Raw genomic sequence first — 55,960 nt, 5'->3', positions numbered from 1 at the left:
CTGGCGTTCGGCTTCAGCCCCATGTGGTATTTCCAGGGGCGGGAGCGGATGTCGGGGCCCGCGATGCTGGACGTGGTTCTGCGTCTGTGCGGTCTGGGTGTGTTGGCGGTCCTGGTGCGTACGCCGGATGATTTTCTGCTGGCCCTGCCGGTCCTGGCGATTCCTCCATTGCTGAATACCTGCCTGACGTTGGGCTGGTGCCGGTTCGAAGTCGGCTCGGTGGCCTGGGATTTCAAGGGTGCCCGCCGCCAGATTCGCGAGGGCTTCCATTTTTTCGTCTACCGCAGCGCCAGCAATCTGGCGATGTCGGCCATTCCCGTCTTTCTGGGCCTGAGCTCGGGCAAGCGGGCAGTGGGTGAATTTGCCCCACCCGAAAAATTGATCAAGGGGATGACCAGCCTGGCCATGCCGTTCCTGTCCGCGGCGTTCCCGGTCTTTTCCCAGCGCCTGGAGGCGGGTGGCGAAGCGGTGTCGTTCCGGGCGCCCCTTGCGGTGCTGGCGGTGATCGCGGTGCTGGTATCGGTGGGCACGGGACTGGCGATCGTGATCGGTCCGTGGGTGCTGGATGCGATGCTGGGTTCCAGCTTCGGTGGGGCTTTGTCGATCTATTACGTGTTGACCGGCCTGGCACCCCTGCGCATCCTCAACCAGAGCATCGCGATGATGCTGCTGATACCGGCTGGCAGGGCCAAGCCGACCAGCTATGTCATTTCTGCATTTTCCATCCTGGGTGTTCTCTGCGGCACGGGGCTGTCCGTTCTCTATGGGGGATTGGGCATGGCGGCGGGCTTGGTGGGCGTCGAGACGGCGTTGCTGGCGGTCATGGTTGGGATGTCGGCGGTCCTGGTGCGCCGGAGCGCGGCGTGTGGTGGAGGGGATCGATGAGAGCCTTGCTGGTTGTGACCGGGTTGCAACTGGGTGGCGCGGAACGCCAAGTGGTCGATCTCGCCGATCGCCTGGCGGCTCGGGGGCATGCGGTGGCCATCGCCTATCTGACGGGCGATGTCGCGGTGCGTCCCGGAGCGGCGGTAGAACTGTATCCGCTGGGTTTCAGCAAGACGCCGCGTGGCGTGTTGCGGGGCTGCGGGCGCCTGGGCCGCCTGGTCCGCGAGTGGCGGCCGGATGTGGTGCACAGCCATATGGTGCATGCGAACCTGGTCGCCCGTATCGTGCGGCTGATCGTACCCATGCGCCGTCTGATCTGCACGGCGCACAGCCCGGCCGAGGGAGGCCGGACCGTGATGCTGGCCTATCGCCTGACGGATCGACTGGCGGACCTTTCGACTCATGTCAGCCGCGCGGCGGTCGAGACCTTCGAGCGGGCGGGAGCGGTGCCCAGGGGGCGGATGCTGCCGGTGCTCAATGGCGTCGATTTGCGGTCGTTCTCCAATACGCCCGAACTCCGGGCGCAATCCCGGTGCCGGGTAGGCCCGAGGCCTGGCATGCGCCTGCTTCTGTCGGTGGGACGGCTGGCTGAAGAAAAGAATCATGCAGGCCTGCTGCGCGCCTTTGTGCGTCTGGGGGAGCAATGTCCGGACGTCGATTTGTGGATCGCGGGGGATGGTCCCCTGCGCCAGGCGCTGGAACGGCTGCGGTCTACCCTGGGGCTGGATGATCGGGTCGTCTTCCTGGGGGCAAGAGAGGACGTGCCCGATCTGATGCGTGCCGCCGACGTGTTCGTGCTGTCCTCGCGCTTCGAGGGATTCGGGCTGGTGGTGGCCGAGGCGATGGCATCCGGAACGCCGGTCGTGGCCACTGACGCGGGCGGGGTGGCCGAGGTTCTGAATGGCGCGGGAATCCTGGTTTCTGCTGGAGACGAGGCTGCGCTGGCGCGTGGCCTGGCCCAGGCCCTCATGATGGATTCCGCGAGCGCGGCGGAGATGGCGGCGGCGGCACGGCGGCGGGCCGAGGATCGATTCGACATCGAGCGTGTCGTCGATACGTGGCTGGAACTTTATCGGGGGAAAATCGCATGCTGACCATTCTGACGCCGACTTACAACCGCCGGCATACGTTGCCGCGGCTGTATGAAAGCCTGCGCGGACAGAGCCGGCTGGATTTCGAATGGCTGATCGTCGATGACGGGAGCTCGGACGATACGCAGTCGTGGGCCCATGCCCTGCGGGCCGGGGCGGGGTTCCCCGTCACGGTGCTGAGGCAGGAAAACGGTGGCAAGCACGTGGCCCTCAATACCGGCGTCCGCGCGGCGCGGGGGGATTGGATTTTCATCGTTGACAGCGACGATCTGCTGACGGAGGATGCCGTCGAGCGCGTGATGGGCGCGTTGTCCGCTGCCATGGGCGCGCCGCGATTCGTCGCCGGCGTATGTTTTCGCCGGGCGGATATGGAGAGGCGCTTGCTGGGCCTGGATTGCGAAGGCTTGCCGTCGCCTTTCGTGGGGACGCCCAGTCAGGTGGGACGTATGGTGCGGGGTGACCTGGCCTATGTGTTTCGTCGGGAGATCATGGCCGGACTGCCTTTCCCCGTCATCCCCGGTGAGAAATTCGTGCCGGAACTCTACATCTGGAACCAGATCGGCGACCGGGGAGCGATCTGGTTCTACCTGGACCGGGCGATCTATTTGTGTGAATACCTGGACGATGGCTATACCCGGAATTTCCGGGCGCATCTGCGGCGCAACCCCGAAGGGTTCCTGCTGTTCTATGCGGCGCAGGTCGGTAGGGAACAGCGCTGGACGGACAAGTTGAAGGCGGGCATTCGCAGCGTGCAGTGTCTGGCCTATTGCGCGGCAAAGGCTGCGGCCGGGCGCGGGCGTTCTCCGACATGACGTGCCTCGCCATCATTTCCCACCATGCGGTGGATCTGTTGAAGTTCCGGGGGCATCTGATCCGTGACCTGGCTGCGTCCGGAGTGCGGGTGCGCTGCCTGGCGCCGGACTACGATGCGGCGACGCGCGCGGAACTGACCGCGCTGGGCGCGGTCCCCATCGACTACCGGTTGCAGCGCACAGGCATGAATCCTTTGCGCGACCTGATGGACGTCGCCCGATTGATCCAGATCCTGCGGCGCCTGGCGCCGGATGTCGTGTTCGCATTCTCCACCAAGCCGATGGTCTACGGAACCCTGGCGGCCTGGCTGGCCGGGGTTCCCAGGCGCGTGGCCATGGTCGAGGGCGCTGGCTATGTGTTCACGGCCTCGGACGGGCGTGATGCGTGGACCCGCCGCGCTTTGCGCCTCGTGGTCGAAGTTCTGTACCGTATGGCGCTGGGGCGGGCCCATAGGGTGATTTTCCTGAACCCCGATGACCAGCGGGAGTTCGTCGAGTGGGGCCTGGTGGCGCGGGCGCGGTCGGCCCTGCTGGGCGGGATTGGCGTTGACCTGCAGGCCTGGCGGGAAGCGCCGCCGGTCGTTGAGCCGATGTGTTTCCTGCTGGTGGGGCGGTTGCTGCGCGAGAAGGGAATCGTGGAATACGCCGCTGCGGCTCGATGGGTCAAGGAGCGGTATCCTCGGACGAGATTCGTGCTCCTGGGCGGCCTGGATTCCAATCCTGGCGGCTTGAGCCGGGCTCAGGTCCAGGCCTGGGTGGATGAGGATCTGCTGGAGTGGCCGGGGTATGTGCCTGTGCGGCCCTGGCTGGAACGCGCCAGTGTGTTCGTCCTGCCCTCGTATCGCGAGGGTGTTCCGCTGAGCACCCAGGAGGCAATGGCGATGGGGCGGCCAGTGATCACCACCGACGTGCCCGGTTGCCGTGAGACGGTCCGCGACGGGGTCAATGGGTATCTCGTACCGGCGCGCGATGCGGCCGCCCTGGCGAAAGCCATGCTGCGATTCCTGGATGATCCCGGACGGGTCGCGTCCATGGGGCGGGCCAGCCGCCGGATGGCCGAGTCGTGTTTCGATGTGCGAAAGATCAACCAGAAGTTATCGGCCTGGCTGCTGGAATGAGTGAAGAAGCGTGAGTCCTCGGAATGCTCCGGGGGGCTTCATTGACGGCACAGTGTGGTTTGGCCGGTTTCGATTGATGCAGTGCGCTAAATGCACTGGACATATTCCGAGGGAATCTGATTAGAAATAAAGGAACCTCTTACATTATCCAGCCGGGGATTCACTAGGATGTGGGTGGATCGCTTGGAGGCTTCATCTTGTAAATGGTTCATCGCGGATTTTTCTTATCGTTTCTGCTTGCGTTCGGCCTGCTTTTGGCCGCGCTGGGAAGTTTGCGGGATATTGCGACGCCTTTGGGATACTGGGGGCTGTGGGGTATCTGGGCGCTTGCTGTGATGGGTGCCACGTGGCCGGTCCCCGCGCCGGGAGCGGGTCGGCCAATGCCGCCCGCGTGGGTGTGGGGTTCGTGCGCAGTGCTGGTTCTGGGTATGGTGCTGTCGGCCGCGGTCAATCACAGCGCCATTTCCCTGCACCATGCAATCAAGATCGCAGTCATCGGCATGTGCTTCTGCGTTGCCTGGCGACTGGTCGGCGGCCTTGGATGGCGTGAAAGGGTCTTGATGCTGCGCTGGGTCGTGGCGGCGGTGGTTCTGGTGTTCTTCGCCTCCAAGGCGGCGCCGTACGGGTATTACATCGATCTGGGTTCGGCGGGTCGCGAAGGCAGCTTTCTGGCCTGGCCTGGGGTGATCTGGAAGGTCGGGGCATTTTTCATGCCGCTGTTCCTGGCGGACATGCTGATCCGGCCACGGGATTGGCTGGCCAATGGCCTGGCGATTGCGGCGTGTGTCTTCCTGGTCGTGATCGACGGCACGCGCACGGGTGCTCTGGTGATTGGACTGATGGTTCTTGTTTTTGGGGGGCTTCTGGCCTGGCGTCGGGACTGGTTCTTCTTGTCCAGGGCACGGCCGGCGATGGCGGTGTGCGTGCCAGCCTTGTTTGGATTGCTGCTGTTCAGCACGGGCATAGGCTACCTGAGCCATGGGTCGGACGCCGCGTCTTCCTCTCCCGAAATGGTTAAGGCCGGCGGGGCTTTCATGGGAAAGGCAGAGGCGCTGGTGGAGACCGCGGTCGATCCGATCACTACGACTCGCCTGGGCAACGGCGACCCTGAGCGGATCCGGCTGCTGCAAAACGGGTTCGAGCGTGCGGTGGAGTGCCTGCCTTTGGGCTGCGGATTTGGCTCCACCTCCATGGATCCGGGCTATGGCGTCGTCATGCAGGTTCACAATGCATACCTGAGCGCCTTGGCCGATTTCGGCGTGCTGGGCCTCGCGGGCATGCTGGGATTCATCGGTGCGGCGGTCTTGCCGATCAGAAAGGTCCTGCGTCGAGGCGCGCGACATGCCGAGGAAACATATTTCGTCGCGGCTTCGGCGGGTGCGGCCCTGGCCTATCTGGGCACCCTGATGCTGCATACCTTTTCGACCGAGATGTCGGAATGGGGCTATCTGATCATGATGCTGGCGTTTGCCTGGCTGCCGGCGATGCAGGGCAGCCGGGTCGCCGGGCCGGATGCCGATGGGCAGCAGGCCTTGGGCTGCTATGAGCGGCGCCATTCCCGCTGGTACGAGTACGTCCTGCTGGGAGGGCCGTTTCAGATCGTCGCGGGGTTGATGGTGGTGGCCGTCCTGCCATCCATTCTGATATGGGGCATGCCTTTCTGGCGGCATATGGACCCGGCCAGGATCAACACCCTGATTGCCGTCGGTCTGTCGTTCCTTGTGGTCACCCTGACCTTGCGCCGTCTGGGGCAGTTTTCGGGCGGCGCGATCATCGCCCACATTGCACCGGTCGTGACAGCGGTATTCCTGGTGGCGTTCGCGGTCCTGTTCTTCAGCCGGAGTGCTTACTCCAGGCCGATCCTGTTGTTGGCATATGCCGCAGCCCTGGCCTGGTGCTATGCCGCTTATTTCATCGGTGGAAAGTACCGGAGGCTGAAGTTGGCGGTGGTGCCCTTGGGCGAGACGTGGGCCATTCGTCCTCAGCATAATCTGGAGGTTCGGCGGCTCGCGGAGCCCGACTTGAATGGGGTGCGATACGACGCGGTGGTCGCCGACCTGGAGGCCAAGGGCATGGATCCTGACTGGGAGCGGTTTCTGGCCCAGTGCATTCTTTCGCATATCCCCGTGTTTCACGTCCGCCAGATGCGGGAAAACCTGACCGGGCGGGTCGAGATCGAGCATTTATCCGAGAACGACGTGGGCGCGCTCCTGCCGTCTCCGCTGTATTCCATATGCAAGCGGCTGATCGACATCGCAGGTGTTCTGATCCTGGTTCCGGTGGCTGTGCCCCTGATGCTCTTGACGGCCCTTGCCGTTCGCCTGGATAGCCCCGGCCCCGTCTTGTTCGTCCAGAGCCGCGTCGGCCTGGGAGGGCGTGATTTCCGTATCTACAAATTTCGCAGCATGCGCATCGATGCGGAATCGGACGGCGCGCGCCTGGCCAGCGAGGATGATGACCGTATCACGCGCGTGGGACGTGTCATCCGCAACACCCGTCTGGACGAACTGCCCCAGCTATGGAACGTGCTGAAGGGCGACATGAGCCTGATCGGCCCCCGGCCGGAACAGCGCGAGTTCGTGGACCGGTTCGACGCCGAGATCCCCTTTTATATCTACCGTCACGTCGTGCGTCCCGGCATCACCGGCTGGGCCCAGGTGATGCAGGGCTACGCCGGGGACGCCGACGAGACGCGGGTCAAGATCCAGCACGATTTCTACTACATCAAGCATTTCTCGCTGTGGCTGGACATCCTGATCGTGTTCAAGACGGTGCGGATCGTGCTGACAGGGTGGGGGGCGCGGTAGGGGGGGGGCCGGGCGCCGTGACATATTCGTCGAATTGGGTAGACTGTTGCTGAAAGAGGCGCTCCCCATGTACGAATCCCGCAACGCCCCCTTGCTGCCCACCGCGCATTTCCGCCGTCGCCTGGCCTGGCACGTCGGCTATGCCCTGCTGCTGGTCGCCGTCACGCTGTGCATAGGGGTGCTCGGCCATAGGTTCCTCGGTGGCCACGACTGGCACGATGCCCTGATGAACGCGGCTTTCATCATCGGTGGCATTGGTACCTACGCGATGCCGGAGTCGTCGGGCGGCAAGATCTTTTCCGCCGTCTACGGCTTCTTCGTCGGCTTGGTGGTGATGGCGGCCCTGGGCGTCGTGCTGGCGCCGATCGCCCATCGCATCATGCACAAGTTCCATCTGGACGAGGCGGACGATTGAGGCCCGCGAGGGCGATCGGGCGCTGCTTGTTCGTGCCGCTCGGGCACACTGATTGCACGGGGCCCAGGGGCGGGCGCTGCTGCTGTCCGGACAGCGGCGGGAAGCGCTATCCGGGGAGATGAAGGTGCCGGGCTCAGGCGTTTGACCGCCGTCAATACCGCCCCACTTTCCCCGCCCGGGCCGCTTGAATTCCGGTCGGAGAAAACCCATATTGAAAGCATGGGCGGGATGGTGTATGTCCGTGCGCCGTCCGCGCCTTTTCCTATGGTTGACCGCATTGTGAGGTTCGATATGGCAAATCATCTGACACGTTTCAATCCGTTCGGGGATCTGGCGGGTTTCGAGAGCCTGCGGGGGATCGACGACTTCTTCAATCGTTTCCCGCTGACTTCGGCCCTGTCCGGCCGCGGCGACGAGCCGCGCCTGAACATCGATGTGACCGAGACGGAACAGGCCTATGCCGTCAAGGCCGAGGTTCCTGGCGCCCGCAAGGAAGACGTCAAGGTCTCGATCGAGGGCAATGTGGTGTCGATCCGGGTGGAAAAGACCCGGGAAGACGTGGAGAAGGAAGGCGAGACGGTGCTGCGCCGCGAACGCTATCACGGCGTGCAGATGCGCCGCTTCAGCCTGGGCCACGACATCGACGTGGCCGGGGCGTCCGCCCGCTGCGCGGACGGCGTGCTGGAACTGACGCTGCCCAAGAAGGAGAGCAGCCAGGGCGCCCGGCAGCTGGACATCCAGTAGGCGGCGATCTTCCGGGAAGGGGCGGGGCGGCTTGCGGGCCGCGCCGCCCCTTTTTCGTCTCCCGGTAGAATATCCGCTTCATTCCTCAACCACTGGACGTGCGACATGCGCCTCATCATTGCCCTGCTGCTGCCCTGGCTGGCGTTCTTCACCATCGGCCGCCCCTTCTCGGGGGTGATCTGCCTGATCCTGCAGCTGACGCTGATCGGCTGGATTCCGGCGGCGATCTGGGCGGTCTACGCGCTCAGCCAGTACAACACCGACAAGAAGATCGAAAAGGCGATGGGCGGCCGTGCTTGAATCCCCGCGGGTCGGGGGCGCCGCGCCCCCGGGCGATCCCGAGGCCTGGCGGACGCTGGTGGCGGCGCTGGGCCTCCAGCCCCATCCCGAAGGCGGCTATTACCGCGAGGTCTTCCGTTCCGGTCTGCGAGTGCCGTTCCAGGGGACGCCGCGCAGCGCCGGGACGTCCATCTACTACCTGCTGGCGCAGGGCGCCTGCTCGGCCTGGCACCGGATCGACGCGGACGAGACCTGGTATTTCCATGCGGGCGGGCCGCTGGCGCTGCATGTGCTGTCGCCCGATGGCGGGCTCGTCACGCATCGGCTGGGGGACCCCTTGCGCCATGCCGGCGCGGTCTTCCAGGCGGTGGTGGACGCGGGCCGCTGGTTCGCGGCCGAACTGGTCCATCCCGGTGATTTCGCCCTGGTGGGGTGCGCGGTGGCGCCGGGCTTCGAGTTCTCCGGCTTCCAGCTGGCCGATGAGTCGGACCTGGCGCCGGCGATCCGCCGCCATGGCGACTGGATCGGACGGCTGTTGAAATAGGCGGCTGCCGGCACGGTTCCGGGTCCATCCGCTTGAAGTGTCAAATTTTGATAAAAGCGCAGCCGCGGACGCGGGGCCTGGATCGCTTGCGATATAGTGTCCGGGCAAGGACGGGCGTGGACCGCGCCTGCCCGGAAAACCAGAAACCGGAGACGAATCCATGAGCGGCGATTACATCCTCAAGCGCAGCGGCGAACATTTCATGTTCAACCTCAGGTCCGGCAATCACCAGGTGATCCTGACCAGCCAGCGGTACGCGTCCAAGGCGTCCGCCCAGCAGGGCATCGAATCGGTGCGCAAGAACGCCGCCGACGATGCCCGCTACCGCCGCCTGACGGCCAAGGACGGGTCCCATTATTTCAGCTTGGCCGCCGCCAATGGCGAAGTCATCGGCAGCAGCGAGATGTACACCACCGCCGCCGCCCGCGACAAGGGCATCGATTCGGTCAAGGCCAACGGCCCGGCCGGCGTGGTGAAGGACGAAACCTGACTCACGCTTGCCTGTCGTCCGGCCCGTGCGCCGGCGGCACGGCCTGCCCGCTCAGCCGTTCGTAGTTGTCCCGCAAGAGCAGGCCCGCGTAGTACACGTGCTCGCGCATCAGTTGTTCGGCGCGCGCGCCGTCGCGCTCGATGACGGCGGCGACGATGCGGTGGTGGTCATTGTGGGACCGCAGGATCACGCCGTGGTCGTCCCACAGCATGATCCGGTCCGAGGCGAACGGCGCCGTCTGCGCCTGGGTGGCGAATCGCGTGACCCAGGAATTTTCCGCCGCTTTCAGCAGTGTCTCGTGCAGCGTGATGTTCATCTGCTGATAGGGCTGGTGGTCCTCGGGCAGCAGCACGCCCTTGGCCAGGATCGTGTCGCCCTCGGCCAGGCAGGCCTTGAGCCGGCTGATGTCCAGGCCGGACAGGCCCTGGTGGGCCGCGCGCCGGCAGGCCAGGCCTTCGAGCACGGCGCGCACTTCGTAGGCGCCGATGATGTCCTCGTACTGGTAGACGCGCACCGAGTAGCCGCGCTTGGGCAGGTGCTCCAGCAGCCCCTCGTTGCCCAGGTTGGCGAGCGCCGCGCGGATGGGGGTGCGCGAGACCCCGAGCTTTTCGGCCAGGGGGATTTCCTCCAGGCGTTCCCCCGGGGCCAGGATGCCTTGCAGGATCCAGTTGCGCAGGGTCTCGGTGACGTGCTCGGCCAGGGTATTCATAAGGACATTGTATACATAGACCAGAAAAAGTGATGAAAGCAGAAGGGGAATACAGCCGAATTTAGGTGGAAACCCGGATGACTATCTGCTTTCCATGTATGCATAATAAACCTAGATCAAGAATTTTCCCTGATTTGCCCTGTGATCATCAGGGGAAATCAGGAAAATTCGGTTGTTATGTATACATGAAAGGTGAGGCATGGCGGGACATTCGGATGCGGGACAGCGCAGGATCGCTCTGGTAACGGGAGCGGGCGGGGGAATCGGGACGCGGATCTGCCATCGCCTGGCCGGCGACGGCTACCGGGTGGTGGCATGCGACCTGGACGCGGACCGGGCGGCGGCGGCGATCCGGGGGCTGGAGGGCGGGCACGAATGGCGCGCGTTCGACGTCAGCGACGAAGCCAGGGTCGAGCGGGCCTTCGACGAGATCGAGGCCGGGCTGGGGCCAGTCGCCACCGTGGTGTCCGCCGCCGGCCTGCTGCTGTTCCAGCCCGACGGCCAGCGCCCGCTGATCAAGTCCACGCCGCTGGACACCTGGGAGCGCAGCTTCGCCGTGAACGCGCGCGGGGTCTTCCTGTGCGCGCGCGCCTACATCCGTCACCGTGAAAGCCGGCCGGTCCGGGACGGCCGCTTCATCACGTTCAGTTCGGTGGCCGCGCAACTGGGGGGCTACCGCTCCAGCGCGTCCTACATCGCGGCCAAGTCCGCCGTGCTGGGGCTGACCAAGGCCATGGCCCGCGAAGTGTCGCGCATGGGCATCACGGTCAACAGTGTGTCCCCGGGGCTGATCGACACCGACATGCTGCGCAGCACGGTGGGCAGCAGCGGCGCCCTGCGGGACGCGGCCGAGGCCATCCCGCTGGGGCGGATCGGCACCCCCGACGACGTGGCGGACGCGGTCGGTTTCCTGGCCTCGCCGCGGTCGGGCTACATCACGGGCAGCGTCATCGACGTCAATGGCGGCTATCGCATGCAGTAGGCCGGGCCTGCACGGCCAGGGCGGAGGTCAACGGGAAATCCACGAGGAGACATCATGAAATTCGATATTTTCAAAAAAGCGGCCCTGTGCGTGGCCGTCGCGGGCCTGGGCCTGGCGGGGACGGCCCGGGCCGCCGAGCCCGGCATCACCGATTCCACCATCCGGATCGGCCTGTTCTCGCCACTGTCGGGCAGCGGCATGGCCTACGGGTTCGACGTGGTCAACGCGGCCAAGATGTACTACGACAAGGTCAACAAGGATGGCGGCATCCACGGCCGCAAGATCGAGCTGGTGATCGAGGACACCCGCTGCAACGCCAACGACCTGGTGGCGGCGGTCAAGAAGCTGGTCGAGCAGGACCACGTGTTCCTGCTCAACGGCGGTTCGTGCTCGGCCGCGGTGGTGGCGGCCAAGGAATACGTCGAGCGCGCCAAGGTGCCCTTCCTGATGCTGAACGCCTCGGGCGACGGCGCGCTGTATCCGCCGTCCCGGTACATCTACGGCGCCTTCTCGATCTCGCAGTACGCGGTGGGCGGCTCGATGGTCGAGTTCGCGGTCCAGCACCTGAAGGCGAAGAAGATCGGCTACATCAACCACGACGACGCCTACGGCGGCTGGAACCTGACCACCGCGGAATTCCAGGCCAGGCAGCATGACGGGGTCTCGTTGAGCGTGCAGTCGGTCAATCCGTCCATCAACGACGTCACGGCGCCGATGCTGAAGGTGCGCGCGGCCAATCCGGACGTGCTCCTGCTGACGACCTACGCCCGTCCCGCGGCGCTGATCATCAAGAAGGCGCACGAGCTCGGCTGGAACAAGCCCATCGTGCTGGCGGTCACCGGCACGGCCGACCTGGCCCAGCTGGTCGAGAACGTCGGCGGCCCGGCGGCCCTGAAGAACTTCTACATCCAGGACGTGGTGGCGGGCCTGCCGTCGGATCCGAAGATGAAGTGGGTCTACGACATGTACAAGGAATACTACCCGGACCTCGCCGCCAAGCCGGGCCATCCGCAGAGCTACATGCCCTATGGCCTGCCGCCGGCGATGACGGTGGTGCAGGCCCTGAAGGACGCGGGTCCGGAGCCCACGCGCGAGAAGGTGCTGGCCGCCTTGCAGCATTTCAAGCTGGACACGGGCGTGATGGCCAGCCCGGTCGAGTTCACGCCGGACGACCACGCGGCGCAGAAATCGGCGATCTACCTGAAATTCGATGGCGAACACAAGGACCTGATCCCGGGCTCCTTCAAGAGCGCCTGGACCTACAAGCCGAAGCAGTGAGCCCTTCGCGCGGTCGGGGGCGCCTCGGCGTCCCCGGCCCGGCGGAGCGCTCGCCGATGCGCGCGCCGGCGGCGCGGCGTCTGTGGAGCAATCGATGAGTTTTGCGGATATCTGGCTTTTCCTGCAGCAGGGCGTGTGGTCCGGCCTGGTGACGGGCAGCGTCTATGCCTTGCTCGCGGTGGCGGTCGTGATCGTGTTCAAGACGACGGACGTGCCGAACTTCGCGCAGGGCGAGATCTTCATGGTGGGCGGCTATGTGGCGCTGTTCATGATCCTGGTGCTGGGGTGGCATTACGCGGTGGTCATCCCGGCGACGCTGGCGGCGGTCGCGGCGATCTGCGCGCTGTTCCAGCGTGTGGTGATGGAGCGGGTGATCCGGGCCAAGGGCGTGGGCGTGCAGCTGGTGATCGCCACGCTGGGCCTGGCCTACGTGCTCAAGGGCGCGGTGCGCCAGACCGGCCTGGGGGATGCGCCGCGCTCGCTGCCGGCGCTGATCTCGAGCGATACCGTGGTGATCGGCGACGCGGTGCTGACGCGCCTGGACCTGATGATCCTGTTCACGGCGGTCGCGGTGATGCTGGCGCTGTACGTCCTGTTCAACCACACGCGCATCGGCAAGGCGATGCGGGCGGTGGGCATGAATCCCAGGGCTTCCCAGATCGTGGGCGTCAGCCTGGTGCGCATCCGCATGGCGGTCTGGGCGCTGGCCGGCCTGATCTCGGCCGTGTCGGCCATCCTGATCACGCCCAAGATCCTGATCACGCCGGACATCGGCCACGTGGCGATCCTGGCGTTCGCCGCGGCGATCGTGGGCGGCATCACCAGCATTCCGGGCGCGGTCGTGGGCGGCTTCATCATCGGCGTCGCCGAGAACCTGGTGGGGCTGTTCGTGTCGACCAACGCCATCGTCGTGGCGCCGTTCCTCGCCATCCTGATCGTTCTGATCGTCCGTCCGCAGGGCATCCTCGGCGGCAAAGCGCAGGTCAAGAAAGTATGAAAATGGATTTCGACAAATGGGGCCTGGCGGCGCTGGCGGTGGTGCTGGCGGTGCTGCCGTTCACGGCCAGCGGCTACGTGCTGTACATCGTCAACCTGCTGATGATCTACATCGTGCTGGCGCTGGGCCTGCACATCGTGATCGGCGAGACCGGGCAGTTCGCCCTGTCGCACGCCGCCTTCTACGGGATCGGCATCTACGCGGCCGGCATCATCAACAACGCCTGGCACCTGAATTTCGTGGTGTCGGTGCTGGCCTCCGGCGTGATCACGGCGGCGCTGGGCTACCTGCTGGGCGCCCTGGCGATCCGGATGCGGGACATCTACCTGGCCCTGTCCACCTTCGCCTTCGGCGAGGCCATGCAGTGGGTGTTCCTGAACTGGACCGAGGTGACCAACGGCTCGAACGGCTACCAGATGTCGCCGGCCCGGTTTTTCGGCTTCGATCTGACCTCCGACCTGCGCGCCTATCCCTTCGTGGTGCTGGGCGCCGCCCTGATGCTGTGGCTGACCGTGCGGCTGTCGCGTTCGCAGCTGGGCGCGGCGTTCCGCGCGGTGCGCGAGAGCGACGTGGCCGCGCAGGCCATGGGCATCGACGCCAACGTCGTCAAGCGGGTCGCCTTCATGTGCTCGGCCGCCTACGCGGGGGTGGCGGGCGGCCTGTATACGACCTTCGCCTCCTTCATCCATCCCGAGAGCCTGGGCTTCTGGACCACGATCCTGATCCTCATCATGATCGTGGTGGGCGGCATCGGCTCGGTGCGCGGGGCCGTGATCGGCGCCCTGATCTTCGGCCTGATCTCGGAACTGCTGCGCCAGGTGCTGTCCTTCCAGGAGATCATCTACGGCCTGATCCTGATCGGCTTCATGATGTTCGCACCGCGCGGATTGTTCAGCGGACGGAGCCGCGCGCGGAAGGCGCCGCCGGCCGAGTCCCATGGGGGAGTCGGCACATGAACCCTCAGACAATGCTGTCGATCAAGGGCCTGACGGTGCGCTTCGGCGGCCTGACCGCCGTGGACGGCCTGTCCTTCGAGGTCGGCCAGGGGCGGATCCACGCCCTGATCGGGCCCAACGGGGCCGGCAAGTCCACCACCTTCAACTGCATTTCCCGCTACTACGATCCCACGGGCGGCTCGATCGCGCTGGCGGGCTCGGACGTCACGCGGCGGGGCGCCTCGGAGATGGCGGCGCTCGGGGTGGCGCGCACGTTCCAGAATCTGGAGCTCTTCAGCGAGCTCACGGTCGAGGAGAACGTGCTGCTGGGCACGTATTCCTACGGCGCCCGGGGCCTGGCGCGGCTGCTGCGCCGTCCGTCGGCCGAGAACCGCGAGTTCGCGCATCACCTGCTCGAACGGGTCGGCCTGGCCGATTTCCTGGACGCCAAGGCCAACGGCCTGGACTTCGGGCGCCAGAAGATGCTGGAACTGGCGCGCGCGCTGGCGATCAGGCCGAAGCTGCTGTTGCTGGACGAGCCGGCGGCGGGACTGCGCAACCGCGAGATCGACAAGCTGGACCGCATCCTCACCGAACTGGCCGGCGGCGAGGGCGTGACGGTGCTGCTGGTCGAGCACGTGATGCAGCTGGTGATGTCGATTTCGCACCGGATCACCGTGATGTCCTTCGGACACAAGATCGCCGAGGGCACGCCGGCCGAGATCCGCTCGGACGCGCGCGTGATCGAGGCCTACCTGGGCAAGGGGACCGATGATGAGTGAGCCGTTTCTCTCGATCGAGTCCGTCTCGGCCGCCTACGGCAACATTTCCGCCCTGCACGACGTGTCCCTGGAAGTGCCCGCGGGCGGGATCGTCGCCCTGCTGGGCGCCAACGGGGCGGGCAAGTCCACGACCCTGAACGTGGTGTCGGGCCTGGTGCGGCCGACGCGCGGGACCGTGCGCTTCGACGGCGAGCCCATTCACCGCATGGCGGCCGACCACATCGTCCGGCGGGGCATCATCCAGGTGCCCGAGGGGCGCGAGATATTCCGCGACATGAGCGTGCGCGAGAACCTGGAGATGGGCGCCTACACGCGCAAGGACCGCGCGGCGGTGGCCCGCGACCTGGATGCGATGTGCGACATCTTCCCGCGCCTGCGCGAGCGCATCGGCCAGAAGGCCGCCACACTGTCGGGCGGCGAGCAGCAGATGCTGGCCACGGCACGCGCCATGATGGCCCGTCCGCGCATGATCCTGCTGGACGAGCCTTCCATGGGCCTGGCGCCGCTGGTGGTGGAGCAGATCTTCGAGACGGTGCGCACGCTGAACCGCGAGCAGGGCATCACCATCCTGCTGGTCGAACAGAACGCGAAGCTGGCCCTGTCGGTGTCCAGCCACGCCTACATCCTGGAAAACGGCGAGATCGTGTTGCAGGGCGCCTCGGCGGACCTGAGGAACGACGAGGCCGTGCAACGGGCCTACCTGGGGGGATGATGGCGCTGCTGGACGACAAGCTGGCCCTGGTGACGGGCGCGGCGGGCGGCCTGGGAACGGCCATCGCGCAAGGGTTCGCCGCGCAGGGCGCGCGGGTGATCGTGGCCGACCTGGACGGCGCGCGCGCCCGGGACCTGGCCGGCCGCATCCGCGCCGGGGGCGGCCAGGCCTGGGGCGAGGCGATCGACGTGACCGACCGCGAGGCGGTCGACCGCTGGGCCGGGGACCTGGCGGCGCGCCTGGGGCCGGTCGACATCCTGGTGAACAACGCGGGGGTTGCGGGCCGCGCGCGCATCGACGATCCGCAGTCCCGCGAGGTCTGGGACCGGGTGGTCGCCGTGAACCTGGACGGTCTGTTCAACGTCACGCACGCGTTCGTCGGGCAGATCAAGGCCACGCGCGGCTGCATCGTCAATCTGTCGTCGGTCGTGGCCTTCGTCAGCGGGATTTCGTCGGCGGCCTACGTCGCGTCCAAGGGCGCGGTGCGTTCCTTCACCCAGGCGCTGGCGCGCGACCTGGCGCCGTTCGGGGTGCGCGTGAACGCGGTGGCGCCCGGCCTGATGCTGACCGAGATGGTGGCGCCGCAGCTCGCGGCGCCCGGCGGCGCGGACTGGTTCATGACGCGCGCGCCGATGGGTCGGGGCGGAGAACCCGGGGAAATCGTCGGCCCCGTCGTGTTCCTGGCCTCGGAGATGGCCAGTTATGTGACGGGCGTCGTGCTGCCGGTGGACGGCGGCTTTTTATCGGCTTGAAACGAGGAAATTGGCATGAAATCAGTGGCGATGGTCACCGGCGCGGCCGGCGGCATGGGGCAGGCGATCGTCCGGCGCCTGGCGCGGGACGGTTTCAGGGTCGTGGCGGTCGATCGCGGCGAAGCACCCTTGCGCGCGCTGGCTGACCGCCTGCGGGGCGAGGGGCTCGAAATCGAGCCGCGCGTGGCGGATCTGGCCGACGAGGCGCAGCTCGACGCGCTGATCGGCGGACTGCCGCCGCTGGCGGCGCTGGTCAACAGCGCCGGCCTGTTCGACGAACGCAAGTTCTTCGACGTGTCGCAGGACGATTTCCGCCGCATGTTCGAAGTGAACCTGATCGCGGCGGCCAGCCTGACGCAGAAGGCCGCCGCGCGGATGGCTCCCGGCGCCAAGGTGGTGAACATCGCCTCGCGCGCCTACCTGGGGGCGCGCCATCACGCGCATTACGTGGCGTCCAAGGCGGCGCTGGTGGGCTATACCCGGGCGAGCGCGATGGAGCTGGCCGAACGGGGGATCCTGGTCAACGCGATCGCGCCGGGCCTGATCGATACGCCGATGCTGCGCGCGCTGACGCCGGAGCGGCTGGCGGCCCAGCTTGCGCTGCAGCCGACCGGCAAGGCGGGCACGCCCGAGGACATCGCCCACGCGGTGTCGTTCCTGGCGGGTCCGGAAATGTCCTTCATCACCGGGCAGGTGCTGTTCGTCGACGGCGGCAAGTCCCTGGGCGGATCGGGAGCATGAGGATGGACGACGCGCAATGGGATGAAACCGTCGATGTGGTGGTGCTGGGGTCGGGGGCGGCCGGCATGTCGGCGGCGCTGACGTGTCATTTCGAAGGCCTGCGGGCGCTGCTGCTGGAAAAGACCGATCGCATCGGCGGCTCGACCGCGGTGTCGGGCGGGGCGGTCTGGATTCCCCTGAACCCGGGGGCGGCCGCGGCCGGCCACGGCGATGATACGTTCGAGCAGGTCTGGGAATACCTGCGGCGGACCGTGGGCGACGCCTCGCCGCCGGAGATGTTGCGGGCCTACCTGGAAAACGGCCCGGCAATGGTGGAATACCTGCAGGCGCGCGGCGCGCTGGCGCTGGCGGCGCGGCCGTATTCGCCGGACTATTATCCCGACCGGCCGGGCGCGTCCCTGGGCGGCCGGGCCATGGATCCGCAGCCCTTCGACGGCAAGCGGCTGGGCGCGCATTTCAAGGAACTGCGCGACCCCCTGAAGGAATTCGTCGTCCTGGGCGGCATGATGGTCAACGTCACGGACGTCTACCACCTGCTGGGCGCCTGGCGTTCGCCCAAGTCGTTCTGGCATGGCGGCAAGCTGGTGCTGGCCTACTGGATGGACCGCCTGCGCGGCCATCATCGCGGCACGCGCCTGCTGCTGGGCAACGCCCTGGCCGCGTGGCTGTTCCACGCCGTCCTGCGGGAGCGGATCCCCTACCGCCTGAATACGCCGGCCCGGCGGCTGTGCCGCGACGCGCAGGGCCGCGTCGCGGGGGTCGAGGCCGGACAGGGCGGGGCCGTGCGGCGCATCCGGGCGCTCAAGGGCGTCGTCGTCGCCACCGGCGGTTTCCCCTGGGACGCCGAATTGCGGGCCGCTTGCTATCCGCAGCCCACCGGGCCCTGGTCCATGGCGCCCGAAGGCAATCGGGGAGAGGGCATCGGCCTGGCGCGCGAGGCCGGGGCGGTCATGGGGACGGGTCATGTGTCACCGGCGTTCTGGGCGCCGGTGTCCCTGTGGCGCAAGGCGGACGGCACGGTGGTCCGCTATCCGCACCTGGTCTGGGACCGCGCCAAGCCGGGCCTGATCGCCGTCAACCGGCGCGGTGAGCGCTTCGTCAACGAATCGGCCTCGTACCACGAGTTCGTCAGCGTGATGTACCGGAGCGATCCATCGCCGGAAATCCCCGCTTATCTGGTTTGCGACCACGCCTTCATCGAGACCTGGGGCCTGGGCCTGGCCTTGCCGGGTGGCCGTCCGCGCCAGCATCTGATCGACGACGGGTATCTGATCCGCGCCGCCACGCTGCCCGATCTGGCGGCGCGCCTGGGGATCGACGCGGCGCGCCTGGCCGCGACGGTCGACCGCTACAACGGCCTGGCCGCGCGCGGCGAGGACACCGATTTCGGCAAGGGATCGACCGCCTACAACCGCTACCTGGGCGACCCGGCGCACCAGCCCAACGCCTGCCTGCGCCCCCTGGGGCGGGGGCCCTACTATGCCGTCGAGGTGGTAGCGGGCGACATCGGCACGGCCTGCGGCATCCGCACGGACGAACGGGCGCGGGCGCTGGACGCGCGTGGGCATCCCATTCCCGGCCTGTTCGTCGCGGGCAACGACATGCAGTCGGTGATGGGCGGCGCCTATCCGGGGCCGGGCATCACCCTGGGCCCCGCGCTGACGTTCGGCTGGATCGCGGGCCGCGCGCTGGCGGCGGACGATTGAACGCGAGTCATGGACCGCGCGTGAAAGCGCAGGCGTCGGGCCCGCCGCGACCCGGCCTGGAATTCTGACCTTCGGAGAGACGCATGAAACTGTACTACTCGTCGACCTCGCCCTACGTGCGCAAATGCCTGGTCGCCGCCCATGAGCTGGGCCTGGCCGACCGGATCGAACTGGCCCCGGTCGTCACCCTGCCCACGGCGCACAACCCCGAACTGATGCGGGACAACCCCCTGTGCAAGCTGCCGACGCTGATCACGGACGACGGCCGGGCGCTGTACGACAGCCGGGTCGTGTGCGAATACCTGAACGATCTGGGCGGGGGCGGGCTGATCCCGGCGGGCGAGGCCAAGTGGGCCGCCCTGGTCGACCAGGCCCTGGCCGACGGCATCCTGGACGCCGCCCTGCTGATGCGCTACGAAGCCGTGCTGCGGCCCGCCGAGCGCCAATGGCCGGCCTGGCGCGAGACCCAGGAGGAAAAGGCGCGCGGCGCCCTGGCCCGGTTCGAGCAGGCGGTGGGCGGCTGGCCGGCCGGCCGGCTGGACATTGGGGTGATCGCGCTGGCCAGCGCGCTTGGCTACCTGGACCTGCGGTTCCCGGACCTGGACTGGCGCGGCGCCTGCCCCGGCCTGTCGGCCTGGTTCGCCGGCTTCGACCAGCGGCTTTCGATGCGGGCCACGGTGCTGAAGGCCTGAGGTCCGCGCCGCGCGGCGCTACGGCACCAGCGCCACCGCGTTCCGGTACCCCGCGCACAGCGCCAGCACCCGGGCTTCCCGAGACCCGGCGTCCTCGTGCCGGTCCGTTTCCAGCGGCCGGCGGTCCGCGTCGCGCCGCGCCAGGGACAGCACGGCCTCGTTGATGTGCGTGTCGTGCACCAGCACGTCGGCCTCGTTCAGGGCGCGCAGCTGGCTCAGGGTGATGTCGCCCGGGTCGGCGGGGCAGGGGGCGATCCAGCGCAGGGTGCGCGGCGGCGCCGGCTCGTCGCCGGCTTCGTCCAGGCGGGCGAGCAGCATGCGTTCCGCTTCGCGGGCGTCGTCCGCGCGCAATTGTTCCAGGACCGGGCCGTCGTACAGCCAGTCGTAGAAGCGGCGGCGCGCGCCGTGGTCGGGATAGGCCTGGCGGATGGCGGGCCGATGGTCGCGGGCCAGCCGCGCCAGGGGGCCCAGCGCGGGGTCGAACAGGGATTCCATGCGTTCGCGCAGGCGCCGGGCCAGGACCGGGGCGGCGCCCCCCGAGGAAATGGCGATGGTCAGGGGGGTGCGGTCGACGACGGCCGGCACCTGGAAGGACGACAGCGCCGGGTCGTCGACGACGTTGGCCAGGATGCGGCGGGCGTCGGCGGCGGCCTTGATGCGGGCGTTGAGCGCGCGGTCGTCGGTGGCCGCGACGACCAGCCAGGCGCAGGCCAGCCAGTCGTCCTGGAACGGGCCGTCCAGGTGCGCGAGGCGGCCTGCCTCGGCCCAGGCCCGCAGCGCGCGGGTCAGGCGCGGCGCGCCGACCCGGACCGCCGCGCCGCAGTTCAGCAGGACGCGCGCCTTGCGCTCGGCCACGGCGCCGCCGCCCACGACCAGGACCGTGCGGCCGTCCAGGTCGGCGAAGAGCGGATACAGGGCTTTCATGCGGGGCAGGCCAGGGGGCGGCCGGCCGGGCGGTCGTTCCGGCCGGGGGCGATCGTGCCGGCCGGGCCGGATGCGCGGTCCGCCGGCGCCTCTCCGGGATGGCCGGCCCCGCATTGCGGCGGGTCTTCCGCCCAGGGCGCGAGCGCCGGATCGGCCAGGGCGACGACGTCGCCGATCACGATCAGGCAGGGCGATTTCAGGCCTCCATGGCGGGCGGTCCGGGCCAGGTCGGCCAGCGTGCAGCGCACGGCCTTCTGGCGCGGCGTGGCGCCCTGGGAAATGAGCGCGGCCGGCGTGGCGCCGGGCAGGCCGTGCAGCAGCAGTTCCGTGCCGACGTGGCCGGCCTGGGACAGGCCCATGTAGAACACCAGGGTTCGCTGGCGGTCCGCCGCCAGGGATGTCCAGTCCAGGCCGCGCACGCCGTCCTGGCGGTGCGCGGTCATCAGGCAGACGCCGGCCGCCAGGTCGCGGTGCGTGAGCGGGATGCCGGTGGCCGCCGCACAGCCCGAGGCGGCGGTGACGCCGGGCACCACCGTCACCGGGATGCCCTGGGCGCGCAGGAATTCCATTTCCTCGCCGCCGCGCCCGAAGATGAAGGGGTCGCCGCCCTTCAGGCGCACGACCGCGAGGCCGGCCCGGGCGTGCGCGGCCAGCAGGACGTGGATGTCTTCCTGCGGGACGCTGTGTCGGCCCGCCCGCTTGCCCACGGGGATCCGGAGGGCGTCGGGACGGCAGTGGTCCAGCAGTTCCGGGGCGGCCAGGCTGTCGTGGAACACCACGTCGGCGGCCTGCAGGGCGCGCAGGCCGCGCAGGGTGATCAGGTCCGGGTCGCCGGGGCCGGCGCCCACCAGCCAGACGTGGCCGGGCGCCAGTGCGGCGGCCGGGACGGAACCGTTCGCCCGGGCCGGACGCGGGGCGGCCGCGTCCGGCGGGGATTCATGCGGTGGTTTCGGATGCATGGCCGGCCTCCAGGAAATGGATGGTTTCGGGGCGGCCAACGCTCAGGACGCCGTCGGCGTCCACGCGCAACGGCCAGCGGCGCACACGCACGGTGGCGTCCTCCAGGCACTGGCCGGTGTCCAGGCGGAAATGCTGCTTGTACATGGGCGAGGCGACGACCGGATGGCCCTGGAGTTCGCCGACGATGCCGCGCGCCAGCACGGCCGCGCCGCAGAAGGGGTCGACGTGATCCAGGGCGAAGGGGCCCGCCTCGGTCAGGAACACGGCGACCTGTGCGCCATGGGCGCGGGCCGCGACGCCGGCGTCCGGGATCAGGTCCTCCAGGCGGCAGACGGGCTGCCAGCCGGTGTCTTCCGTGCCGTCGTGGGCACCCGTGTCGCCGCCCGCGGCGCCGCGGGCGCGTGGCGCACGGTGTTCCGCGCTGTCCGGGACGAAGGGCTCGGCGGCGCCCTTGGCGCGGCGGTGGGTCGATGGCTTCATGGCGTTCTCCTTCATTCGGCCGGCGCGGCCAGCGCTTCACGTTCGCGCACGGTGGCCGGGCGCGGCTGGCCGCGTTCGCGCACGTGGACGATGTGCTCGTCGGGCGCGTCGCTGTTGATCAGCGGGCGGAAGCGGCGCAGGGCCCGTTCGTCCTTCAGGGTGGCGGCCCATTCGCATTCGTAGGCGTCCACCAGGGCCTGCATCTGCGCCTCCAGTTCCGCGCCCAGGCCCAGGCTGTCGTTCACGACCACGTCCTTCAGGTAGTCCAGGCCGCCTTCCAGGCTTTCGCGCCAGGTGGCGGTGCGCTGCAGCTTGTCGGCCGTGCGGATGTAGAGCATCAGGAACCGGTCGATCATGCGGATCAGGGTGTCGTCGTCCAGGTCCGAGGCCAGCAGTTCCGCGTGGCGCGGGCGCATGCCGCCGTTGCCGCAGACGTACAGGTTCCAGCCCTTTTCGGTGGCGATGATGCCCACGTCCTTGCTCTGGGCCTCGGCGCATTCGCGCGTGCAGCCCGAGGCGGCCATCTTGATCTTGTGCGGCGAGCGCAGGCCCCGGTAGCGCTGTTCCAGGCGGATGGCCATGCCCACCGAGTCCCGCACGCCGAAGCGGCACCAGGTGCTGCCCACGCAGGACTTGGCCGTGCGCAGGGCCTTGCCGTAGGCGTGGCCGGATTCGAAGCCGGCGTCGACCAGTTCGCGCCAGATCGCCGGCAGCTGTTCCAGCCGCGCGCCGAACAGGTCGATGCGCTGGCCGCCGGTGATCTTGGTGTACAGGTCGTATTTGCGGGCGACTTCGCCGATGACGATCAGCTTGTCGGGGGTGATTTCCCCGCCCGGAATGCGCGGCACCACGGAATAGGTGCCGTCCTTCTGCAGATTGCCCAGGTAGGCGTCGTTGCTGTCCTGCAGGGGCGCGTGCTGGGGCGCCAGCACGTATTCGTTCCAGCACGAGGCGAAGATCGACGCCGCCGTGGGTTTGCAGAGGTCGCAGCCCTTGCCCTTGCCGTGGCGGGTGATCAGGGTCTTGAAGTCGCGGATGCCGTTGACGCGGATCAGGTGGTAGAGTTCCTGCCGGCTGTAGGGGAAGTGTTCGCACAGGCTGTGGTCCACGGCGATGCCCCGGCGCTGCAGTTCGCTTTCCAGCACCTGCTTGACCAGGGGGACACAGCCGCCGCAGGTGGTGCCCGCCCGGGTGCGGGCCTTCAGGTCGCCCAGGGTCGTGCAGCCGTCGGCGATGGCGCCGCACAGGGCGCCCTTGCTGACCTGGTTGCAGGAACAGATCTGCGCCGTGTCGGGCAGCGCGTCCACGCCCAGCGCCGGCGCGGCGCCGGCCTGCGGCGCGATCAGCGTGGCGGGTTGCGCGGGCAGGTCCAGGCCGTTGCTGAAATACTGGTCCAGCAGGCCGAAGGCCCCGGTGTCGCCCACCAGCACGGCGCCCCGCAGGCGCTTGCCCTTCGGGTCCATGACCAGCTTGCGGTACGTGCCGGCCAGCGTGTCCTCGAACACGCAGCTGACGCTGTCGGAGGCGCGGCCGTGGGTGTCGCCGATGGAGCCGACGTCCACGCCCAGCAGCTTGAGCTTGGTGCCGGGCAGGGAGCCCCGGAAGACGGGCGTGTCCCGGCCCAGCAGGTGCGCGGCGCAGACCCGCGCCATCTCGTAGCCGGGCGCCACCAGGCCGAACGTGCCGTCCCGCCAGCTGGCGACTTCGCCGATGGCGTAGACGGCGGGGTCGGAACTGCGGCAGTGTTCGTCGATCACGACGCCGCCGCGCGCGCCGATCACCAGGCCGCAGTTGTGCGCCAGGCGGTCGCAGGGGCGGATGCCGGCGGAAAAGACCACCATGTCAGTTTCCAGGAAATCGCCGTCCGAGAAGCGCAGGCGGTGGCGCGCGCGCAGGCCGTCGCCGATGGCCGAGGTCATCTTTCCTGTGTGGACGTGGATGCCCAGGGCCTCGATCTTCGCGCGCAGCAGGCGTCCGCCGGGCTCGTCCAGCTGCGCCGCCATCAGGTGGGCGGAGAACTCGACGACGTGGGTGTCCAGGTTCAGGCCGCGCAGGGCGCGGGCCGCCTCCAGTCCCAGCAGGCCGCCGCCGATGACCACGCCGCGCCGGCTGCCGGCGGCGCAGGCGCGGATGGCCTCCACGTCCTCCAGCGTGCGGTAGGGCAGGCAGCCGGGCCGGTCCGCGCCCTCGATGGGCGGGATGAAGGGGTTGGAACCCGTGGCGATGACCAGCTTGTCGTAGGGATGGAACTGCTCGTCCGAGACGTGGACCTGGCGCCGCTTGCGGTCGATCCAGGCGGCCCGCGTGCCGCGCAGCACGGTGATGCCGTGCTCGCGGAAGAAATCCTCGTCGGCCAGCGCCAGGTCCTGCGCGTCCGCGCCGTCGAAGCATTGGCTGAGCCGCACCCGGTCGTAGGCCAGGCGGGGTTCGCCGCAGAGCACGGTGATGGCGTAGCCGTGCGCTTCGCGCGCCAGTTCTTCCAGCAGGCGGTGGCCGACCATGCCGTGGCCGATGACGACCAGGCGCGGCGCCGCGTCCGGGCCCGCGGCGGAGGCGGGAAGGTCGTGGGGGTTCATGGTTCGCTCCAGGGAAATCCTGTGGTTGGATGGGATTCAGGGTCGGGGCTCAGGGCCGTGCGGCGGGCGCGTCCAGGATCGGCCGCGCGCCGGGCTCGCGGCCGGCCGTTGCGCCGGGCGACGGAGCGGGCGCAAGGGCATGGCCGGGCAATGACGCTGGCAATGGCGTGGGCAGTGGTACGGACACCGGCGCCGGCGAGGCCGCCCGATAGGCGCCCGCGACGAAGACGGCCCCGCCCACGATGTTCCCCAGTGTCACCCAGGCCAGGTTCCAGGCCATGCCGCCCAGGCTCACGGTCTCGGGGTGGTTGCCGGCCAGGGCCAGCAGCAACAGGGTCATATTGGCCACGCTGTGTTCATAGCCGCTGGCGATGAAGGCCATCAGGCACCAGAAGATGACGATGCAGCGCGCGCTGTCGGAGGACACGCGGGCCGACATCCAGACCGCCAGGCACACCAGCCAGTTGCACAGCACGGCACGGGCGAACAGGCTGGCGGCGCCGCCGTTCATCTTGTGCGCGGCGGTCGTCATCAGCAGGCCCTGCGGGTCGTTCAGCAGCCCGCCGCCTCCGCCCATGACGAACAGGCCCGCCAGCACGGCCGCGCCGCACAGGTTGCCGACCCAGCTCACCCCCAGGACCGAACACGCCTCGGCCCAGCTGCCCTGGCCCCGGTAGCGGCGCAGCGCCATGACCATGGTGTGGCCGGTGAACAGTTCCGCGCCGGCGATGACGACGAGGATCAGCGCGATGCCGAACGTGGCGCCCATGACGAGCGGGCGCTGGTCCGGCGGCACGTGGCTGCCCAGGCTGAGGATCAGCAGGATGCCCAGGCCGATGTAGGCGCCGGCCAGCATGCAGCCCACGAAGAATCCGTGCGGCGCGCGGCGCAGCAGGTCGAGTTTGGCGTTGGCGGCTCTCACGAAGCCGTCGATGGTGTCGTCGTACATGGTGCTCTCCCTGATGATGAAAGGACTTCATTCAGGGTTAAGCAATTCACGTGCCAACTTTTGAAGGCATGATCGCGCAGGCCTGTCCGCCACGCACCGCGCAGGGGGTGGCGGTGCGCATCGCGGCGCCGCGCCGGATGGCGCGGACCTTGGCCCCGGGCGGGCCGGAGGGATCGCCGATGGGGCGGACTGCATCAATGCGGTGCCGCGGTGCACCATGGATTGCCGGTGCGCGCCCGCGGTCGCGCGCTGGCGGCCGCCTGGAATATCAGTAGAATATTCATCCACATTCCGCATTCTTCATCGTCCGGCGCAGAGGATCACGCACCGGCCTGGATGGACAGGGACACGCATGCCGGACCTGATCGAAATCCCCGCAACCGACGGCCTGCGCATCGCGCTCGTCTATGCCACGTCCGGCAACCTGACCGGCCGGCCGGTCTATGCGCCGGGCGCCCGCTGCGCCCTGCGGCCGGCCGCGGCGGACTGCCTGTTCCGGGCGGCGCGCGCGGCCCGGCGGGCGGGCCTGTGCCTGGTCGTCTACGACGCCTACCGCCCGGCGGCGGCCCAGGCGGTGTTCTGGCGGATGCTGCCCGACCCGCGCTATGTGGCCGACGCGGCCCAGGGATCGAACCACACGCGCGGCGTGGCGGTGGATGTCACCCTGACGGACGCGGACGGCGCGCCCCTGGACATGGGCACGGATTTCGACGACATGCGCGACCAGTCGCACCACGACCGCGACGACCTGCCGCCCGCCGCGCAGCGCAACCGCCACCTGCTGCTGGGCATCATGCTGCAGGCCGGGTTCCGTTCGATCCCGACGGAGTGGTGGCACTACGAATTGCCCGACGCGCGGGAATATGCGTTACTGCCGGAAAGCGACATGGTCCGGGTCGCGGCGGGCTGAGCGATCGGCCGGTCCCGCGCGGACCGGGCGCACGGGCGGGCGTGGCCCCGTGGGGGGGCCAGGCGTCCCGCCGATGAAAATCCCATTGGACGGAGGCGATATGCAATCCACGATTCGAGCGGGAATCCGCCGCGCCCTGGTGGCGGCGGCGATGGGCGCGGGGGCCTGTCTCCTGGCGGGCGGCGCGCTCGCGGCGACGCCGGCCGATACGCTGGTGATCGGCAAGCCGGCCGACCCCCAGACGCTGGACCCGGCCGTCACGATTGACAACAACGACTGGACCGTCACCTATCCGGCCTACCAGCGCCTGATGCGTTACAAGCAGGTCGATGGCCATGGCTCGACCGAGGTCGAAGGCGACCTGGCGGCCAGCTGGTCGGCCTCGCCGGACAGCCTGGTCTGGACGTTCACCTTGCGCGACGGCCAGAAATTCGCCGACGGCGCGCCCGTGGACGCCCAGGCGGTGAAGCTGTCCTTCGAGCGGCTGCTGGCCAAGAAGCAGGGTCCGTCGGAAGCCTTCCCCGCCGACATGAAGATCGACGCCGTGGATGCGCGCACCGTGCGCTTCACGCTGCAAAAGCCCTTCGCGCCGTTCCTCTACACGCTCGCCAACAATGGCGCGTCCATCGTCAATCCCAAGGCCATGCAACGCGACGACGCCGACGCCTGGCTGTCGGGCCACACGGCGGGCTCCGGCCCCTATCAGTTGGTGTCCTGGCAGAAGGGCCAGTCGCTGGTGCTGGAACGCAATCCGCATTACGCCGGCTCGAAGAAGCCGACGCTGGACAAGTTCGTGGTGAAGATCGTGCCGGAATCTTCCGCGCGCCGCCTGCAACTGCAGAAGGGTGACCTGGACGTGGCCGAGGAACTGCCGGTGGACCAGCTCCAGGCCCTGAAGAAGGACAAGGACGTGCGCGTGGCGGAATTCCCGTCGCTGCGGGTGACCTATCTGTATCTGAACAACGCCAAGGGGCCGTTGCGGGACGTGGATCTGCGCCGCGCCGTGGTGGCCGCGCTGGATTACCAGGGCATCGTGGACGGCATCATGATGGGGCAGGCCAAGCAGATGCGCGGCCCGATCCCCGAAGGCATGTGGGGCCATGACGCCGATCTGCCCCTGCCGAAGCAGGACGTGGCGGCGGCCAAGGCGCTGGTGGAAAAGGCCGGCGGGGTGAAGTCGCCGCTGCTGCTGCGCTATTCCACCCAGGATCCCGCCTGGGAACCCATCGCCCTGACGGTTCAGGCCAATCTCACCGCCGTCGGCGTGCCGGTCAAGCTCGAAAAGCTGGCCAACGCCACGCTGCGCGAGAACCTGGGCCAGGGCAATTTCGACATTTCCATCGGCAACTGGAGCCCGGACTTCGCCGATCCCTACATGTTCACCAGCTACTGGTTCGATTCGGACAAGAAGGGCCTGGCGGGCAACCGGTCCTTCTATTCCAACCCGCAGGTGGACCAGTGGCTGCGCGAGGCCGCCACGCTCAGCGACCAGGACAAGCGCGTGGCGCTCTACAAGCAGGTCCAGGAACAGGTCGTCAAGGACGCGGCCTACGCCTACCTGTACCAGAAGAACTACCAGGCCGGGCTGGGGGCGAACGTCAAGGGCTTCGTCTTCAACCCCATGCTGGAGCGCGTGTTCAACATCGCCGACATGACGAAGTAGGCATGGGCGCGCAGTCTGGACCGGCCCGGCGGGCCGGCTGTCGGCGGATGGTACGAGGGGCAATATGAACGCGTCCTGGCTGTCCGTGGTGCGCCGCCGGCTGGCCAGCCTGGTCTGGGTGGTGATCGGGGTGTCCCTGATCACCTTCGCCATTTCCCACCTGGTGCCCGGCGATCCGGCCCGCCTGGTGGCGGGCGACCGCGCCACGCCGGAAATCGTCGCCCACATCCGCGCGCAACTGGGCCTGGACCTGCCCCTGCCGCAGCAGTACCTGCGCTACATGGGGCAGCTGCTGCAGGGCGACCTGGGGACCTCGATCCGTACGCACCGGCCGGTGCTGCAGGACATCGCCGCCTTCTTTCCCGCCACGCTGGAACTGGCCCTGGTGGCCCTGCTGCTGGCGACGCTGCTGGGCATTCCGCTGGGCGTGCTGTCGGCGGTGTACCGCAACCGCTTCATCGACCACGTCGCCCGCACGCTGGCCGTCACGGGCATCTCCACCCCGGCCTTCTGGCTGGGGCTGGGGCTGATCGTGGTGTTCTACGGCGAACTCGGCTGGCTGCCGGGGGGCGGGCGCATCGACCAGGGCCTGTCGCCTCCGCCCGGCATCACCGGCCTGTACCTGATCGACGCGGCGCTGGCGGGCGACTGGGTCGTCTGGCGCAGCGCGCTGGAACACATGATCCTGCCGGCCCTGACGCTGGGCTTCGTGCACCTGGGCGTGGTGGCGCGGCAGGTGCGTTCGTCCATGCTGGAACAGCTGGGCGAGGACTACGTCCGCACCGCCCGGGCCTACGGCCTGGGCTCCTGGACCGTGGTGGTGCGCCACGCCCTGCCCAATGCGCTGATCCCCTCCGTGACCGTGCTGGGCCTGGCCCTGGGCGACCTGCTGTACGGGGCGGTGCTGACGGAGACCGTGTTCGGCTGGCCGGGCATGGGCGCTTATGTGGTGGACTCGATCCAGGCGCTGGATTTCCCGGCGGTGATGGGCTTCGCCGTGGTGGTGTCCTTCGCCTACGTGATCCTGAACCTGCTGGTGGACCTGCTGTACCGGCGGCTCGATCCGCGCATCCGGGAGGTCGGATGAGCTACCTGCTGTACCAGTTGCGCCGCAACCCGCTGATGCTGCTGGGGCTGGCGATCCTCGCGGCGGTGGGGCTGGCCGTGCTCCTGGCGGACTGGGTGGCGCCCTACGATCCCGAGCGCATCGACCTGGTGCACCGGCTGGCGGCGCCGTCGGCGGCGCACTGGTTCGGCACCGACGAGGTCGGCCGCGACATCTTCAGCCGCGTGCTCTACGGCGGGCGCCAGTCCATCGGGGTGGGGCTGTTCGTCGCCGGCTGCGCCAGCATGGCCGGCGCCGTGATCGGCTGTTTCTCGGGAATCGTGGGCGGCCGCTTCGACGGCCTGGTCATGCGCGCCATGGACGTGGTGCTGTCGGTGCCCTCGCTGGTGCTGATCATGGCGCTGGCGGCGGCGCTGGGGCCCAGCCTGTTCAACGCCATGCTGGCGATCACCCTGGTGCGCATCCCGTTCTACGTGCGGCTGGCGCGCGGCCAGACGCTGGGCATCCGCGAGATGGCCTACGTACAAGCGGCCTGGACCTTCGGCGCGACGCGGCGCCACGTGGTGCGCTGGCACGTGGTGCGCAACGCCGCCTCGCCCATCGTGGTGCAGGCCACGCTGGACATCGGCGGGGCGATCCTGATGGCGGCGGCGCTGGGCTTCATCGGCCTGGGCGCGCAGCAACCCACCGCCGAATGGGGCGCCATGGTGGCGACGGGCCGCAATTTCCTGCTGGACCAGTGGTGGTACACCGTGACGCCGGGCTGCGCGATCCTGGTGACGGCGCTGGCCTGCAACCTGGTGGGCGACGGCGTGCGCGACCTGCTGGACCCGAAGTCGAGGGCGAAATGAGCGCGGCCCCCCCCGTTCTGGAAATCCGCGACCTGTCGCTGGAATTCCCCGTTTTCGGCGGGGCGGTCCGGGCGCTGGGCGGTGTCAGCCTGCGCGTCATGCCGGGTGAAATCGTCGGCGTGGTGGGCGAGTCGGGTTCGGGCAAGTCGGTCACCGCCATGGCGGCGCTGCGGCTGCTGCCGCCGGGCGGCTACCGCGTCACCGGCGGCAGCCTGCGGCTGTGCGGCGAGGACGTGCTGGCTGCGTCCGAAACGCGCATGCGGCAATGGCGCGGGCGCCGCGCGGCGATGATCTTCCAGGAGCCGATGACCGCATTGAACCCGACCCGGCGCATCGGCGATCAGTTGACGGGCGTGCTGCGCGCGCATCACCGCCTGGGCCGGCGCGAGGCGCTGGAGCGCGCCGGCGCGCTGCTGCGCGACATGATGATCCCCGATCCGGTCCGGACGCTGCGCGCCTATCCCTTCGAATTGTCCGGCGGCATGCGCCAGCGGGTGATGGTTGCGATGGCGTTTTCCTGCGATCCGGCGCTGCTGATCGCCGACGAGCCCACCACGGCGCTGGACGTGACCGTGCAGCGCCAGGTGCTGCAACTGCTGCGCCACCGGGCGCGCGAGCGGGGCGCCGCGATCCTGTTCATCACCCACGACATGGCGGTGGTGTCGCAGTTCTGCGACCGGGTGTACGTCATGTACGCGGGAACGGTGGTCGAGCAGGGGCCGACCGGCCGGGTGCTGGACGCGCCGCGCCATCCCTACACGCGCGGCCTGCTGGACGGCCTGCCGGAGCGCGCCGCGCCCGGCGCCGAGCTGGCCTCGATCCCGGGCCGGGTGCCGGACATGCGCCGGCCGCCGCAAGGCTGCGTGTTCTCGGACCGCTGCGCCTTCGCCGACGCGGCCTGTCGCCAGCGGCCCGAGTTGCGGCCCGTGGCGGATGCGCGGCCGGACGCCGCCGGCATGGCCGTGTCCCCGTCCTCGTCCGGGGCGGATGACGGGTCGGGCGGCGGGCCGGGGGCCGCGCCGGAGCGCCGGGTGGCGTGCTGGCATCCCCTGGACCCGGACCCGGACCCGGACCCGGACTCGAACACGGACCCGGCCGCGCAGGCCGCGGGAGACGCATGATGCCGACTGTCGGAATGACCGGGGCCGGAGCCCGCCCGGCGCTTGGCGCGAGCGCGGAGGTGGGCGCGGTGGGGCCGGGCACCGTGCCGGGGGCGCCTGTGCTCGACGCCCGCGAGATCCATGTGCGCTTCCCGCTCGCCCGCGATTGGCGGGGGCGGGCCGTGATCCATGCCCATGCCTTGAACGGCGTCAGCCTGCAGGTGCGGCGCGGCGAGGCCTTCGGGATCGTTGGCGAATCCGGTTGCGGCAAGAGCACCCTGGCGGCCGTGCTGATGGGCCTGCTGCGGCCCACCGAGGGCGAGCTGCGGCGGCTGCCGCGCGCCGACGGCCGCCCGGCCGATGTCCAGATCGTGTTCCAGGATCCGCAGTCCTCGCTGGATCCGCGCCTGCCCGCCTGGAAGGTGATCATCGAGCCGCTGGTGGCCGCGGGACGCCGCGCGGCCGCGGCATGGCTGCGGGACGAGGAAGTGCCGCCGGCCGCCGGGCCGCAGGGGCGGGATGGTGCGGCCCGGCGCGGCCGCATGGACAAGGCCGCCCTGCGCGCGCGGGCCGACGCCCTGGCCCTGCGGGTGGGCCTGCGGCCCGAGCAGCTCGACCGCTACGTGCATGAGTTTTCAGGGGGACAGCGCCAGCGGATCGCCATCGCCCGGGCGCTGGCGACGGACCCGGACGTGATCGTGCTCGACGAGCCGACCTCCGCGCTGGACGTCTCCGTCCAGGCACAGATCCTGAATCTGCTGCGGGAATTGCGCCGCGCGCACGGCCTGACCTACGTGCTGATTTCGCACAATGTCTCGGTCGTGCGCCACCTGTGCGACCGGGTGGCGGTGATGTACCTGGGCCAGGTGGTCGAGCAGGGGCCGGCCGCGCTGGTGCTGGAATCCCCGCGCCATCCCTACACGCGCGAGCTGCTCGACGCCGTGCCTCGCCTGGACCGTCCCTGGCCCGAGGACGCCCCGGTAGCCCCGGCCGAACTGCCCGGCAACGCCGTCCTGCCGCAAGGCTGCTTCTTTCGCGGCCGCTGTCCCTGGGCGACGACCGGCTGCGACCGGCCGCAGATGCTGCTGGCCCGGCCCGACGCGCCCCTGCACATGTACCGCTGCCACGTGGCGGGGAAGCGGTAGCGCGTTTCCCTGGCCGCGTTCCGGGCGGAATGGCCCTGCATCGCCCGGGGACTGTGGAAACTACCGACGTAGTTTTGCGACTGTCCGCCCGGCCCGCGTTTTCCTATCCTGTCGTCACCATACGAACGGGAGAGGCGACATGCGGGAACGACTGGATTGCGCGATTCTGGCGCCGGGCAGGGAAGACTGGGCGGGTGCCCTGCGCGGCCCGCATCTGGGGGGACGGCTGGTGCTGCACACGCCGCAGCAGCCGCATGGCGCGGCGGCGGATGCGCTGGCCGATCCGTCCATGGCGCGGGGCCGCTACGACGCCGGGCTGCTGTACGTGGACGAATCCTCGATCCGCGACTGGCGCACGGCGCTGACCGCCCTGGCGGGCCGCCCGCCGGCCGTGCTGCTGGTCTACGCGGTGGGCCTGCGGGCCCAGGCGGTGCGCGACCTGATGGCGCTGGGGGTGGCCGATTTCGTGCGTCCGCCCTTTTGCCCGGAAGAACTCCGCGCCCGCCTGGACCACGCCCTGAACCGCCTGGCCCCGGCCTGCATCTCCGAACACGTGCCGCTCTATGGCGCCGGCCTGTCGGGGCCGGGAGGCGTGCCGGCATCGCCGCATGCGCGCGCCCTGCCGGCCGGCGCGCCGGAACCCCCGGTCACCGAGTCCGAGATCGCGTTCTGCAATACGATCCTGGACCGGTCCGGCAACGAGCTGGAAGCCTACGCGGTGGCCGTGGCCATGCAGCGGGCCACCTCGCGGGAATCCTTCCGCGCCGCCAAATGCCAGGTCGTCGCCCGGTTCGAGCGCGCCTACATCCGCGCGGCGCTGGGGCGGCACGCGGGCAACATCACCCTGGCGGCGCGCATGGCCCAGAAGCACCGCCGCGCGTTCTGGGCCTTGATGCGCAAGCACGACATCGATCCCTCGCCCTACCGGCGCACGCCGGCCTCGGGCGCGGAATGATGCGCCGTTCAGGGCTGCTTGCCGCCCTGCTCCTGGAAGTATTCCCGCGTCAGCTTCACCACCAGCGGGCTGAGCAGGATCAGCGAGATCAGGTTGGGCAGCGCCATCAGGCCGTTCAGCGTGTCGGCCAGCAGCCAGGCGAAGTCCAGCTGGCTGATGGCGCCGAAGGGGATCACCAGGACCCAGACGATGCGGTAGGGCAGGGTCGATTTCGTGCCCAGCAGGAATTCCCAGCATTTCTCGCCGTAGTAGCTCCAGCCCAGGATGGTGGTGAAGGCGAACACCACCAGCGACAGGGTCAGGATGGCCCCGCCGATGCCCGGCATGGACACCTCGAAGGCGCTGGCCGACAGGGCCGCGCCGCTGGCGCCGCTGCTCCATACGCCGGAGCACACGATGGCCAGGCCGGTGATGCTGCAGATGATGAGGGTGTCGATGAAGGTCCCCATCATGCCGATCAGGCCCGATTGCACGGCGTTGGTGGTGGTGCCGGCCGCCTGGGCGATCCCGGCCGACCCCAGGCCGGCCTCGTTGGAGAAGATCCCGCGCGCCACGCCGTAGCGGATGGCGGCCATGACGGCGGCGCCCGCGAAGCCGCCGGTGGCGGCGATGGGCGAGAAGGCGTGCGTGAAGATCAGGTCCAGGGATTCGGGGATGCGCTCGGCATTGACGACCAGCACGACCAGGCCGGCCAGCACGTAGGCGATGCACATGAAGGGCACCAGGGACGCGGCGACCGCGCCGATGCGCTTGATGCCGCCCAGGACCACCAGGCCGATCAGGACCATGGTGACCACGCCGGTCACCCACAGCGGGATGGCGAAGGCCGATTCCAGGGCCTGGGCCATGCTGTTGACCTGGACCATGTTGCCGATGCCGAAGCCGGCGAATCCGCCGAAGACCGCGAACGCCACGCCCAGCCACAGCCATTTCCGGCCGAGGCCGTTCTTGATGGCGTACATGGGGCCGCCGGCGTGCTCGCCGCGGTCGTCCTTTTCACGGAAATGGACGGCCAGCACGACCTCGCAATACTTGGTGGCCATGCCGACCAGGGCCGTGCACCACATCCAGAACAGGGCGCCCGGACCGCCGACGGCGATGGCGGTGGCCACCCCGGCGATGTTGCCGGTGCCGACGGTGGCGGCCAGGCAGGTCATCAGCGCCTCGAACGGGCTGATCTCGCCGGTGGCGGTGTCGCCCCGGTGGCGGCCGCGCCAGATCATGGCGAAGCCCGTGCCGATGCGCCGCAGCGGCATCAGCTTCAGGATCACCATCAGGAAAAAGCCCGTCCCCAGGATGAGGACCAGCATCGGCGGCCCCCAGACCAGGCCGTTGATCTGGTTGACGAGTTCGTTCAGGAATTCCATGGTTAAAACACCCTCCGGTACAGAAATTGCCCGAATGCTAACACTGTGGTTTCAGGTGAAACGCCTGAAATTCCTGGATAAGCAGGAAAAAATCCTGTCAAGGTGGCAAAAAGGTTTGGATAAGGGTAAACCCTTGTGTCTGGAAAGGGGGGGTGTCCCTGGGGCGGCACGCCGGGCTGGCGGAATCGGACCTGGGCTTGATAATTATCATTTGCGTTTAGGGGGTTTCCTGCCGACAATCCGGGGGATCCGTTCAGGCTGTTGCGCATGGCTTCCCGACTCCTTCCGTTTTCCGTCCCGCCTTCTTCCGGCGGCCTGTCCGCCCGCGGCGCCCGGCGCCGCGCCCTGCTGGGCCTGGCGCCCGCGCTGGGGCTGCTGTCGGCCGCGCCTGCGCGCGCACAGGCGTCCGATGCGTCCGCCGCGCAGGGTGAACGGCCCCTGGTCCTGTCGGGGCCGCCGGCCACGGTGTCCTATCCCCTGGTCCACATGGCGGATTCCGGCGCCCTGGACGACGTGGCGCCGGGGACGCGGTTCCAGTTATGGCAGAACCCGGACCAGCTGCGCGCCTGGGCGGTGCGCGGTGGCGCGGATTTCATGGCGATGCCGTCGAATGTGGCGGCCAACCTGTACAACCAGGGCGTGCCGCTGCGGCTGCTCAACGTCTCCACCTGGGGGATGCTATGGCTGGTGACGCGCGACGCGTCGCGCCGTGCGCTGGAAGACTTCCGGGGCCAGGAAATCGCCATGCCGTTCCGGTCCGACATGCCCGACATCCTGTTCGGCTTGCTGGCGGACCGTCTGGGGCTGGATCCGCGGCGGGATTTCTCGCTGCGCTACGTGCCTACGCCCTTCGACGCCATCCAGTTGCTGCTGACCCGGCGGGCGGACCATGCCCTGCTGCCGGAGCCTGCCGTGTCCATGGTGCTGCGCAAGAGCGAGTCCTTCCCGGTGTCGATCGTGGCCCCCTCGCTGTATCGCGGCGTGGACCTGTCGCAGGCCTGGGGCCGGATCCTGGACCGCGAGCCACGCATCCCGCAGGCCGGCATCGCGGCCGTCGGGCTGCTGCACGCGGATGCGCGGCTGGCCGACCGGGTGCGGCGGGCCCATGCCGATTCGCTGGCCTGGTGCCTGGCGCATCCCCGGGAATGCGGCGAGCTCGTGTCGCGGCACATTCCCATGCTGACGCCCGACGCGGTCGCCGACTCGATCGCGCAGGCGCGCGAACATGCGGTGGACGCGCGCGAGGCCCGGCCGGAACTGGAATATTTCTTCCACCGCCTGCTGGACGGGCAGCCCGCGCTGGTCGGCGGGCGGCTGCCGGACGATGAGTTCTATGCCTGATGCGCTGGACCCGACGCGCGGCCCGGACGCGCCCGCCGGATGGCTGGCCACCGCGCCTCGGCGCCTGGCCGAGGGCGCGGGCGCGGTCCTGGCCTACCTGTGGAGCGGCTGGGGCGCGGTGGCCAGCCTGCTGCTGTTCTGCGCGTTGTGGGAATGGGGCGGGCAATACTACGGGCCGCTGATCCTGCCCGGGCCGCTGGCCACGTTCGAGCGGCTGGGCGGCCTGCTGGCCTCGGGCCTGGCCGCGCCGGAACTGTGGATTTCCGCCCGCCGCACGCTGACGGGCCTGGGCGCGGCGGTGCTCGCGGGCAGCGTGCTCGGCATGCTGGCGGGACGTTCCCTGACGGCGGCGCTGGTGTCCCGTCCGCTGGTGACCCTGCTGCTGGGCATGCCGCCGATCGCCTGGCTGGTGCTGGCCATGCTGTGGTTCGGCATGGGCGACGCCACGCCGGTGTTCACGGTGGCCGTGGCCTGTTTCCCGATCGTCTTCGCCGGCGCGATGCAGGGCGCGCGCACGCTGGACGGCCAGCTCACCGACGTGGCGCGGGTCTACCGGCTGTCCTGGTGGACGACGCTGCTCGACGTGCACCTGCCGCACGTGGTGTCGTACCTGCTGCCGGCCTGGATCACGGCCCTGGGGATTTCCTGGAAGGTCGTGGTGATGGCCGAACTGCTGGCGGCCTCGGACGGCGCGGGCGCCGCGCTGGCGGTGTCGCGCGCGCAACTGGACATGGCCGGCTCGATGGGCTGGATCGTGGCGGTGCTGGGGCTGCTGCTGGGCATCGAATACCTGCTGCTGGAGCCGCTCAAGCGCACCATCGAGCGCTGGCGCGCGGCGGACGCGTCATGAACATGCCGGGCCGTTTCCGATCGCGCATCCCCGTGCGCGCCGCGCGCGGCGGGACGGCGCCATGACCGCGCTGACGATCCGCCGCCTGGGCCACCGCTACGGCCTGACCTCCGTGCTGTCGGGCGTGGACCTGGACCTGCGGGCGGGCGAGACCCTGGCGCTGGTCGGCCCCTCGGGATGCGGCAAGAGCACGCTGCTGCACGTCGTCGCCGGCCTGCTCGAGCCGTCCGAAGGCCGCGTGCGATCGACGTTCCGGGGGATCGGCTGCGTGTTCCAGCAGCCCCGGCTGATGCCCTGGAAGAATGCCGTGGACAACATCGCCCTGGGAATGAAGGCCCTGCGCGTGCCGGCGGAGGCGCGCCGCCGCCGCGCCCTGGAATGGGCGGCCCGCATGGGCCTGGCCGCCGAGGATGGGCGCAAGTATCCCCACGAACTGTCCGGCGGCATGCAGAGCCGCGTGGCGCTGGGCCGCGCGCTGGCGGTGGCGCCCGAACTGCTGCTGCTCGACGAGCCTTTCGCCGCGCTGGACGTGGGCCTGAAATTGGAGCTCTACGCGCTGCTGCGCGGGCAGGTGGAGCGCGGCGGCAGCGCGGTCCTGATGATCACCCACGACCTGATGGAAGCCGTGCGGCTGGCCGACCGCATCGCCGTGATGGCCAGTGGCCCGGGGCGCGTGCTGCACGAATTCGCCGTGGAGCGGCCCCAGGCCGCGCGCGACGAGGCCTGGATCCACCGGACCACGGCCGAACTGATGGGCATGCCGCCGGTGCGCGAATGTTTCGGGCTGGCGCCGGTTCCGGAGGCCGGGACATGAGCCGCCGGAGCATGACCGGCCGGGATGCGTCGTGGACCGACCATCCGCTGTGGTTCTGCGGCTTCCGGCCGTTCTTCGTGCTGACGGCCGCGAGCGCCGCCGGTTTCCTGGGTGTCTGGCTGCTGATCCTGGGCGGCGCGGGTCCGTCGGCCTGGGCGCCGCCGGGCGGCGTGCTGTCGTGGCACGCGCACGAACTGGTGTTCGGCTTCGGCCTGGCGGCCGCGGCGGGTTTCCTGCTGACGGCGATTCCCGAATTCACCGGTTCCGCGCCCATCGCCGCGCGTCCGCTGGCGGCGCTGGCGGTCCTGTGGCTGGCGGCCCGCGCGGCCTATGCGCTGGGCCAGTGGCTGCCGCCAGGCGCGGCCGTCGTCCTGGCGGCGGCGCCCAACCTGCTGTTCACGGCGCTGCTGCTGGGCTATCTGGCCCCGGCGCTGTGGCGCGACCCGCGCCGCGCGCACCTGGGCTTCGCCTGGACGCTGGGCGGCCTGCTGCTGGCGCAGGCCGGGTTCTTCGCCGCGCTGTTCGCCGGCGGCGACGGGCTGCCCTGGATCCACGGCGCCATCGATCTGACGATGATCCTGATCCTGCTGGCGGGCAGCCGGGTGTCCATGAGCGTGCTCAACGGCTACATCGAGGCCGGCCGTCCGGGCGCGCCGCCGCCGTCGGACGAATACCTGGCCCGCCCGCCGCGCCGCTACCTGGCGGTCTTCGCCATCGGGCTGTGCGGCGCGGCGCAGGCGGGCCTGGGCGGCGGCCCCGTGGCCGGCTGGACGGCGCTGGCCGCCTGCGCGGCGGTGCTCAACGTGCTGAACGACTGGCACGTCGGGCGGCCACTGTTCACGCGCTGGGCGCTGATGCTGTATGCCTGTTTCTGGCTCATCGCCCTGGGCTACGGAGCCATGGGCCTGGCCTGGCTGCTGGACCTGTGGTCCGCGTCGGCGGGCCGCCACCTGCTGACGGCGGGGGCGATGGGCCTGTCGGTCTTCACCATCATGAGCCTGGCGGGACGCATCCATTCGGGGCTGTGGCTGGACCGCAGGCCCTGGCTGCTGGCGGCGGCCGGCGCCCTGGGGGTCGCCGCCCTGGCGCGCGCCGCCGCCGGTCTGCCGGCGCTGGCGCCGTGGTATGGCACGCTGATCCTGGCGTCGGGCGCGGTCTGGGCGGGGGCCTATGCCGCCTACCTGTGGCACGCCTGGCCGGTGCTGGTCGGACCGCGCGCCGACGGCCGCACGGGCTGCGCCGAGCCCGTCGGCAAGGCGCCCAGTCCGTTCTCGGGACCGGAATCGGGTTGCTGAGGGGGCCTCGCGGTCTTCAGTGCAGCGTGCAGCAGCTGAACAGGGCCTCGTCCTGCGGGGACGTGGAAGGCGGGACGCGCCGTTTCGGATCGGGCGGCGGCAGCCGGGCCTGCTTGCACAGGGCATCCACGTCGAGCAGCACCAGTTCGCGGTTGCGCCCGCCGATCAGGCCGTCGCGGCGGAAGGCGCCCAGCATGCGCGACAGGTTTTCCGGCGTCATGTTCAACTGCCGCGCCAGCACGCGATGATGGGCCGGCAGGGTCAGCCAGGCGCTGCCCTGTTCGACGGACAAATTCACCAGGTAGGTGACGAGGCGCTGCATCGAATTGGCGATGGTCAGCAGGTCGATGCGGCCGATCGCCTGCGTCATCTGGCCGGCCACGATGCGCAGCAGCGTGCAGGAGAATTCCGGCGACCGTTGCGCCATGCCGATCAGCGGCGCGCCGTCCAGGCGGTGCAGCACGGTGCGCGCGTTGGCCTGGGCCGACACGGGGTAGCGCCGGTCGTCCGAGAACATCACGGTGGCGGCCACCAGGCAGCCGTCCTCCAGGACCTGGAAGACGCGCTCGTCGCCGTTGTAGCTGGGCAGGTACAGGGTGACGCTGCCGGTCTCGATCCAGTAGAAATGGTCGGCTGGTTCGCCCAGGTGGAACAGGTGCTGGCGGGCCGACAGCACCGTGCGCCGGGCGCTGGCCGCCAAAGCGTTCAGGCCGTCGGGGTCGGCGTGGCGGAACGCGGGAAAGCTCGCGAAGGCCTTGTCCAGGAATGAGGAAGACATGATGGTCCGGGACCCGTGGGGCGTGGCGACAGGATGTTCCATTGTATTTTTGATGAGAATAATTATCAATATTATTTGTGAGGTCATTCGCCGGCCGTCCGGACGCGCCGGCGGCGCCATCAGAAATTCTTTCGCAGCTGCAGCGAGATCTCGTTCTGCGAGTAGCCGTAGAAGATCGAATTGCTGTGGTTGACGATGTGCTTGAAGCGCAGTTCGGGGTAGACGCCCCAGACCGACAGCCGCGTCGATCCCAGGGTGGCGATGTAGAGCTGCTGTTCGTCGCGGCGCCGGACGCCGAGGAAGAAATCGCGCTCGTCGTTGCGGCTGACGCGGTAGAGGGCCAGCAGATTGACGAAGGCGCCGGACTGCCCGAAGGCGTGGAACACCCCGGCGCGCACGGCCAGGTCCTTGCCGCTTTCCGTGGGCATGGGATATTTGCGGCGGGTGAAGTCGATGCCCGCCTGCAGGCTGGTGTTGGCCGTGGGCATCCAGGCGATCCCCAGCCCGGCGGCCTTTTGCGTGTAGTCGCTGAAATAGCGGCTGTCCTGTGCCTTGTAGGCGTAGCGCTTGGCGCTCGCCTGGGCCGTCAGGCGCAGGCCTGGCGTCAGTTCCCGGCTCCATTCGGCCTGCAGGCCGGGGGCCTGGTAATTGGTGTGGCCGTCGCGGGCGTACAGCTCCATGAACGGCAGCAGGCTGAATTTCTGCCGCGCGTCGGCGTACTGGTAGCCGGCGTACAGCACGTGGGTCTGCTGGCTGTAGTCCTCGATCGCGCGCCCTTCCGGGGCGGTCTCCTGGTAGAACGTCCCGTAGCTGACGGGGCGCAGCAGCAGGTTGTGATGGCCGGCCAGCGCGATCCGCTTGCTCAGCACCAGGTCGTAGCTGGTGAAGGACGAGGCGATCGGCTCGGGCAGCTTGAGCCGCGCCAGGCACAGGGTCAGAAAATACATCGAACATTGCTCGAAGCCGTTGGCCTGGTTGATGTTGTCGTTGTGGCCCCGGCCCACGGCGATGGACCCCTGCCAGTCGCCGCGCCGGTCCACGGCGTCCACGTAGCTCTGCAGCAGCTGGCGGGTGTCGGGCGGCAGACTGTTGCCGATGGCCTGTTCGAACAGGGCGCGCGATTCCCGGTCCTGGCCGTCCTCGGCGTAGGCGCGGGCCAGTTCCATCTGCGTGCGCGCGTCGCCGGGGGCGTTGCCGCGGGCGTCTTCCAGCAGGCCGATGGCCCGGCCGTAGTCGCCCTCGGCCCGTGCCGCCAGGCCGTCGGCCAGCAGGACCAGGTGCGGCTTGTGGCCCGCCAGCCGGCGATACGAATCCGCCAGCGCGCGCGCCTCGCCCCACTGGCCCCGGTTGATGGCCACGTACAGGGCCGGTTCCAGGTCTTGCAGGGTCGGTTTGACCCGGTAGGCCCGGCCCTCGATGGTGAGGACCAGGCCCCCGGGATGAGGGGCCAGCGCCCCCGCCCCGCCGTCCCGCTGGCGGCCGATGCGTCCGGCCTGGTCCAGCAGGTAGCGGGTGTCGTCCTCGTCCGCCCGGGCGGGCGGGGACGGCAGCAGGGCGCAGGCCAGGAGCAGGGCCGGCAGGAAGTGGAGCTGCGTCCAGCGGATCGTCATCGTGCCGGTCCCGTCCCCGCTTACTGCCGCGCGCCGCCGAAGGCGACGTGATCCTGCGCGGTCGCGCCGGTGTAGATCCCCGCCAGGGCCTCGGCCTGCGAGCCGTAGAAGTGGCCGGAGATCGACGAGCCGTTGGAGAAGGCGCCAGTGCTGGTGATGGCCGTGGCGTTGGTGCCGAAGTCCACCACGTCGGTGCCGCGCGTGATGCTGCCATCCAGATGGCCCCCGTTGCTGCCGTAGTTGGCCGTCAGCACGCCCTGGTAGACGCTGGGGTTTTCCGGGTTGTGCTGGTTGATGCCGACGACGTTGTACTGGGCGTTGACCAGGGTCGGCATGACCGTGGTGGGGTTTTCGCCCACGTACCACACCGTGCGGTCGGCGCTGCCCATGTTCAGGTCGGCGTTGTCCGGGGCGGAATAGTTCGGACCCTTGGGCGCCCATTCGCCGAAATAGACCGGCGAACCGTCGACCTTGCCGATCACCAGCCCGCCGAAGTCGGGCATGAACGGCAGCGGCGGCACGATCATCTGGCGCACGCTGTTGATCGTGGTGGTGTCGCCGTTGTAGACCACGTCGTTGCGCCATACCTGGGCGATCTGGGTGTTGCCCAGGATCAGGCCGGCCAGGAAGTTGATGTCGCTGCCTTTCAGGTAGTAGTTGCCGCTGGCGTCGGGGCCGCGGCTGATGGCGTTGTTCGACTGGGCGACGGGACCGCCGGCCAGATCGATCGCGGCCGAACCGCCGTTGAAGATCAGGCCGGCGTTGCCCGATCCGAACAGCGTCGAGGACGCCGGATTGACGTTGGCGGCGTTGGACGTGCCGCCCAGCACGGTGGCGGCCGGGGCGTGGGAAGCGGCCAGGGCCAGGGAAGCGCCGATGAGGGCGCGGGACAGGGATCGTTTCATATCAACTCCTTGAAGAAAACGATGGAAAGACCTGGTTTTTTTGCCGCCGGACCGCTCCAAGGCAGAAAGCGCCCCCTTGGGGGGAAGCAAGCCGAAGGCGCGGCGTGGGGGCTTTTTTAGGAAAGCCAGGAAACCCTGGAACATCGAAAAAACTAGAACTGCGCCCGCATGCCGACGGTGATCGTGCGGCCCGGGCCGGGGGCGGGGATCTTGGCCATGGGGTCCAGGTAATAGCGGTCGGTCAGGTTGGTGACGCCCAGGCTCAGCGTGACGTTCTTGGTGGCGCGCCATTGGGCCGAGGCGTCGAGCAGCATGACGGGATGCCAGTACAGCTGGCGCATGCTGTTTTCCTTCCAGATGGCGTGGCCGTAGGGGGTGCGCAGCAGGTCGTCCAGTTGCTTGTTTTCCGCCTTCGAGTGGTAGACGGCGCGCAGCGCCAGTTCCAGCCGGTTCTGCAGCAGCCGGGTGCCCAGTTCGGCGTTGATGGAATAGCGCGGCTGCAGGCTGGTGGAGGTCAGCATGTCGGGAAAGCCGCCGGTCATGCATTCCGGCATGCGGTTGTAATAGACGTCCATGCTGTAGGCGTAGTCCTTGTCGCACAGCTGCTGCTTGAGCCGGTAGGTGGCGCCCAGGCCGCCGAAGAACCGGCCGCTGTCGAAGCGCGACTGGAACTCGATCCCGGTGGTCTTCTTGCGGTCGAACTGGATCACGTTCAGGTAGCGGTCGCGGTCGATGAAGTCCCGGATGGTGGTGTCGAAATAGCTCAGGCGCACGTCCGCTTGGCGCAGGCCCGGCAGGAACGGGGCCAGATCCTGGGCATAGCCGATTTCCCAGTTGGTGCTGCGTTCCGGCTTGCTGGCGCCGCTGCCCAAGTAATAGGTGTTGCCCAGGCCGACCGTCGTGGAGGCGATCTCGAAGATGCTGGGAAAGCGCGTCATCTGCGCGTAGCGGGCGTAGACGCTGATGGTGTCGGTCAGGCGCGCCGTGGCGGAGAAGACCGGCGACCAGGCGTGGCCGTATTGCCGCTTGGGTGGTGCCCATTGCTGGCCGGCGGCGGGGGTGGCGTAGACGGGGGTGCCCTGGACCAAATTGTTCGCCGGGGCGATGACGGCGTATTCGCCCGTCAGTCCCTGGGGGTTGCTGACGGTCTGCGACAGATCGACCTGCCCTTGGGCGAACGGGCTTTGCGAGGAATCGGGCTTGCCGTCCACGATCGGGACGATGGTCGTGGCTTTCCAATATAGGGCCGTTGGGCCGGATCCGCTGATGGGACCGATGTTGGTCCTGAAATCCCAGCCGTATTCGTTGCCGTACATATGCTGGGCCATGGACGTTGGGGCGGCGGCACCATTGGCGACGGCATAGTCGATCATCGCCTGCTCCGCCGCCATCAGCGCCTGGTTTCCTGTGGGCAGCTGGATATGCACCTTTTCCCCCCAGGCTGTGTAGACATCGTGCCATTCCATGTCGGTTGCTGTGACGGAGGTGAAGGCTGAGTTGATATTGGCTGTGAGCGTATTGAACTGATTGACCTCGTCCGTGCTCATCAGGCGGCCATATTCCAGCTTCGTGCCGATGCGCTGCTGCGTGATCTGCGAGCCGTCCACCTGGTTCGCGCGCCGTTCGGCCAGGCCGTCGTCGAAGGCCGAATACTCGTTGTAGCGGGTGCCGGCGGTCAGGGTGAGCCAGTCCGTGGGCCGCCATTCCAGGTTCATGGTGGCGGCCCATTCCCGGCGGGTGCCGGAACGCGGGCCGAACTTGATGGTGGATTCGGCCAAGGCGGCGCCGCCGAGGCCGGTGGCGCCGCCGGTCAGGTCCAGGTTGACGACGCGCTCGTCCAGCTTTTCGTGCTGCAGTTCGCCGCCGACGGTCAGGCGCAGCCGGTCGGTCAGGGTGAAGCGGTTGCTGAAATCGAAGCCCTTGCGGTCGTGGCTGGTCCACTGCGCGCTGCCGGCGAAGATGTGGCCGTCGTGATCGGGCTCGACGGGCGCGGTGCCCCCCAGGGCGGGGTTCAGGGCCGGGTTGGTGAAGCAGGTGAAATTGGCCGCGCCGCTGGGCAGGGTCGGGTTGGCGAACGGGTTGCCCCGGCACACGTCCCAGTCGGCCTTGAGGATCTGGTAGGCGTCCAGCGCGCCGCTGCGGGGGATGTAATAGGCGGCGCTGCCACTCTGGTGGCGTTCGCTGTCGGTCTTGGTCATCCAGAGATGGGCTTCTAGGTCGACCACGCGCGAGCCTTCCGGCTTCCATTCGTAGTCGAGCTTGTACGTGTCCAGCCGGATGTTCGAGCGGGGGTATTCGGCGACGAGCTGGCCGGGCAGGCCCTGCCCCGAGGGTTTGGACAATTCCTCGGCGATGCCCATCATCATGATCGACTGGCCGGTGGAGGTTTCCGCGAAATCCAGGTCGGTGCGCATGAAGCTCAGGCCGATCTGCTGGTCGTGCGGCAGATACCAGCGGTTCTTGAGCAGCAGGGTCTCGGTCTTGCTGGCCGTGCTCAGCACCTCGTTGCCCGGGTGGTAGAGCTTGGTCAGGTTGGGAAAGTAGGCCGAGGTGTCCTTGGCGTAGGCGTCGTTGTTGGTGTAGGCGTCGGCGCCGTTCTTGCCGGCGAAATAATTGCCCCGCTTGCGGTAGCTGTAGGCCAGCAGGGCGTCGGTGTGGTCGTTGCGCCCCGCGATGGCGAACATGAAGCTCTTGTCCTGAAAATTCATGGCGTCCCCGGCGCCGCGGTCGCGCGGCACGGGCTGGGGGATGTTGACCGCGTAGTCCGAACCCAGCGTCGCGCCCGGAATCGTGCGGTAGTCCTTGCCGAAATAGCTGTTGGCGTCGACGGCGGGCGCAATGGTGTTGCCGGAGGTCTCCAGCTTGACTTCGAGGCCCAGGCTGTCGCCGTCGGGGATGATGTCGGACGGGTTGATGGTGCGCACGTTCACCGCGCCGCCGATGCCGCTCTTGATGCCCCGGCTCAGCGACGGGCCCTTTTCCACCTCGATGCTGCGGAACAGGGCGGGGTCCACGTAGTTGCGGTTGCCGGCGCCGTAGACCTGCAGCCAGACGTTGACGGACTGCTCGGTGCCGTCCACCGTCAGCGGCACCCGGCCTTCGCCCGACAGCCCGCGGATGTTCGGGGTGATCGACGAACCGTTGCGCGCATCCATGCTGTAGACGCCGTTCATGCCCTTGAACACGTCGGCGGGGTTGGTGGTCTGGTAGCGGTCCAGTTCCTTGCGGTCGATGTAGAGGTTGGTGACGTTCTTGCGGAACACGTTTTCATGCCCCTGGACGTCCGGGTCCCGGATGCCCCGGACGCGGACCGGCGCGAGCGCCTTGACGGCGGTGTCGTCCCCGGCCGCCTTGTCCGCGGTTTCGGTCGTGCCCTGGGGAGAGGCGGTCCGTGTCGCGGCGCCGTCCGGCGGAACGGCTTGCGCGTGAGTCGGGGCGGGCATGCCGGCCGCCAGACTCAGGGCGGCGGCGAGCGCGGTCAGGGCGATCGGCCCGGCGGTTGGCTGGGCGGATGCGGTTTCCTCGAAGAACATGATGGTTGATGGCCACGGAAAAGGGACGGAAGGATGCCGCCGCCGGGAGACCGGCGGGCGGCTTTCGGGCGTACCTTACGGGGGCGGCAATCTAAATGAGAATGATAATTATCAATTGCTGTTTTCCCGGATCCGGGGTGTGCCGGAGGGAAACCGGAGCGGGCCCTGGAAGGGGCGCGGCCATTCCCGGCCCGGATTTCCCAGGCCGGGTAAAATCCAGGCAACGTCCCCGCACGGACGATTTCCCGGATCCGTGGTGGACACTCGCACCACCGGATCCCGTGCCGTTCTCCTAGGATCCGCTGTGCCCGAACTGAAAAACGACACCTTCCTGCGCGCCCTGCTGCGCCAGCCCGTGGCCTATACCCCGCTGTGGATGATGCGCCAGGCCGGGCGCTACCTGCCCGAATACAACCAGACCCGGGCGCGGGCCGGATCCTTCATGGGGCTGGCCCAGAATCCGGAATACGCCTGCGAGGTCACGCTGCAGCCGCTGCGGCGCTTCGACCTGGACGCGGCCATCCTGTTTTCCGACATCCTGACGGTGCCCGACGCGATGGGGCTGGGGCTGCAATTCGTCGCGGGCGAAGGGCCGCGCTTCGAACGCCCCCTGCGCGACGAGGCCGCGATCCAGGCCTTGCGGGTCCCCGACCTGGACCACCTGCGCTACGTGTTCGACGCGGTGTCGCTGATCCGCCGCGAACTGGCGGGCGCGGTGCCGCTGATCGGCTTTTCCGGCAGCCCCTGGACCCTGGCCTGCTACATGGTCGAAGGCGCGGGCAGTTCCGATTACCGCCAGATCAAGACGCTGCTGTACGGCCGGCCCGACCTGCTGCATCGCATCCTGTCGGTCAACGCCCAGGCCGTGCAGGCCTACCTGAACGCCCAGATCCAGGCGGGCGCCCAGGCCGTGATGGTGTTCGACAGCTGGGGCGGCGTGCTGGCCGACGGCCTGTTCCAGCAATTTTCCCTGGCCTACACCCGCCAGGTGCTGGACGGCCTGACCCGCGAGCACGAGGGCCGGCGCGTGCCGGTCATCGTCTTTACCAAGGGCGGGGGGCAGTGGATCGAGGACGTCGCCGCCACGGGCTGCGACGCCGTGGGGCTGGACTGGACGGCCAACTTGGCCGCCGCGCGGCGCCGGGTCGGCGACCGGGTCGCCCTGCAGGGCAATCTGGACCCCATGACCCTGTTCGGCGGCGAGGCCGCGATCCGCGCCGAGGTCCGGCGGGTGCTGGCCGATTTCGGTCCGATCGGGGCCGGCGGCCACGTCTTCAACCTGGGGCATGGGATTTCCCAGCACACGCCGCCGGAGGCCGTGTCCGTCCTGGTGGACGAGGTCCACGCCGCCAGCCGCGCGTATCATGGGGACTGATCCCCGGGTCTACGGCGCGGGGCGTCCCGGCCGCGAGGACCTGGTGTGTTCCGGACCCTCCTGGGACCGGGGTTTTACATCGCCCGGGGCCTGGAAACCGGCGCGGGACGGCCTGTTTGAAGGCGAAAACTCCGCTTGATGCGGCTTGTGGCGGCCTCGGGATTTTGTGCTTATGCACAAAAATATCAAGAATCAGGGTTTACGCTGATCATTGAAGAACGATTCTCGCTATGTCGCGTAATTCATTGTTTTAAATAAACAAATTAGTCTCTTGTGGAAAACATCGAGAGACTTGACCATTTGAGCGGCTTGGTGTTGACCCCTTTGCGCTTCGATTCTCCACAAAGTTATCCACAGGCTGGGCGCGGCAAGGCGGCGGCGGAGCGACCATGCCGCTGAAACGTCCGTCGGACGCGGTTTCCGCGAGGGCGGGTGATTCCGGCGCCCCGGCCCCGGACGCCGTCCCGGCCTCCGAGGCGCCCGCCGGGCCGGTTGAAACGGTCTATCTGGCCGTGGCGCTGGACGTGCCTCTGCCCGGCCTGTTCGATTATTCCCATGACCGGCCCGTGGCGCCGGGGGTGCGCGTGCGGGTGACGTTCGGCCGCCGGGCCATGGTGGGCATGGTGTGGGCCGTGCGCGCCGCGCCCGGCGTGGCGGCCGACCGGGTGCGGCCGATCGACGCCGTGCTGGACGATCTGCCGCCCATGCCGGACGACTGGCTGCGCCTGGCGGAATTCGCCGCGCACTATTACCATCGGCCGCTGGGCGAGGTCCTGCTCCCGGTGCTGCCGCCGTCGCTGCGCCGACCCGCCGCCTATACCGGCGCGCGCTCGGCCGGTGGTCCGGTGTGCCGCGCCGACCGGCGGCCCGGGGCGGCGCGCGCGCGCAAGGGCAAGGGCGCCTCCCGGGCCGTGCCGGCCGAAGGGGCGGATGCGGCGGATGCGGCCGGCTCGGTCGCGCCGGACGCCGCCGCGCGGCAGGCCGCCGAGCCGGCGCGGGATGACGCGGGCCCGGCCCTGACCGGTGCCCAGGTCACCGCCCTGGCGGGCTTGCGCGATCTGCTGGCGGCCGGCGCCGGCGTGGCGCTGCTGCATGGCGTGACGGGCAGCGGCAAGACCGAACTCTACCTGCGCCTGGCGCAACAGGTGATCGCGGCGGGGCGGCAGGCGCTGCTGCTGGTGCCGGAGATCAACCTGACCCCGCAACTGGAACAGAGCGTGCGCGCGCGCCTGGGCGACCGGCTGGCGGTGATCCACAGCCGCCTGTCCGAGGGCGACCGCCTGCGCGCCTGGCTGCGGGCGTCGCGCGGCCAGGCCGACATCCTGCTGGGCACGCGCCTGGCCCTGTTCACCCCCTTGCCGCGCCTGGGCCTGATCGTGGTCGACGAGGAGCACGACGCGTCCTACAAGCAGCAGGACGGCCTGCGCTATTCGGCGCGCGACCTGGCGGTGTGGCGCGGCCACGACCTGGGCGTCCCGGTGGTGCTGGGCTCGGCCACGCCGTCCCTGGAGACCTGGCGCCACGCCCAGGAAGGCGACTACCGGCTGCTGTCGCTGCCGGACCGCGCCCAGGCCCAGCCGCTGCCGGAAATCCGCCTGGTGGACACGCGCCGCGCCCGGCTGGAACAGGGCTTCACGCCCCAGTTGCTGGACGCACTGGAAGCGCGGCTGGCGCAAGGCGGGCAGAGCCTGGTGTTCATCAACCGGCGCGGTTACGCGCCGGTGCTGCGCTGTCCGTCCTGCGCCTGGGTCAGCCAGTGCCGGCGCTGCACGGCGCACATGGTGCTGCACCGCCTGGGCGGCCGGCACGTGCTGCAATGCCACCACTGCGGCGACGCCATGCCGGTGCCGCGCGCCTGCCCCGATTGCGGCGACCCCGACATCCAGCCCATGGGGCGGGGCACGCAGCGGGTCGAGGAATTCCTGGCAGAACGCTTCCCTGGCGCGCGGGTCCTGCGCATTGACGCCGACGCCACCCGCCTCAAGGGCAGCGCCGAGGCCCTGTTCGCCCGGGCGCACGCCGGCGAGGCCGACATCCTGGTCGGCACGCAGATGGTGTCCAAGGGGCATGATTTCGCTCGCCTGGGGCTGGTGGGCGTGCTGAACGCAGACGCCATGCTGTTTTCCCAGGACTTCCGCGCGCCGGAGCGGCTGTTCGCGCAGCTGATGCAGGTGGCCGGGCGTGCCGGCCGGCGCGAAGGCGGCGCCCAGGTGATCGTGCAGACCGACTACCCCGAGCAGGCGGTCTATCAGGCGCTGCTGCGGCACGACTACGCGCGTTTCGCCGCCTACGCGCTGGAAGAGCGCCGGGACCTCGGCCTGCCGCCGTTTTCCAGCCAGGCGCTGCTGACGGCGCAGACGGTCCGGGTGCGCGACGCGCTGGACTTCCTGGAGGCCGCGCGCGCCCGGGCGCGGTCCCTGCCCGAGTCCGTCGGCGTGCGGATCCATGATCCTGTGCCGCTGCGCATCGTGCGCGTGGCGCGCGTCGAGCGCGCCCAGCTGCTGTTCGAGTCGGATGGGCGCGGCGCGCTGCACCGGCTGCTGCGGGCGCTGCTGCCCGGCCTGGACGAGTTGGCCCGGGGCGCCGTCCAGCACTGGGGGATCGAGATCGATCCCCAGGAGATCTGAGGCCGTGGCCGCCGTCCCGCCCCGCTCGCCCGCACCGGCCCAGGCCGCGCTGCGCGCGTCCGCCGCCCTTCCGCCGGGATCCACCCTGCCGCAGGGCCTGAACGCTCGCCAGCGCGAGGCCGTGCTCTACCTGGACGGCCCGTGCCTGGTGCTGGCCGGCGCGGGCAGCGGCAAGACCCGCGTCATCACCCAGAAAATGGCCTATCTGCTGCGCGAGTGCGGCTACCAGGCCCGCCACGTGGTGGCGCTGACCTTCACCAACAAGGCGGCGCGCGAAATGAACGAACGGGTCCGCACCCTGGTGGACCCGAAGTTGCTGCGCGGGCTGACGGTGGGCACCTTCCATTCCCTGGGCCTGCGCTTCCTGCGCGAGGAGTACGCCGGCGCGGGCCTGAAGCGCGGCTTTTCGATCCTGGATGCGACCGACGCCCAGGGCATCGTCCAGGAACTGCTGGCCACGACCGACCGCGCCCGCCTGCGGGCCGTGCAGCAGACGATCTCCCTGTGGAAGAACGCCCTGCTGGACCCGGACGGTGCGGCGCGGGTGGCCCAGGGGCCCGACGAGGCCGAGGCCGTGCGCGTCTACCGCAGCTACGAGGCCACCCTGCGGGCCTACCAGTCGGTGGATTTCGACGACCTGATCCGCCTGCCCGCGCGGATGCTGGCGGCCGACGAGACCCTGCGCGCGCGCTGGCAGGCGCGGGTCCAGTACCTGCTGGTGGACGAATACCAGGACACCAACGCCTGCCAGTACCAGCTGGTGCGCATGCTGTGCGGCGACCGGGCCATGTTCACGGCGGTGGGCGACGACGACCAGGCCATCTACGCCTGGCGCGGCGCCACGGTGGAAAACCTGGCCCAGCTGGCGCGCGACTACCCGTCGCTGCGGCTCATCAAGCTGGAGCAGAACTACCGTTCCGTCCAGACCATCCTGGAGGCGGCCAACCGGGTGATCGGCCACAATCCCAAGACCTTCGACAAGACCCTGTGGTCGGAACTGGGGACGGGCGAGCCCATCGTGGTCACGCCTATGGATTCCGACCTGGCCGAGGCCGAGTCCATCGCCATGCGCCTGTCGGCGGCGCGCTTCGAGCGCCAGGCGCAGTGGAAGGACTTCGCCGTGCTGTACCGGGGCAACCACCAGGCCCGGGTGATGGAGCAGGCCCTGCGCACGCTGCGGATCCCCTACACGATCTCGGGCGGGCAGAGCTTTTTCGACAAGGCCGAGATCCGCGACGTGCTGGCCTGGCTGCGGCTGATCGCCAACGAGGACGAGGACCCGGCCTTCATCCGCGCGGCGACCACGCCCCGGCGCGGCATCGGCCAGGGCACCCTGCAGGCCCTGGGGGCCGAGGCCGCCCGGCGCGGCGTGTCGCTGTACGCGGTGGCGGCCGACGTGTCGGAGGCCATCCTGCCGGCCGGCCGGCAGCGCGAGGCTGTGCACCAGTTCGTCCGGCTGGTGGATCACTTCCAGGCGCGCGCGGCGCGGCGCGGCGGCGCGGTGCCGCCCCTGCCGGGCGCGGACGTCCAGGGCGACCTGCTGGCCTTCGATCCGGATCCGCCCGCGTTCGACGCGGATCCCGCGTCAGTGGCGGGGGAGAGCCGCCCGGCGGTCATTGGTGCGCCGTCCGCCGGTCTGGCGGGCGCGGCGGTGGGCATCGACGGCCTGCGCGGCGACGATGCCGCCCGGGTGCTGGACGACCTGCTGGCGGCGATGAACTACGAGCGCCACCTGTACGACACGCTGGACGAGCGCCAGGCGCAGTCCCGCTGGGCCAATGTGCTGGAGCTGCTGGAATGGCTCAAGCGCAAGGCGGACGAGGACGACATGACTTTGCTGGAACTGGTCCAGCACGTCGCCCTGGTCACCATGCTGGAGCGCGCCGACGACGAGGAGCCCGACGCGGTCAAGCTGTCCACCCTGCATGCGTCCAAGGGGCTGGAATACCCCCACGTCTACCTGATCGGGGTCGAGGAAGGCCTGCTGCCGCACCGGGGCGGTGATGACGAGGGGGATGTCAGCGAGGCCGCCGTGGCGGCCCGGGCGCGCCGCATCGAGGAAGAGCGGCGCCTGATGTACGTGGGCATCACGCGCGCGCAGCGCACGTTGCGGATCAGCTGGTGCCGCAAGCGGCGGCGCGGGCGCGAGGACGTGATCTGCGAGCCCTCGCGCTTCATCGCGGAAATGGGCCTGCTCGCCGAAGTGCCGCGGCCGGTCGGCGATACCGACCCGGACCGGACGCTGGACCGGCTGAAGGCTTTGCTGAGGCGGTGAATGCCCTGGACCCGGGCGCCCGTGTCGGGCGATCCGGCCGGGTGCGCCGCTGGCAACGCGAAGCCCCGTGCTGTGGCGCAACGGGGCTTCGGGGTGATCAGCGGTGCGGCGCCCGCAGGCGCCTGCGGGCAAATTACCAGGGGGTGCGGCTGTAGCGCATGTCGCGCGCGCGGGCTTCGGCCTGGGCGTTGATCACGCTGGCGATGAAGCGGCCGGTGGCGGCGGCGCCGCGGCCGATCAGGCGGCCCAGTTGCCGGATGGCCTTGCCCAGTTGCAGCGGCTGCTGCGTGGCATCGAGGAGGGAGCGGCTGTAGGCGCGTTCGAGGGCGTCGGACAGCAGATTCGGGGTGTGCGTGGCGTACATGACTGACTCCTGTTTCAGAAGCTTCAGATTTCAACAAGAGTCAGTATAGGGTAAACCCTAAGATAAAGATAGGGGAAAACCCTAATACAAGAAAAGAGCCGGAAATCGCTGTCGAAAAACAACGGGGGGCTTGCGGGCCGCCCCGATCCGCCCGGCACGCCACCGTCCGCGGGGGACTCCGGCGTGCCGGAGCGCATCACTTGCGGGCAAAGAACTTCTGGAAGGCCGCCTGGGCCTCGGGGGATTTCAGGCGCTCGAAGAACACGGCCGCCTCGGCGTCCAGGACGCGGTGGACCTCGGCGCGCATGGGTTCGCGCAGCAGGCGCTTGCTGGCGCGCACGGCCTGGGCCGGCTGGGCGGCCAGCGCCTGGGCGCGGGCGCGCGCCTGCGCCAGCGGATCGTCCGCCACGGCGGTCAGCAGCTGGCCGGCCAGGGCGTCCTCGACGCCGAAGGGCTCGGCGCCCAGCAGCCACCGGGCGGCCCGGCGGTCGCCCGCGAGCCGGGGCAGCAGGTAGCTGGAGGCGCCTTCCGGACACAGGCCCAGGGACACGAAGGGCAGGCGGAACACCGCGTCGGGTGCGGCGTAGACGAAATCGCAGTGCTGCAGCAGCGTGACGCCCACGCCCACAGCCTGGCCCCGGACGGCGGCGATCACCGGCACGTCCACCGACGCCAGCGCGTGCAGGAACGCGATCGAGCCCACGTCGCGGCTGTCCTGCGGCATCTGGAATTCCGCCAGGTCGTTGCCGGCGGTGAAGTGCCCGTCCGCGCCATGCAGGATCACGGCGGCGCAGGCGGCATCCGCGTCGGCTTCGCGCAGGGCGCGCTCGATGTCGCGGTACATGGCGTCGGTCAGGGCATTGCGCCGTTCAGGCCGGTCGATGAGGATTTCCAGGACGGCGTCCCGGCGCTCGACGCGGATCATGCGCGCACCTCTTCGACGAAGCCGTCGCGCAGGGCCTGGGCGGCCTCGCGGTATTCGTCGCGCAGGCGCGCCACGATGTCGGCGGTGGGCAGCACGCCGTCGATGTTGCCCACGCCCTGGCCGGCGCCCCAGATGTCGCGCCAGGCCTTCTTGCTGTCGCTGCCGAAGTTCGTGCCCTGGGCGGCCGGCAGGTTGTCGGGGTCCAGGCCGATGTTGCGCACGCAGGGCTTCAGGTAGTTGCCCGGGATGCCGGTGAAGTACGGGGTGTAGACGATGTCGGCGGCGGCCGTGTCGACGATCATCTGCTTGTATTCGGGCTGGGCGTTGGCTTCGGCGCTGGCGATGAAGCGCGTGCCGACGTAGGCGAAATCCGCGCCCATGGCGCGCGCGGCCAGCACGTCCTGGCCCCGGCTGATGGCGCCCGACAGGCAGACCGGGCCGTCGAAGATGCGCCGGACCTCGCCCAGCAGGGCGAAGGGCGACAGCGTGCCCGCGTGGCCGCCGGCCCCCGCGCACACCAGGATCAGGCCGTCGACGCCCGCGTCCAGCGCCTTCTGCGCGTGGCGCAGCGTGGTGACGTCGTGGAAGACCTTGCCGCCCCAGCCATGGACCGCGTCCACGACCTGGTTGGGCGCGCGCAGGCTGGTGATGATCAGCGGCACGCGGTGCGCGGCGCAGACTTCCAGGTCGTGCTGCAGCCGGTCGTTGGACTGGTGGATGATGTGGTTGATGGCGTAGGGCGGAATCGGCCGGTCCGGATCGGCGGCGCGCAGGGCCGCCAGGCTGTTCTCGATCTGCGTCAGCCATTCGCCCAGCTTTTCCTGGGGCCGCGCGTTGAGCGCCGGCATCGAGCCGATGATGCCGCTGGCGCACTGGGCGATCACCAGTTCCGGGTTCGAGACGATGAACATGGGCGCCGCCATGACGGGCAGCGTCATGGACTGGTGCAGCGCCGTGACGATGGGGTGGGGCATGAGGATTTGTCTCCGCGTGGGCATGAGGCCGCCCGGACCGGCCGGGGGCGGCCGGGACGCCGCCCGTCGGCGCCGGCGCGGGCGGACGAGTCCCGGCCGATCCGCCGGGTGGTGTCCCATTCTAAATCAAACGATCGTTTGAAAACATAGTGGATATACCGAGCCCGGACCGAACCCCGACCGGGCTTTGACCGGGCCTCGACTGGCAGGGTCCGGTGTGGCTGGTCCGTCGCGGCGGTGGGCTCAAATGAAAACCCCGGCGCCAGTGGCCGGGGTGTGGCGCCGCCCTGGAGGCGGCGGGTGGCGTCGGGCGCCCGTCCGACCGGACGTCTACTTCGCGGCGTCCACCATGTACTGGATGGCGGCCTTGAGCTCGTCGTCGGAAGCCTGCGAGCCGCCGCGCGGGGGCATGGCGCCCACGCCGGAGATGGCGTTCTTCAGCATGGTGTCCAGGCCCGTCTTGACGAAGGGCTCCCAGGAGGCCTTGTCGCCGAACTTGGGCGCGCCGGCCAGGCCGATGGAGTGGCAGGTGACGCAGACGGACTCGTAGAGTTTCTTGCCGACGGCATTGCCGGCATTGGCCTGGGCCTCGGCGGGCTTGGCCTCGGCCTGGGGCGCGGGCTGGGTCTCGGCCGGCTTGGCCTCGGCGGCCTTGGGGGCTTCGGCCGGGGCGGCGGCGGCCGGAGCCGCGGCGGCAGCCTCGGGCTTGGCTTCGCCGGCCGCCGGTTCCTTGGGCTCGTCGAAATTGGCGCCCGAATGGTTGGTCATGTAGACCACGGCGCGCGCGACCTCGAAGTCGTCCAGCGAGGCGTTGCCGCCTTTCGGAGGCATGGCGTTGATGCCGTGGATGGCGTTCTTGACCAGTTCCTCGTAGCCCTGCTTGATGTACTTGGCCCAGGCGTCCTTGTCGCCGAATTTCGGCGCCCCCGCCACGCCCGTGCCGTGGCAGGCCGAACAGGTGGACTGGAAGACCTGTTCGCCGGTCTTGAGGACCTTGGGCGCGTCGGCGTCGACCAGTTTGAAGCCGGCCACGGGCTGGATGCGCCGGGCGATGGCCTCTTCCGACTGGCCGTCGGACCCCGCGCCCGTGCGGATGGACGCGCCGACCAGATTGACCAGCAGGATGATGACCGCGATCGGGATCAGGAAGGCCAGGATGACCGTGATCAGCAACTGACGCGGGGTCTTGATGGCGCTTTCGTGTCCGTGGGCGTTTTCGGGGAGGCTCATGATGGGATCCTGATAATCGTTCGTGTTACAGGCTTCAACCGTCGATTATAGCGACTGGCCTGGGCGGCTGCATGGTGCGCGCGCGGTCATGCCAGCGTGAGCGGCGCAAACACGCTACAATGGCGTCCCCATGCCGCGCCTGTAGTTCAATGGATAGAATAGGAGTTTCCGAAGCTTCTGATACAGGTTCGATTCCTGTCGGGCGCGCCACCTGCTCAATGCTCAGCCACCGCTGGGCATTTTTCATTTGAGCCGGGGTCAGCCCGCCGGCCCCAGCGCCGCGTGGAAGCGCGCCACGTAGTCCTCGAAGGAAATCGTATCGGCGGCCTCGATGGCCGCCTGCTCGGCGATGGATGCCTTGGCCGCCGCGTCATAGGCCGCCAGGGTGCCGTCCGGCAGCCCGCGCGCGCGCAGAAGGTCCCAGTGGGCCTGGCTTTGCGCCAGGGTCCAGTCGTGGAATTCCCGGCCGTCGTCGCGCAGGGCGGCCAGCAGGCGGGCCGAGGGCGTGGCGTCCGGGTCGCGGACCTTGGCGCGCTGCGGGTCCAGGGTGGCGACGTGGCCGCCGTCGCCGGAATGCTCATCCAGCAGCCGGGCATAGGGCTCGATGCGGTCCAGGGCTTCCTCGGCCCAGTCGCGCAGGCTGACGG

General features: G+C 69.3%; 50 protein-coding genes and 1 tRNA gene (2 of these 51 only partly in view). 35 read left to right on the top strand and 16 right to left on the bottom strand.

The features are described 5' to 3' along the window. The 10 genes from ACFO27_RS09125 to ACFO27_RS09080 form a co-directional block, all read left to right on the top strand. A protein-coding gene (locus ACFO27_RS09125; RefSeq protein WP_376817067.1) for an oligosaccharide flippase family protein crosses the window boundary here: on the top strand, positions 1–885 show its 3' portion. Its footprint begins 393 nt before the window's first position; only the last 885 of its 1,278 coding nucleotides appear in the window; its start codon lies beyond the left edge, outside the window; the stop codon is at positions 883–885. Further along, positions 882–1,979, top strand: coding sequence for a glycosyltransferase (locus tag ACFO27_RS09120; protein ID WP_376817066.1), 1,098 nt, complete (start codon positions 882–884; stop codon positions 1,977–1,979). The genes ACFO27_RS09125 and ACFO27_RS09120 overlap by 4 nt, the downstream gene beginning before the upstream one ends. After that, entirely contained in the window at positions 1,973–2,788 is an 816-nt protein-coding gene (locus ACFO27_RS09115; protein WP_376817065.1) for a glycosyltransferase family 2 protein, read from the top strand. Before ACFO27_RS09120 ends, ACFO27_RS09115 begins: the two co-directional genes overlap by 7 nt. Continuing rightward, complete coding sequence (locus ACFO27_RS09110) at positions 2,785–3,906, top strand: glycosyltransferase family 4 protein (RefSeq protein WP_376817064.1); 1,122 nt, start codon at positions 2,785–2,787, stop codon at positions 3,904–3,906. The genes ACFO27_RS09115 and ACFO27_RS09110 overlap by 4 nt, the downstream gene beginning before the upstream one ends. A 203-nt stretch (positions 3,907–4,109) precedes the next feature. After that, positions 4,110–6,713 carry an exopolysaccharide biosynthesis polyprenyl glycosylphosphotransferase gene (locus ACFO27_RS09105; RefSeq protein WP_376817063.1) on the top strand — a complete coding sequence of 868 codons (2,604 nt, stop codon included), beginning with the start codon at positions 4,110–4,112 and terminating at the stop codon, positions 6,711–6,713. A gap of 67 nt (positions 6,714–6,780) precedes the next feature. After that, entirely contained in the window at positions 6,781–7,128 is a 348-nt protein-coding gene (locus ACFO27_RS09100; protein ID WP_323024146.1) for a two pore domain potassium channel family protein, read from the top strand. 291 nt (positions 7,129–7,419) lie between these two features. Further along, positions 7,420–7,872, top strand: a complete 453-nt coding sequence (locus ACFO27_RS09095) for an Hsp20/alpha crystallin family protein (RefSeq protein ID WP_323024147.1) — start codon at positions 7,420–7,422, stop codon at positions 7,870–7,872. A gap of 105 nt (positions 7,873–7,977) precedes the next feature. Beyond that, positions 7,978–8,172, top strand: a complete 195-nt coding sequence (locus ACFO27_RS09090) for a YqaE/Pmp3 family membrane protein (protein ID WP_376817062.1) — start codon at positions 7,978–7,980, stop codon at positions 8,170–8,172. Continuing rightward, positions 8,165–8,695, top strand: coding sequence for a cupin domain-containing protein (locus tag ACFO27_RS09085; RefSeq protein WP_376817061.1), 531 nt, complete (start codon positions 8,165–8,167; stop codon positions 8,693–8,695). The genes ACFO27_RS09090 and ACFO27_RS09085 overlap by 8 nt, the downstream gene beginning before the upstream one ends. 160 nt (positions 8,696–8,855) lie before the next feature. Then, a complete protein-coding gene (locus ACFO27_RS09080; RefSeq protein ID WP_323024149.1) occupies positions 8,856–9,185 on the top strand; it encodes a YegP family protein in 330 nt (109 codons plus the stop codon). 1 nt (position 9,186) lies between these two features. On the opposite strand, the gene ACFO27_RS09075 is transcribed toward ACFO27_RS09080, so the two are convergent. After that, positions 9,187–9,894, bottom strand: a complete 708-nt coding sequence (locus ACFO27_RS09075) for a GntR family transcriptional regulator (RefSeq protein WP_376817060.1) — start codon at positions 9,892–9,894, stop codon at positions 9,187–9,189. Positions 9,895–10,093: 199 nt separating this feature from the next. Between ACFO27_RS09075 and ACFO27_RS09070 the strand changes: the two genes are divergently transcribed. The 10 genes from ACFO27_RS09070 (at position 10,094) to ACFO27_RS09025 (ending at position 19,471) form a co-directional block, all read left to right on the top strand. Next, the gene (locus ACFO27_RS09070; protein ID WP_376817059.1) at positions 10,094–10,876 is read left to right on the top strand and encodes an SDR family NAD(P)-dependent oxidoreductase; all 783 of its coding nucleotides are present in this window, start codon (positions 10,094–10,096) and stop codon (positions 10,874–10,876) included. Between the two features lie 54 nt (positions 10,877–10,930). After that, complete coding sequence (locus tag ACFO27_RS09065) at positions 10,931–12,154, top strand: ABC transporter substrate-binding protein (protein ID WP_376817058.1); 1,224 nt, start codon at positions 10,931–10,933, stop codon at positions 12,152–12,154. 94 nt (positions 12,155–12,248) lie between these two features. Further along, complete coding sequence (locus ACFO27_RS09060; RefSeq protein WP_376817057.1) at positions 12,249–13,151, top strand: branched-chain amino acid ABC transporter permease; 903 nt, start codon at positions 12,249–12,251, stop codon at positions 13,149–13,151. 2 nt (positions 13,152–13,153) lie between these two features. Next, positions 13,154–14,107 carry a branched-chain amino acid ABC transporter permease gene (locus ACFO27_RS09055; RefSeq protein WP_376817056.1) on the top strand — a complete coding sequence of 318 codons (954 nt, stop codon included), beginning with the start codon at positions 13,154–13,156 and terminating at the stop codon, positions 14,105–14,107. Then, positions 14,104–14,868 carry an ABC transporter ATP-binding protein gene (locus ACFO27_RS09050; protein WP_376817055.1) on the top strand — a complete coding sequence of 255 codons (765 nt, stop codon included), beginning with the start codon at positions 14,104–14,106 and terminating at the stop codon, positions 14,866–14,868. The genes ACFO27_RS09055 and ACFO27_RS09050 overlap by 4 nt, the downstream gene beginning before the upstream one ends. Then, entirely contained in the window at positions 14,861–15,580 is a 720-nt protein-coding gene (locus ACFO27_RS09045; RefSeq protein ID WP_376817054.1) for an ABC transporter ATP-binding protein, read from the top strand. Before ACFO27_RS09050 ends, ACFO27_RS09045 begins: the two co-directional genes overlap by 8 nt. Next, entirely contained in the window at positions 15,577–16,332 is a 756-nt protein-coding gene (locus ACFO27_RS09040) for an SDR family NAD(P)-dependent oxidoreductase (protein ID WP_376817053.1), read from the top strand. Before ACFO27_RS09045 ends, ACFO27_RS09040 begins: the two co-directional genes overlap by 4 nt. A 15-nt stretch (positions 16,333–16,347) precedes the next feature. Next, positions 16,348–17,073 carry an SDR family NAD(P)-dependent oxidoreductase gene (locus ACFO27_RS09035; protein WP_376817052.1) on the top strand — a complete coding sequence of 242 codons (726 nt, stop codon included), beginning with the start codon at positions 16,348–16,350 and terminating at the stop codon, positions 17,071–17,073. Next, positions 17,070–18,779 carry an FAD-dependent oxidoreductase gene (locus ACFO27_RS09030; RefSeq protein ID WP_376817051.1) on the top strand — a complete coding sequence of 570 codons (1,710 nt, stop codon included), beginning with the start codon at positions 17,070–17,072 and terminating at the stop codon, positions 18,777–18,779. Before ACFO27_RS09035 ends, ACFO27_RS09030 begins: the two co-directional genes overlap by 4 nt. 83 nt (positions 18,780–18,862) lie before the next feature. Beyond that, positions 18,863–19,471: a glutathione S-transferase gene (locus tag ACFO27_RS09025; RefSeq protein WP_376817050.1), complete on the top strand. Its 609-nt coding sequence runs from the start codon at positions 18,863–18,865 to the stop codon at positions 19,469–19,471. Between the two features lie 18 nt (positions 19,472–19,489). Here ACFO27_RS09025 and ACFO27_RS09020 read toward each other — a convergent pair whose 3' ends face one another. Genes ACFO27_RS09020 through ACFO27_RS09000 form a run of 5 tightly spaced genes read right to left on the bottom strand, consistent with a single transcriptional unit; the run spans position 19,490 to position 25,360 of the window. After that, positions 19,490–20,395, bottom strand: coding sequence for a precorrin-2 dehydrogenase/sirohydrochlorin ferrochelatase family protein (locus tag ACFO27_RS09020; protein ID WP_376817049.1), 906 nt, complete (start codon positions 20,393–20,395; stop codon positions 19,490–19,492). Then, positions 20,392–21,354: a uroporphyrinogen-III C-methyltransferase gene (gene cobA, locus ACFO27_RS09015; RefSeq protein ID WP_376817048.1), complete on the bottom strand. Its 963-nt coding sequence runs from the start codon at positions 21,352–21,354 to the stop codon at positions 20,392–20,394. The genes ACFO27_RS09020 and cobA overlap by 4 nt, the downstream gene beginning before the upstream one ends. After that, complete coding sequence (nirD, locus tag ACFO27_RS09010) at positions 21,332–21,835, bottom strand: nitrite reductase small subunit NirD (protein ID WP_376817047.1); 504 nt, start codon at positions 21,833–21,835, stop codon at positions 21,332–21,334. Before nirD ends, cobA begins: the two co-directional genes overlap by 23 nt. Before the next feature lie 11 nt (positions 21,836–21,846). Then, complete coding sequence (nirB, locus tag ACFO27_RS09005) at positions 21,847–24,411, bottom strand: nitrite reductase large subunit NirB (protein ID WP_376817046.1); 2,565 nt, start codon at positions 24,409–24,411, stop codon at positions 21,847–21,849. A gap of 49 nt (positions 24,412–24,460) precedes the next feature. Then, positions 24,461–25,360, bottom strand: a complete 900-nt coding sequence (locus ACFO27_RS09000; protein WP_376817045.1) for a formate/nitrite transporter family protein — start codon at positions 25,358–25,360, stop codon at positions 24,461–24,463. A gap of 352 nt (positions 25,361–25,712) precedes the next feature. On the opposite strand from ACFO27_RS09000, the gene ddpX reads away from it, so the two are divergent. The 7 genes from ddpX to ACFO27_RS08965 all read left to right on the top strand — a co-directional run bounded on the left by ddpX (position 25,713) and on the right by ACFO27_RS08965 (position 33,050). Further along, positions 25,713–26,270, top strand: coding sequence for a D-alanyl-D-alanine dipeptidase (gene ddpX, locus ACFO27_RS08995; RefSeq protein WP_376817044.1), 558 nt, complete (start codon positions 25,713–25,715; stop codon positions 26,268–26,270). Between the two features lie 100 nt (positions 26,271–26,370). Next, positions 26,371–27,933: an ABC transporter substrate-binding protein gene (locus ACFO27_RS08990; RefSeq protein WP_376817043.1), complete on the top strand. Its 1,563-nt coding sequence runs from the start codon at positions 26,371–26,373 to the stop codon at positions 27,931–27,933. A 64-nt stretch (positions 27,934–27,997) separates the two neighbouring features. Then, positions 27,998–29,020, top strand: a complete 1,023-nt coding sequence (locus ACFO27_RS08985) for an ABC transporter permease (RefSeq protein WP_376817042.1) — start codon at positions 27,998–28,000, stop codon at positions 29,018–29,020. After that, a complete protein-coding gene (ddpC, locus tag ACFO27_RS08980) occupies positions 29,017–29,850 on the top strand; it encodes a D,D-dipeptide ABC transporter permease (RefSeq protein WP_376817041.1) in 834 nt (277 codons plus the stop codon). Before ACFO27_RS08985 ends, ddpC begins: the two co-directional genes overlap by 4 nt. After that, a complete protein-coding gene (locus ACFO27_RS08975) occupies positions 29,847–30,971 on the top strand; it encodes an ABC transporter ATP-binding protein (protein ID WP_376817040.1) in 1,125 nt (374 codons plus the stop codon). The genes ddpC and ACFO27_RS08975 overlap by 4 nt, the downstream gene beginning before the upstream one ends. After that, positions 30,968–32,095 (top strand): oligopeptide/dipeptide ABC transporter ATP-binding protein, encoded by a 1,128-nt coding sequence (locus ACFO27_RS08970; RefSeq protein WP_376817039.1) that lies wholly within the window; start codon positions 30,968–30,970, stop codon positions 32,093–32,095. Before ACFO27_RS08975 ends, ACFO27_RS08970 begins: the two co-directional genes overlap by 4 nt. Before the next feature lie 139 nt (positions 32,096–32,234). Beyond that, positions 32,235–33,050, top strand: a complete 816-nt coding sequence (locus ACFO27_RS08965; protein ID WP_376817038.1) for a helix-turn-helix domain-containing protein — start codon at positions 32,235–32,237, stop codon at positions 33,048–33,050. An 8-nt stretch (positions 33,051–33,058) separates the two neighbouring features. Here the strand turns inward: ACFO27_RS08965 and ACFO27_RS08960 are convergent, their stop codons facing one another. Then, entirely contained in the window at positions 33,059–34,417 is a 1,359-nt protein-coding gene (locus ACFO27_RS08960; protein WP_376817037.1) for an alanine/glycine:cation symporter family protein, read from the bottom strand. Positions 34,418–34,684: 267 nt separating this feature from the next. Here ACFO27_RS08960 and ACFO27_RS08955 point away from each other — a divergent pair, with 267 nt between their 5' ends. The 4 genes from ACFO27_RS08955 to ACFO27_RS08940 all read left to right on the top strand — a co-directional run bounded on the left by ACFO27_RS08955 (position 34,685) and on the right by ACFO27_RS08940 (position 38,717). Continuing rightward, positions 34,685–35,758 (top strand): ABC transporter substrate-binding protein, encoded by a 1,074-nt coding sequence (locus ACFO27_RS08955; protein ID WP_376817036.1) that lies wholly within the window; start codon positions 34,685–34,687, stop codon positions 35,756–35,758. Further along, the gene (locus ACFO27_RS08950; RefSeq protein ID WP_376817035.1) at positions 35,751–36,608 is read left to right on the top strand and encodes an ABC transporter permease; all 858 of its coding nucleotides are present in this window, start codon (positions 35,751–35,753) and stop codon (positions 36,606–36,608) included. Before ACFO27_RS08955 ends, ACFO27_RS08950 begins: the two co-directional genes overlap by 8 nt. Before the next feature lie 61 nt (positions 36,609–36,669). Continuing rightward, positions 36,670–37,422 (top strand): ABC transporter ATP-binding protein, encoded by a 753-nt coding sequence (locus ACFO27_RS08945; protein ID WP_376817034.1) that lies wholly within the window; start codon positions 36,670–36,672, stop codon positions 37,420–37,422. Then, complete coding sequence (locus ACFO27_RS08940; RefSeq protein ID WP_376817033.1) at positions 37,419–38,717, top strand: NnrS family protein; 1,299 nt, start codon at positions 37,419–37,421, stop codon at positions 38,715–38,717. The genes ACFO27_RS08945 and ACFO27_RS08940 overlap by 4 nt, the downstream gene beginning before the upstream one ends. Before the next feature lie 16 nt (positions 38,718–38,733). On the opposite strand, the gene ACFO27_RS08935 is transcribed toward ACFO27_RS08940, so the two are convergent. From ACFO27_RS08935 to ACFO27_RS08920, 4 genes are all read right to left on the bottom strand, one after another. Then, positions 38,734–39,495, bottom strand: coding sequence for a Crp/Fnr family transcriptional regulator (locus ACFO27_RS08935; RefSeq protein ID WP_376817032.1), 762 nt, complete (start codon positions 39,493–39,495; stop codon positions 38,734–38,736). Between the two features lie 119 nt (positions 39,496–39,614). After that, on the bottom strand, positions 39,615–41,105 hold the full coding sequence (locus ACFO27_RS08930; RefSeq protein WP_376817031.1) for a surface lipoprotein assembly modifier: 1,491 nt from the start codon (positions 41,103–41,105) through the stop codon (positions 39,615–39,617). Positions 41,106–41,125: 20 nt separating this feature from the next. Beyond that, positions 41,126–42,010 carry a Slam-dependent surface lipoprotein gene (locus tag ACFO27_RS08925; protein WP_376817030.1) on the bottom strand — a complete coding sequence of 295 codons (885 nt, stop codon included), beginning with the start codon at positions 42,008–42,010 and terminating at the stop codon, positions 41,126–41,128. Positions 42,011–42,162: 152 nt separating this feature from the next. Beyond that, positions 42,163–45,543, bottom strand: coding sequence for a TonB-dependent receptor domain-containing protein (locus ACFO27_RS08920; RefSeq protein ID WP_376817029.1), 3,381 nt, complete (start codon positions 45,541–45,543; stop codon positions 42,163–42,165). A gap of 304 nt (positions 45,544–45,847) precedes the next feature. On the opposite strand from ACFO27_RS08920, the gene hemE reads away from it, so the two are divergent. The 3 genes from hemE (at position 45,848) to ACFO27_RS08905 (ending at position 51,820) form a co-directional block, all read left to right on the top strand. After that, complete coding sequence (hemE, locus tag ACFO27_RS08915; RefSeq protein WP_376817028.1) at positions 45,848–46,918, top strand: uroporphyrinogen decarboxylase; 1,071 nt, start codon at positions 45,848–45,850, stop codon at positions 46,916–46,918. A gap of 389 nt (positions 46,919–47,307) precedes the next feature. After that, the gene (locus ACFO27_RS08910) at positions 47,308–49,545 is read left to right on the top strand and encodes a primosomal protein N' (RefSeq protein WP_376817027.1); all 2,238 of its coding nucleotides are present in this window, start codon (positions 47,308–47,310) and stop codon (positions 49,543–49,545) included. Positions 49,546–49,642: 97 nt separating this feature from the next. Further along, positions 49,643–51,820, top strand: coding sequence for a UvrD-helicase domain-containing protein (locus ACFO27_RS08905; RefSeq protein WP_415830969.1), 2,178 nt, complete (start codon positions 49,643–49,645; stop codon positions 51,818–51,820). A gap of 133 nt (positions 51,821–51,953) precedes the next feature. Here the strand turns inward: ACFO27_RS08905 and ACFO27_RS08900 are convergent, their stop codons facing one another. The 4 genes from ACFO27_RS08900 to ACFO27_RS08885 form a co-directional block, all read right to left on the bottom strand. Continuing rightward, positions 51,954–52,184 (bottom strand): hypothetical protein, encoded by a 231-nt coding sequence (locus ACFO27_RS08900; RefSeq protein ID WP_376817026.1) that lies wholly within the window; start codon positions 52,182–52,184, stop codon positions 51,954–51,956. 196 nt (positions 52,185–52,380) lie between these two features. Continuing rightward, complete coding sequence (locus ACFO27_RS08895) at positions 52,381–53,109, bottom strand: enoyl-CoA hydratase-related protein (protein WP_376817025.1); 729 nt, start codon at positions 53,107–53,109, stop codon at positions 52,381–52,383. After that, positions 53,106–54,107, bottom strand: a complete 1,002-nt coding sequence (locus ACFO27_RS08890; protein WP_376817024.1) for an NAD(P)H-dependent flavin oxidoreductase — start codon at positions 54,105–54,107, stop codon at positions 53,106–53,108. Before ACFO27_RS08890 ends, ACFO27_RS08895 begins: the two co-directional genes overlap by 4 nt. A gap of 306 nt (positions 54,108–54,413) precedes the next feature. Continuing rightward, the gene (locus tag ACFO27_RS08885; RefSeq protein WP_376817179.1) at positions 54,414–55,316 is read right to left on the bottom strand and encodes a c-type cytochrome; all 903 of its coding nucleotides are present in this window, start codon (positions 55,314–55,316) and stop codon (positions 54,414–54,416) included. Between the two features lie 132 nt (positions 55,317–55,448). Between ACFO27_RS08885 and ACFO27_RS08880 the strand changes: the two genes are divergently transcribed. Next, positions 55,449–55,523 (top strand) — tRNA-Arg (locus ACFO27_RS08880). Positions 55,524–55,571: 48 nt separating this feature from the next. Here the strand turns inward: ACFO27_RS08880 and gshA are convergent. Then, positions 55,572–55,960 carry the end of a glutamate--cysteine ligase gene (gene gshA / locus ACFO27_RS08875; RefSeq protein ID WP_376817178.1) on the bottom strand. It continues 1,183 nt past the right edge of the window, so only the last 389 of its 1,572 coding nucleotides appear in the window; its start codon lies beyond the right edge, outside the window; the stop codon is at positions 55,572–55,574.

Origin of the sequence: Castellaniella denitrificans (assembly GCF_042653765.1) — a bacterium.
In the GTDB taxonomy this organism is placed as follows: Bacteria; Pseudomonadota; Gammaproteobacteria; order Burkholderiales; family Burkholderiaceae_B; genus Castellaniella; species Castellaniella denitrificans.
This window is presented reverse-complemented; position numbering and strand designations above follow the sequence as displayed.

What these genes read in the sequence shown, in the direction of transcription:
- ACFO27_RS08920 (WP_376817029.1), bottom strand. Translation starts at nt 45,543, where the DNA reads ATGTTCTTCGAGGAAACCGCATCCGCCCAGCCAACCGCCGGGCCGATC.
- ACFO27_RS09100 (WP_323024146.1), top strand. Translation starts at nt 6,781, where the DNA reads ATGTACGAATCCCGCAACGCCCCCTTGCTGCCCACCGCGCATTTCCGC.
- ACFO27_RS09065 (WP_376817058.1), top strand. Translation starts at nt 10,931, where the DNA reads ATGAAATTCGATATTTTCAAAAAAGCGGCCCTGTGCGTGGCCGTCGCG.
- ACFO27_RS09050 (WP_376817055.1), top strand. Translation starts at nt 14,104, where the DNA reads ATGAACCCTCAGACAATGCTGTCGATCAAGGGCCTGACGGTGCGCTTC.
- ddpX (WP_376817044.1), top strand. Translation starts at nt 25,713, where the DNA reads ATGCCGGACCTGATCGAAATCCCCGCAACCGACGGCCTGCGCATCGCG.
- nirD (WP_376817047.1), bottom strand. Translation starts at nt 21,835, where the DNA reads ATGAAGCCATCGACCCACCGCCGCGCCAAGGGCGCCGCCGAGCCCTTC.
- ACFO27_RS09095 (WP_323024147.1), top strand. Translation starts at nt 7,420, where the DNA reads ATGGCAAATCATCTGACACGTTTCAATCCGTTCGGGGATCTGGCGGGT.
- ACFO27_RS09055 (WP_376817056.1), top strand. Translation starts at nt 13,154, where the DNA reads ATGGATTTCGACAAATGGGGCCTGGCGGCGCTGGCGGTGGTGCTGGCG.
- ACFO27_RS08985 (WP_376817042.1), top strand. Translation starts at nt 27,998, where the DNA reads ATGAACGCGTCCTGGCTGTCCGTGGTGCGCCGCCGGCTGGCCAGCCTG.
- ACFO27_RS08965 (WP_376817038.1), top strand. Translation starts at nt 32,235, where the DNA reads ATGCGGGAACGACTGGATTGCGCGATTCTGGCGCCGGGCAGGGAAGAC.
- ACFO27_RS09090 (WP_376817062.1), top strand. Translation starts at nt 7,978, where the DNA reads ATGCGCCTCATCATTGCCCTGCTGCTGCCCTGGCTGGCGTTCTTCACC.
- ACFO27_RS09120 (WP_376817066.1), top strand. Translation starts at nt 882, where the DNA reads ATGAGAGCCTTGCTGGTTGTGACCGGGTTGCAACTGGGTGGCGCGGAA.
- ACFO27_RS09045 (WP_376817054.1), top strand. Translation starts at nt 14,861, where the DNA reads ATGAGTGAGCCGTTTCTCTCGATCGAGTCCGTCTCGGCCGCCTACGGC.
- ACFO27_RS08895 (WP_376817025.1), bottom strand. Translation starts at nt 53,109, where the DNA reads ATGATCCGCGTCGAGCGCCGGGACGCCGTCCTGGAAATCCTCATCGAC.
- ACFO27_RS08935 (WP_376817032.1), bottom strand. Translation starts at nt 39,495, where the DNA reads ATGTCTTCCTCATTCCTGGACAAGGCCTTCGCGAGCTTTCCCGCGTTC.
- ACFO27_RS08990 (WP_376817043.1), top strand. Translation starts at nt 26,371, where the DNA reads ATGCAATCCACGATTCGAGCGGGAATCCGCCGCGCCCTGGTGGCGGCG.
- ACFO27_RS09105 (WP_376817063.1), top strand. Translation starts at nt 4,110, where the DNA reads ATGGTTCATCGCGGATTTTTCTTATCGTTTCTGCTTGCGTTCGGCCTG.
- ACFO27_RS08890 (WP_376817024.1), bottom strand. Translation starts at nt 54,107, where the DNA reads ATGCCCACGCGGAGACAAATCCTCATGCCCCACCCCATCGTCACGGCG.
- ACFO27_RS08900 (WP_376817026.1), bottom strand. Translation starts at nt 52,184, where the DNA reads ATGTACGCCACGCACACCCCGAATCTGCTGTCCGACGCCCTCGAACGC.
- nirB (WP_376817046.1), bottom strand. Translation starts at nt 24,411, where the DNA reads ATGAACCCCCACGACCTTCCCGCCTCCGCCGCGGGCCCGGACGCGGCG.
- ACFO27_RS09000 (WP_376817045.1), bottom strand. Translation starts at nt 25,360, where the DNA reads ATGTACGACGACACCATCGACGGCTTCGTGAGAGCCGCCAACGCCAAA.
- ACFO27_RS08945 (WP_376817034.1), top strand. Translation starts at nt 36,670, where the DNA reads ATGACCGCGCTGACGATCCGCCGCCTGGGCCACCGCTACGGCCTGACC.
- ACFO27_RS09025 (WP_376817050.1), top strand. Translation starts at nt 18,863, where the DNA reads ATGAAACTGTACTACTCGTCGACCTCGCCCTACGTGCGCAAATGCCTG.
- ACFO27_RS09075 (WP_376817060.1), bottom strand. Translation starts at nt 9,894, where the DNA reads ATGAATACCCTGGCCGAGCACGTCACCGAGACCCTGCGCAACTGGATC.
- ACFO27_RS09080 (WP_323024149.1), top strand. Translation starts at nt 8,856, where the DNA reads ATGAGCGGCGATTACATCCTCAAGCGCAGCGGCGAACATTTCATGTTC.
- ACFO27_RS08940 (WP_376817033.1), top strand. Translation starts at nt 37,419, where the DNA reads ATGAGCCGCCGGAGCATGACCGGCCGGGATGCGTCGTGGACCGACCAT.
- ACFO27_RS09020 (WP_376817049.1), bottom strand. Translation starts at nt 20,395, where the DNA reads ATGAAAGCCCTGTATCCGCTCTTCGCCGACCTGGACGGCCGCACGGTC.
- ACFO27_RS09040 (WP_376817053.1), top strand. Translation starts at nt 15,577, where the DNA reads ATGATGGCGCTGCTGGACGACAAGCTGGCCCTGGTGACGGGCGCGGCG.
- ACFO27_RS08970 (WP_376817039.1), top strand. Translation starts at nt 30,968, where the DNA reads ATGATGCCGACTGTCGGAATGACCGGGGCCGGAGCCCGCCCGGCGCTT.
- cobA (WP_376817048.1), bottom strand. Translation starts at nt 21,354, where the DNA reads ATGCATCCGAAACCACCGCATGAATCCCCGCCGGACGCGGCCGCCCCG.
- ACFO27_RS08960 (WP_376817037.1), bottom strand. Translation starts at nt 34,417, where the DNA reads ATGGAATTCCTGAACGAACTCGTCAACCAGATCAACGGCCTGGTCTGG.
- ACFO27_RS09115 (WP_376817065.1), top strand. Translation starts at nt 1,973, where the DNA reads ATGCTGACCATTCTGACGCCGACTTACAACCGCCGGCATACGTTGCCG.
- ACFO27_RS09110 (WP_376817064.1), top strand. Translation starts at nt 2,785, where the DNA reads ATGACGTGCCTCGCCATCATTTCCCACCATGCGGTGGATCTGTTGAAG.
- ddpC (WP_376817041.1), top strand. Translation starts at nt 29,017, where the DNA reads ATGAGCTACCTGCTGTACCAGTTGCGCCGCAACCCGCTGATGCTGCTG.
- ACFO27_RS09035 (WP_376817052.1), top strand. Translation starts at nt 16,348, where the DNA reads ATGAAATCAGTGGCGATGGTCACCGGCGCGGCCGGCGGCATGGGGCAG.
- ACFO27_RS08975 (WP_376817040.1), top strand. Translation starts at nt 29,847, where the DNA reads ATGAGCGCGGCCCCCCCCGTTCTGGAAATCCGCGACCTGTCGCTGGAA.
- ACFO27_RS09070 (WP_376817059.1), top strand. Translation starts at nt 10,094, where the DNA reads ATGGCGGGACATTCGGATGCGGGACAGCGCAGGATCGCTCTGGTAACG.
- ACFO27_RS08910 (WP_376817027.1), top strand. Translation starts at nt 47,308, where the DNA reads ATGCCGCTGAAACGTCCGTCGGACGCGGTTTCCGCGAGGGCGGGTGAT.
- ACFO27_RS08930 (WP_376817031.1), bottom strand. Translation starts at nt 41,105, where the DNA reads ATGACGATCCGCTGGACGCAGCTCCACTTCCTGCCGGCCCTGCTCCTG.
- ACFO27_RS08925 (WP_376817030.1), bottom strand. Translation starts at nt 42,010, where the DNA reads ATGAAACGATCCCTGTCCCGCGCCCTCATCGGCGCTTCCCTGGCCCTG.
- ACFO27_RS09060 (WP_376817057.1), top strand. Translation starts at nt 12,249, where the DNA reads ATGAGTTTTGCGGATATCTGGCTTTTCCTGCAGCAGGGCGTGTGGTCC.
- ACFO27_RS08950 (WP_376817035.1), top strand. Translation starts at nt 35,751, where the DNA reads ATGCCTGATGCGCTGGACCCGACGCGCGGCCCGGACGCGCCCGCCGGA.
- ACFO27_RS08955 (WP_376817036.1), top strand. Translation starts at nt 34,685, where the DNA reads ATGGCTTCCCGACTCCTTCCGTTTTCCGTCCCGCCTTCTTCCGGCGGC.
- ACFO27_RS09030 (WP_376817051.1), top strand. Translation starts at nt 17,070, where the DNA reads ATGAGGATGGACGACGCGCAATGGGATGAAACCGTCGATGTGGTGGTG.